This window comes from Streptomyces bikiniensis (assembly GCF_000716625.1).
GTDB lineage: Bacteria > Actinomycetota > Actinomycetes > Streptomycetales > Streptomycetaceae > Streptomyces > Streptomyces bikiniensis.
In genome coordinates, this window is record NZ_JNXJ01000040.1 from 1 (window position 1) to 54,898 (window position 54,898).

53 protein-coding genes and 3 pseudogenes are annotated in these 54,898 nt (G+C 74.0%); 21 read left to right on the top strand and 35 right to left on the bottom strand.

The genetic code is table 11. The features are described 5' to 3' along the window. Nucleotides 1–115: 115 nt before the first annotated feature. Together OO47_RS33580 and OO47_RS38095 are read left to right on the top strand one after the other, a co-directional pair. Nucleotides 116–578: pseudogene (locus OO47_RS33580) on the top strand (iron chaperone). A 277-nt stretch (nucleotides 579–855) separates the two neighbouring features. Next, on the top strand, nucleotides 856–1,521 hold the full coding sequence (locus tag OO47_RS38095; protein WP_051715377.1) for a DUF6518 family protein: 666 nt from the start codon (nucleotides 856–858) through the stop codon (nucleotides 1,519–1,521). A gap of 58 nt (nucleotides 1,522–1,579) precedes the next feature. On the opposite strand, the gene OO47_RS26305 is transcribed toward OO47_RS38095, so the two are convergent. After that, on the bottom strand, nucleotides 1,580–2,284 hold the full coding sequence (locus OO47_RS26305) for a 4'-phosphopantetheinyl transferase family protein (RefSeq protein ID WP_158708698.1): 705 nt from the start codon (nucleotides 2,282–2,284) through the stop codon (nucleotides 1,580–1,582). 117 nt (nucleotides 2,285–2,401) lie between these two features. Next, nucleotides 2,402–3,064, bottom strand: a complete 663-nt coding sequence (locus OO47_RS26310) for a DUF4097 family beta strand repeat-containing protein (protein ID WP_030207486.1) — start codon at nucleotides 3,062–3,064, stop codon at nucleotides 2,402–2,404. 196 nt (nucleotides 3,065–3,260) lie between these two features. Between OO47_RS26310 and OO47_RS38100 the strand changes: the two are divergent. After that, nucleotides 3,261–3,517: pseudogene (locus tag OO47_RS38100) on the top strand (helix-turn-helix domain-containing protein); the annotation flags it as partial. A 107-nt stretch (nucleotides 3,518–3,624) separates the two neighbouring features. On the opposite strand, the gene OO47_RS26315 reads toward OO47_RS38100, so the two are convergent. Then, nucleotides 3,625–4,548 (bottom strand): serine hydrolase, encoded by a 924-nt coding sequence (locus OO47_RS26315; RefSeq protein WP_030207489.1) that lies wholly within the window; start codon nucleotides 4,546–4,548, stop codon nucleotides 3,625–3,627. A gap of 410 nt (nucleotides 4,549–4,958) precedes the next feature. Between OO47_RS26315 and proP the strand changes: the two genes are divergently transcribed. After that, on the top strand, nucleotides 4,959–6,452 hold the full coding sequence (proP, locus tag OO47_RS26320; RefSeq protein ID WP_407696362.1) for a glycine betaine/L-proline transporter ProP: 1,494 nt from the start codon (nucleotides 4,959–4,961) through the stop codon (nucleotides 6,450–6,452). A gap of 172 nt (nucleotides 6,453–6,624) precedes the next feature. Here proP and OO47_RS37410 read toward each other — a convergent pair whose 3' ends face one another. Then, nucleotides 6,625–6,990 (bottom strand): hypothetical protein, encoded by a 366-nt coding sequence (locus OO47_RS37410; protein WP_030207494.1) that lies wholly within the window; start codon nucleotides 6,988–6,990, stop codon nucleotides 6,625–6,627. Nucleotides 6,991–7,034: 44 nt separating this feature from the next. On the opposite strand from OO47_RS37410, the gene OO47_RS26330 reads away from it, so the two are divergent. Both OO47_RS26330 and OO47_RS26335 read left to right on the top strand, forming a co-directional pair. Then, nucleotides 7,035–8,240 carry a cupin domain-containing protein gene (locus tag OO47_RS26330; RefSeq protein WP_030207497.1) on the top strand — a complete coding sequence of 402 codons (1,206 nt, stop codon included), beginning with the start codon at nucleotides 7,035–7,037 and terminating at the stop codon, nucleotides 8,238–8,240. A 10-nt stretch (nucleotides 8,241–8,250) separates the two neighbouring features. Further along, nucleotides 8,251–9,147, top strand: a complete 897-nt coding sequence (locus tag OO47_RS26335) for a sucrase ferredoxin (protein WP_030207500.1) — start codon at nucleotides 8,251–8,253, stop codon at nucleotides 9,145–9,147. A gap of 43 nt (nucleotides 9,148–9,190) precedes the next feature. On the opposite strand, the gene xdhC is transcribed toward OO47_RS26335, so the two are convergent. The 6 genes from xdhC to OO47_RS26365 all read right to left on the bottom strand — a co-directional run bounded on the left by xdhC (nucleotide 9,191) and on the right by OO47_RS26365 (nucleotide 17,100). After that, a complete protein-coding gene (xdhC, locus tag OO47_RS26340; protein WP_030207502.1) occupies nucleotides 9,191–10,000 on the bottom strand; it encodes a xanthine dehydrogenase accessory protein XdhC in 810 nt (269 codons plus the stop codon). Between the two features lies 1 nt (nucleotide 10,001). Continuing rightward, a complete protein-coding gene (gene xdhB / locus OO47_RS26345) occupies nucleotides 10,002–12,377 on the bottom strand; it encodes a xanthine dehydrogenase molybdopterin binding subunit (RefSeq protein ID WP_033210378.1) in 2,376 nt (791 codons plus the stop codon). Further along, nucleotides 12,374–13,918 carry a xanthine dehydrogenase small subunit gene (locus OO47_RS26350; protein ID WP_030207507.1) on the bottom strand — a complete coding sequence of 515 codons (1,545 nt, stop codon included), beginning with the start codon at nucleotides 13,916–13,918 and terminating at the stop codon, nucleotides 12,374–12,376. Before OO47_RS26350 ends, xdhB begins: the two co-directional genes overlap by 4 nt. Nucleotides 13,919–14,409: 491 nt before the next feature. Then, complete coding sequence (locus OO47_RS26355) at nucleotides 14,410–14,982, bottom strand: antibiotic biosynthesis monooxygenase (protein WP_030207509.1); 573 nt, start codon at nucleotides 14,980–14,982, stop codon at nucleotides 14,410–14,412. A gap of 235 nt (nucleotides 14,983–15,217) precedes the next feature. Beyond that, nucleotides 15,218–16,120, bottom strand: a complete 903-nt coding sequence (locus OO47_RS26360) for a serine hydrolase (protein WP_030207512.1) — start codon at nucleotides 16,118–16,120, stop codon at nucleotides 15,218–15,220. Then, nucleotides 16,102–17,100 carry a LysR family transcriptional regulator gene (locus OO47_RS26365; RefSeq protein ID WP_199812342.1) on the bottom strand — a complete coding sequence of 333 codons (999 nt, stop codon included), beginning with the start codon at nucleotides 17,098–17,100 and terminating at the stop codon, nucleotides 16,102–16,104. The genes OO47_RS26360 and OO47_RS26365 overlap by 19 nt, the downstream gene beginning before the upstream one ends. 185 nt (nucleotides 17,101–17,285) lie before the next feature. Here OO47_RS26365 and bla point away from each other — a divergent pair, with 185 nt between their 5' ends. Continuing rightward, nucleotides 17,286–18,239: a class A beta-lactamase gene (gene bla / locus OO47_RS26370; protein ID WP_030207516.1), complete on the top strand. Its 954-nt coding sequence runs from the start codon at nucleotides 17,286–17,288 to the stop codon at nucleotides 18,237–18,239. Between the two features lie 37 nt (nucleotides 18,240–18,276). Here the strand turns inward: bla and OO47_RS26375 are convergent, their stop codons facing one another. The 4 genes and pseudogenes from OO47_RS26375 to OO47_RS26390 form a co-directional block, all read right to left on the bottom strand. Further along, entirely contained in the window at nucleotides 18,277–18,672 is a 396-nt protein-coding gene (locus OO47_RS26375) for a VOC family protein (protein WP_030208232.1), read from the bottom strand. A 198-nt stretch (nucleotides 18,673–18,870) separates the two neighbouring features. Then, nucleotides 18,871–19,467: pseudogene (locus tag OO47_RS35500) on the bottom strand (YoaK family protein); the annotation flags it as partial. A gap of 220 nt (nucleotides 19,468–19,687) precedes the next feature. After that, nucleotides 19,688–20,347 (bottom strand): MSMEG_1061 family FMN-dependent PPOX-type flavoprotein, encoded by a 660-nt coding sequence (locus OO47_RS26385; RefSeq protein WP_030207519.1) that lies wholly within the window; start codon nucleotides 20,345–20,347, stop codon nucleotides 19,688–19,690. Between the two features lie 71 nt (nucleotides 20,348–20,418). Further along, a complete protein-coding gene (locus OO47_RS26390; RefSeq protein WP_030207522.1) occupies nucleotides 20,419–21,102 on the bottom strand; it encodes an NAD(P)H oxidoreductase in 684 nt (227 codons plus the stop codon). A gap of 123 nt (nucleotides 21,103–21,225) precedes the next feature. On the opposite strand from OO47_RS26390, the gene OO47_RS26395 reads away from it, so the two are divergent. Next, nucleotides 21,226–22,155 carry an AraC family transcriptional regulator gene (locus OO47_RS26395; protein WP_030207524.1) on the top strand — a complete coding sequence of 310 codons (930 nt, stop codon included), beginning with the start codon at nucleotides 21,226–21,228 and terminating at the stop codon, nucleotides 22,153–22,155. A gap of 60 nt (nucleotides 22,156–22,215) precedes the next feature. Here OO47_RS26395 and OO47_RS26400 read toward each other — a convergent pair whose 3' ends face one another. Further along, a complete protein-coding gene (locus OO47_RS26400; protein WP_051715385.1) occupies nucleotides 22,216–23,094 on the bottom strand; it encodes an IclR family transcriptional regulator in 879 nt (292 codons plus the stop codon). Continuing rightward, nucleotides 23,091–24,347, bottom strand: a complete 1,257-nt coding sequence (locus tag OO47_RS26405; protein WP_030207528.1) for a hypothetical protein — start codon at nucleotides 24,345–24,347, stop codon at nucleotides 23,091–23,093. The genes OO47_RS26400 and OO47_RS26405 overlap by 4 nt, the downstream gene beginning before the upstream one ends. Nucleotides 24,348–24,789: 442 nt before the next feature. Here OO47_RS26405 and OO47_RS26410 point away from each other — a divergent pair, with 442 nt between their 5' ends. Then, a complete protein-coding gene (locus tag OO47_RS26410) occupies nucleotides 24,790–25,491 on the top strand; it encodes a helix-turn-helix domain-containing protein (protein ID WP_030207531.1) in 702 nt (233 codons plus the stop codon). 7 nt (nucleotides 25,492–25,498) lie between these two features. Here the strand turns inward: OO47_RS26410 and OO47_RS26415 are convergent, their stop codons facing one another. The 4 genes from OO47_RS26415 to OO47_RS36985 form a co-directional block, all read right to left on the bottom strand. Continuing rightward, the gene (locus tag OO47_RS26415) at nucleotides 25,499–26,437 is read right to left on the bottom strand and encodes a squalene/phytoene synthase family protein (RefSeq protein WP_030207534.1); all 939 of its coding nucleotides are present in this window, start codon (nucleotides 26,435–26,437) and stop codon (nucleotides 25,499–25,501) included. Between the two features lie 16 nt (nucleotides 26,438–26,453). Next, a complete protein-coding gene (locus tag OO47_RS26420; protein ID WP_167345318.1) occupies nucleotides 26,454–26,672 on the bottom strand; it encodes a hypothetical protein in 219 nt (72 codons plus the stop codon). Nucleotides 26,673–26,763: 91 nt separating this feature from the next. Beyond that, complete coding sequence (locus tag OO47_RS26425) at nucleotides 26,764–28,047, bottom strand: DUF6545 domain-containing protein (RefSeq protein WP_030207538.1); 1,284 nt, start codon at nucleotides 28,045–28,047, stop codon at nucleotides 26,764–26,766. Beyond that, nucleotides 28,040–28,627: a hypothetical protein gene (locus OO47_RS36985; RefSeq protein ID WP_051715388.1), complete on the bottom strand. Its 588-nt coding sequence runs from the start codon at nucleotides 28,625–28,627 to the stop codon at nucleotides 28,040–28,042. Before OO47_RS36985 ends, OO47_RS26425 begins: the two co-directional genes overlap by 8 nt. Nucleotides 28,628–29,038: 411 nt before the next feature. Between OO47_RS36985 and OO47_RS26435 the strand changes: the two genes are divergently transcribed. The 3 genes from OO47_RS26435 to OO47_RS26445 all read left to right on the top strand — a co-directional run bounded on the left by OO47_RS26435 (nucleotide 29,039) and on the right by OO47_RS26445 (nucleotide 31,409). Next, nucleotides 29,039–30,019, top strand: coding sequence for a LuxR C-terminal-related transcriptional regulator (locus OO47_RS26435; protein WP_030207547.1), 981 nt, complete (start codon nucleotides 29,039–29,041; stop codon nucleotides 30,017–30,019). A 167-nt stretch (nucleotides 30,020–30,186) separates the two neighbouring features. After that, nucleotides 30,187–30,720 carry a DoxX family membrane protein gene (locus OO47_RS26440; RefSeq protein WP_030207548.1) on the top strand — a complete coding sequence of 178 codons (534 nt, stop codon included), beginning with the start codon at nucleotides 30,187–30,189 and terminating at the stop codon, nucleotides 30,718–30,720. Nucleotides 30,721–30,839: 119 nt separating this feature from the next. Then, nucleotides 30,840–31,409 carry a hypothetical protein gene (locus tag OO47_RS26445; protein WP_030207549.1) on the top strand — a complete coding sequence of 190 codons (570 nt, stop codon included), beginning with the start codon at nucleotides 30,840–30,842 and terminating at the stop codon, nucleotides 31,407–31,409. A gap of 150 nt (nucleotides 31,410–31,559) precedes the next feature. On the opposite strand, the gene OO47_RS26450 is transcribed toward OO47_RS26445, so the two are convergent. Then, nucleotides 31,560–32,426, bottom strand: coding sequence for an aldo/keto reductase (locus OO47_RS26450; protein WP_030207551.1), 867 nt, complete (start codon nucleotides 32,424–32,426; stop codon nucleotides 31,560–31,562). Nucleotides 32,427–32,645: 219 nt separating this feature from the next. Here OO47_RS26450 and OO47_RS26455 point away from each other — a divergent pair, with 219 nt between their 5' ends. The 4 genes from OO47_RS26455 to OO47_RS26470 all read left to right on the top strand — a co-directional run bounded on the left by OO47_RS26455 (nucleotide 32,646) and on the right by OO47_RS26470 (nucleotide 35,885). Next, nucleotides 32,646–33,902, top strand: coding sequence for an extracellular solute-binding protein (locus OO47_RS26455; RefSeq protein WP_030207555.1), 1,257 nt, complete (start codon nucleotides 32,646–32,648; stop codon nucleotides 33,900–33,902). Nucleotides 33,903–33,951: 49 nt separating this feature from the next. Continuing rightward, complete coding sequence (locus OO47_RS26460) at nucleotides 33,952–34,353, top strand: PIN domain-containing protein (RefSeq protein ID WP_030207558.1); 402 nt, start codon at nucleotides 33,952–33,954, stop codon at nucleotides 34,351–34,353. A 117-nt stretch (nucleotides 34,354–34,470) separates the two neighbouring features. Then, nucleotides 34,471–35,664, top strand: a complete 1,194-nt coding sequence (locus tag OO47_RS26465; protein WP_030207561.1) for a cytochrome P450 — start codon at nucleotides 34,471–34,473, stop codon at nucleotides 35,662–35,664. Further along, nucleotides 35,661–35,885, top strand: coding sequence for a ferredoxin (locus tag OO47_RS26470; RefSeq protein ID WP_030207564.1), 225 nt, complete (start codon nucleotides 35,661–35,663; stop codon nucleotides 35,883–35,885). Before OO47_RS26465 ends, OO47_RS26470 begins: the two co-directional genes overlap by 4 nt. Before the next feature lie 199 nt (nucleotides 35,886–36,084). Here OO47_RS26470 and OO47_RS26475 read toward each other — a convergent pair whose 3' ends face one another. The 3 genes from OO47_RS26475 to OO47_RS26485 form a co-directional block, all read right to left on the bottom strand. Beyond that, nucleotides 36,085–36,459 (bottom strand): hypothetical protein, encoded by a 375-nt coding sequence (locus tag OO47_RS26475; protein WP_030207566.1) that lies wholly within the window; start codon nucleotides 36,457–36,459, stop codon nucleotides 36,085–36,087. A gap of 178 nt (nucleotides 36,460–36,637) precedes the next feature. Further along, nucleotides 36,638–36,973, bottom strand: a complete 336-nt coding sequence (locus OO47_RS26480; protein ID WP_030207568.1) for an ArsR/SmtB family transcription factor — start codon at nucleotides 36,971–36,973, stop codon at nucleotides 36,638–36,640. Between the two features lie 221 nt (nucleotides 36,974–37,194). Further along, a complete protein-coding gene (locus OO47_RS26485; RefSeq protein ID WP_030207570.1) occupies nucleotides 37,195–37,740 on the bottom strand; it encodes an EF-hand domain-containing protein in 546 nt (181 codons plus the stop codon). 290 nt (nucleotides 37,741–38,030) lie between these two features. Between OO47_RS26485 and OO47_RS26490 the strand changes: the two genes are divergently transcribed. From OO47_RS26490 to OO47_RS26505, 4 genes are all read left to right on the top strand, one after another. After that, complete coding sequence (locus OO47_RS26490; RefSeq protein WP_030207573.1) at nucleotides 38,031–39,539, top strand: hypothetical protein; 1,509 nt, start codon at nucleotides 38,031–38,033, stop codon at nucleotides 39,537–39,539. Between the two features lie 201 nt (nucleotides 39,540–39,740). Beyond that, nucleotides 39,741–41,015: an AAA family ATPase gene (locus OO47_RS26495; RefSeq protein ID WP_030207576.1), complete on the top strand. Its 1,275-nt coding sequence runs from the start codon at nucleotides 39,741–39,743 to the stop codon at nucleotides 41,013–41,015. A gap of 47 nt (nucleotides 41,016–41,062) precedes the next feature. Beyond that, the gene (locus tag OO47_RS26500) at nucleotides 41,063–42,403 is read left to right on the top strand and encodes a vWA domain-containing protein (RefSeq protein WP_199812343.1); all 1,341 of its coding nucleotides are present in this window, start codon (nucleotides 41,063–41,065) and stop codon (nucleotides 42,401–42,403) included. Nucleotides 42,404–42,534: 131 nt separating this feature from the next. Then, a complete protein-coding gene (locus OO47_RS26505) occupies nucleotides 42,535–42,906 on the top strand; it encodes a ClpX C4-type zinc finger protein (RefSeq protein ID WP_234323300.1) in 372 nt (123 codons plus the stop codon). A 345-nt stretch (nucleotides 42,907–43,251) separates the two neighbouring features. Here OO47_RS26505 and OO47_RS26510 read toward each other — a convergent pair whose 3' ends face one another. The 11 genes from OO47_RS26510 to OO47_RS26560 all read right to left on the bottom strand — a co-directional run bounded on the left by OO47_RS26510 (nucleotide 43,252) and on the right by OO47_RS26560 (nucleotide 54,214). Beyond that, the gene (locus OO47_RS26510) at nucleotides 43,252–44,013 is read right to left on the bottom strand and encodes a bestrophin-like domain (protein ID WP_030207585.1); all 762 of its coding nucleotides are present in this window, start codon (nucleotides 44,011–44,013) and stop codon (nucleotides 43,252–43,254) included. A gap of 78 nt (nucleotides 44,014–44,091) precedes the next feature. Continuing rightward, on the bottom strand, nucleotides 44,092–44,760 hold the full coding sequence (locus tag OO47_RS34135) for a hypothetical protein (protein ID WP_051715391.1): 669 nt from the start codon (nucleotides 44,758–44,760) through the stop codon (nucleotides 44,092–44,094). A gap of 281 nt (nucleotides 44,761–45,041) precedes the next feature. After that, entirely contained in the window at nucleotides 45,042–45,854 is an 813-nt protein-coding gene (locus tag OO47_RS26520) for a universal stress protein (RefSeq protein WP_030207590.1), read from the bottom strand. A gap of 98 nt (nucleotides 45,855–45,952) precedes the next feature. Continuing rightward, nucleotides 45,953–47,614, bottom strand: coding sequence for a ribosomal protection-like ABC-F family protein (gene abc-f, locus OO47_RS26525; protein ID WP_030207592.1), 1,662 nt, complete (start codon nucleotides 47,612–47,614; stop codon nucleotides 45,953–45,955). A 175-nt stretch (nucleotides 47,615–47,789) separates the two neighbouring features. Beyond that, nucleotides 47,790–49,034: a serine hydrolase domain-containing protein gene (locus OO47_RS26530; RefSeq protein WP_030207595.1), complete on the bottom strand. Its 1,245-nt coding sequence runs from the start codon at nucleotides 49,032–49,034 to the stop codon at nucleotides 47,790–47,792. Between the two features lie 199 nt (nucleotides 49,035–49,233). After that, the gene (locus OO47_RS26535) at nucleotides 49,234–49,665 is read right to left on the bottom strand and encodes a subtilase-type protease inhibitor (RefSeq protein WP_030207597.1); all 432 of its coding nucleotides are present in this window, start codon (nucleotides 49,663–49,665) and stop codon (nucleotides 49,234–49,236) included. Nucleotides 49,666–49,979: 314 nt separating this feature from the next. Then, nucleotides 49,980–51,071 carry a serine hydrolase domain-containing protein gene (locus tag OO47_RS26540; RefSeq protein ID WP_063831935.1) on the bottom strand — a complete coding sequence of 364 codons (1,092 nt, stop codon included), beginning with the start codon at nucleotides 51,069–51,071 and terminating at the stop codon, nucleotides 49,980–49,982. Then, the gene (locus OO47_RS26545; RefSeq protein WP_051715476.1) at nucleotides 51,068–51,967 is read right to left on the bottom strand and encodes a DUF6895 family protein; all 900 of its coding nucleotides are present in this window, start codon (nucleotides 51,965–51,967) and stop codon (nucleotides 51,068–51,070) included. The genes OO47_RS26540 and OO47_RS26545 overlap by 4 nt, the downstream gene beginning before the upstream one ends. 95 nt (nucleotides 51,968–52,062) lie before the next feature. Next, on the bottom strand, nucleotides 52,063–53,199 hold the full coding sequence (locus tag OO47_RS26550) for a DUF6895 family protein (RefSeq protein ID WP_063831936.1): 1,137 nt from the start codon (nucleotides 53,197–53,199) through the stop codon (nucleotides 52,063–52,065). Then, nucleotides 53,196–54,029, bottom strand: a complete 834-nt coding sequence (locus tag OO47_RS26555; RefSeq protein ID WP_030207607.1) for a hypothetical protein — start codon at nucleotides 54,027–54,029, stop codon at nucleotides 53,196–53,198. Before OO47_RS26555 ends, OO47_RS26550 begins: the two co-directional genes overlap by 4 nt. After that, nucleotides 54,029–54,214, bottom strand: a complete 186-nt coding sequence (locus tag OO47_RS26560; protein WP_030207610.1) for a hypothetical protein — start codon at nucleotides 54,212–54,214, stop codon at nucleotides 54,029–54,031. The genes OO47_RS26555 and OO47_RS26560 overlap by 1 nt, the downstream gene beginning before the upstream one ends. Before the next feature lie 231 nt (nucleotides 54,215–54,445). On the opposite strand from OO47_RS26560, the gene OO47_RS26565 reads away from it, so the two are divergent. Beyond that, nucleotides 54,446–54,874, top strand: a complete 429-nt coding sequence (locus OO47_RS26565; RefSeq protein ID WP_030207613.1) for an SRPBCC family protein — start codon at nucleotides 54,446–54,448, stop codon at nucleotides 54,872–54,874. Nucleotides 54,875–54,898 lie beyond the last annotated feature (24 nt).

Genomic DNA, 54,898 nt, shown 5'->3' on the forward strand with positions numbered 1-54,898 from the left:
CTCATCAGGCACAAGATCATCCGACACCCGCAACACTCTGCCGCCACCAAGCTCGACCGCCAAGTCCCTGCACGGAACTCATTCTGAAACGTTCAGTTACGAGAGGCGACCCGTCATGCCGTCCATGAAGTCGTCCGCCCGGAAGTACGGGGGATTCACCGCCGAGGATCAGGTCGCGACGGGGAGCACGCGCGCGAGGAGAGGACGGCGGCGGCCCGGTGCGGTGGTCCCGGGCGGAGAAGGAGGCGGCCGCGGAGCGGGACGTCCTCGCGAAGATCGCCGGGATGCCCGGGGCGGACCGTGTCCTCGCCGAGCGGATCCACGAGATCGTCAGGACCGCCGCGCCCGGCCTCGCGCCCGAGCTCTGGTACGGAGTGCCCGCGTACGCACAGGACGGCAAGGTGGTCCGCCGCTTCCAGAGCGCGCAGAAGTTCAGGACGAGGTACGCCACGCTCGGTTTCACCGACCGGGCGGCGCTGGACGACGGCACCGTGTGGGCGATCTCCTACGCCCTGCGGGGGCCGACCGCGGCCGACGAGCAGAGGATCAGGGCCCTGGTCGAGAGGGCGGTGGGCTGACGCCGGGCGGGGCAGGGCGGAGGGGCCGGTTCTCCTTCCGCTCACCAGCTCCTGGAGGGGGTCGGTGGGACCGGTCCCGGTCGGACGCCGTCCGGCCGGGCACGTACGAGTGGTCGGGCCGCCCACTGCTTCGATGCCCCCGCGGCCCCGCTGTCGTCGGGCACGGTCGAGCACGGCGTACGAGGAACCGGGAACGCGTCGTCCGTCTTCCGCATCCTCACAGTTGCACCAAGGGACGTCGCCCCGCAACCTTCGGAAGAAACGGTGAAGCACCACCATGAACGCCTCCCCCGTCATCGCCCCTGTGCCCGGCCTCCGTGGAAGAGGCCGGGTCGGCGCAACGGCCCTGGCATTCGCCGGAGGGCTCCTGCTCGGGGTCCTGACCAACCTGGCCCAGGGCTGGCTCCCCGGGGCCTGGAACCAGATCGCCAACTCCGGGGCGGTCTGGTCGGTCGCCGCGTTCGCGGCGGGCGCGCTACTGGCCGGACGGGTCGGGCAGGGCGGGCGGGGTGGTCCGTCCGTGGCCGCGGTCGCGGGGCTGTGCGCCGAGGCCGGTCTCGTCGTCGGTTACTACGGCTACGCAGAGGTCGCGCGCGACGGCATGGGGTCGTTGTTCGCTCCGCTGGTCTGGCTGGGCATGGCGTTCGTCGCCGGGCCGCTGTTCGGGGTGGCGGGCCTGTGGTGGCGGGGCGCCTGCCCGCGCCGTCGCGTCGTAGGCGTCGCCGCGCTCGGGGGTGTCTTCGGCACGGAGGCCATTCACTACGCCTGGGTCCTGCACTACGCCGCTCAGGCCTGGGCCTGCCTGGCCGCCCTGGTCCTGGTGACGCTGCTCATGGGCCGCACCCCGAAGGAGCGGGCGTCGAGCCTCCTGGCCGCCGTCCCCTTCTCGCTGACGGCCTATCTGGTCCTCTACGAACTGATCCTGTCGGCGCTCCTCGGCTGAGCCGGCCTCGTGGCCCTGGGGGTCCGCCAGTCGTCAGGCGTCAGGCGTCAGGCGCCGGTCATCCTGTCGGGAGCGTCCGGTGGATTCGTACCCCGTGCGGCACCGGGGAGGCGACCGCGACGGCGGCCGCGTGGCCGGGGCCCGCGGAGAGGTCGGTGAGCTGCCATCCGGGAACGGCGCGGCTGACGTCGTCCACGGCCAGATCGCGGCCGAGGCCGGTGCCCAGGCCTTTGAGGTACGCCTCCTTGCGGGCCCACAGGCGGGCGAAGACCGCCGGGCGGGCGTCCCGGGGCGCCGCCTCGATCTCCGCGCGCTCCGCCGGATGCAGCGTCCGCGTGAGCTCCTCCACCGCCTTGGGCTCCGGGAGGAGCTCCACGTCGACGCCGATCGGGGTCGGTGCGACGCCGATCAGGACCAAGCCCCGGCTGTGGGAGAGGGAGAACTCCAGTGGCGCGGGGGTGAGCACGGGTCGTCCGTGCTGCTCCGCGCAGCACGGGCAGGGGGCGCGGGTGAAGCGCAGGTCGTCCGGTGCCACGCCGGTCAGGCCGGACAGGACCGTGCGGAGCGCGACGTGGGCGAAGCCGTAGAGCGCGCGGTCCCTGTCGTGGACGAAGGCGGCCATGCGCCGACGCTCCGTCTCGTCCAGCACGGTCAGGTCCGATACGGTCGGCGAGGTCGCCGGGGCACGGAGGATCCACACCTGTACGTCCTCGGTGCCGGGTGTTCCGGTGCCGGGTGTTCCGGTGCCCCTCGGGGAAGTCACTGCCGCTCCATGACGATCATGTTCCCAGACCGCACTGCCGCGGGAGCCCACAGGCCCCGCAAGCCGCGCGGGCGCCGCGGACCACGGACTCTTGCGGGCTTGCGGGCTTGCGGGCTTCTACAGGCTGCGGGCGGTGATGTCGCCCTTGACGGTGGTGGCGTGGATGGTGAGCGTGGTTGTGCCGTCGTTCCTCAGGTCGTTGCCGACGCGGCCGTGGGAGGTGCCGGCGTCCAGGGAGGCCGAGACCCCGCGGGCGGCGCCGACCGAGATGTCGCCCTGCTGGGTGCGCAGGGTGAGCATGCCGCCCAGAGCCTCGTCGACGCGGATGTCACCCCTTGTCGTACTGATCTCCGCGGACCCCTTCAGCCGGCCGACCTCGACGGTCCCGTCGACCGCGGCAAGACGGACGCCTGCGGCCTCGTCGATCTTGATCCGCCGGTACGCGCCGTCGAAGACGACCTCGCCGAGCCGTCCGACGCCCCGGAACTCGGTGGCGGCGGCCTTCCCCTCGACCCGGGAGTCGGCAGGGAGGCGCACGGTGACCTCCACGGAGCCGGAGGAGCCGAAGTACTGGTTCCTCACCGGCACCGCGACCCTCAGGACGCCGTCGGCGTACTCCACCGAGGCCTGCTCGGCAACCTTGACGTCACGGCTTTTCGAGGTGCTCATCGGCAGGACCTCGACCACGGTGTCGGTCCGAGGGGCGGCAATGACCTGGACCCGGCCGGCGGGAACGTCGAAGACGGCCGCGATCGGGGTGGGGGTGTCGAACTTCTGCATGGCGCGCTCCCGACGAGTTCACGTTTCGTATGACGGAAAGGCTACGTTGCGTTCGAGCATACGACAATCAAGCGGTTGCGCATGGAGAGTGTTTTTGCAGCACAGAGCTAGGAAGTTGTTGCGTTGACCCTGAGATTGATGCAACGAAGACCCTTGCGGGCGTTGCAATATTTTGGCGGTTAACGCTACGCTGCGGATCTCAGGGAGACGCGAGGAGGCCGCGGCACCGGGAGGCGGGCTCCCCCGGAAGGACCGTCGGCAGATCGCGCTGGGGCCGGCCGACGGGCTCGCCCACGCGGAGATCGCCCGGGAACTCGGGCCTCCGACCTCGACGGTCACCCGCGAGGTGATGCGCAACGACCCCCGGGATACCGGGCGGACCTGGCCCACCGCGCCACGAAGCAGCGCACCCACCGGCGCAGGCCCGCCCCCACATCGTCGTCGCCGAGCTCGACGACTCACCGCAGAACGAGCGTTGACCCCTGTGCGGGCGGCACGGGAGGCAGTACGGAGAGGCCGGTCGGGGACTCCCGTTCGCCCCCTTCGCGCGATCCGGCGCGTCAGCCCCGGGGCACCGCGACGTACGCCTCCTGGGGTGTGGCGGTCGGCGTGTAGCGGGATGCGGCGGGCGCGGTCGGGACCAGGTCCCGGTGGATCACCTTGGCGACGGCCTGGATCGTGTTCACGCCGTGGTTCATCGTGCTGTTGCCGTCGGTGAGCACGGAGAGGGTGTAGTCGTGGCCGCCGCCCTTGAACGTGCCGACGCTGTGCACGCGCCAGCCGCGCGTGGCGCGCTGCAGCCAGCCGTTCTTGACGTGCACGGACACGGAGGAGGGCGCGCCGGCCGGGGTTCCCCACTTCTGCGAGGCGACGACGCTGCCCATGAGCTTGAGGACGTAGGCGCGGGCGTTGTCGCTCAGGACGGTGTTCTTGGCGGTGATCAGCGAGAGCAGCCGCTGCTCGTCGGTGACGTTGATCTGGGTGAGTCCCCAGTAGCCGTCCGCTCCCGGCACGGTCCGCGTCATGCCCGCGGCCGTCAGGAAGCCCTTCACCTTGGTGACGCCGAGCTGCTTCCACAGGGCGGTGGTGGCCGCGTTGTCGGACTTGGTGATCATGGCGGTGGCGAGGTCGGACTCGCGTGAGGTCAGATACCGGTCGGTCTTCTTGGCGTCCCACAGGAGGGCGGCCAGGACGGTGACCTTCACGACGCTGGCCGAGTCGTACGAGGTCGTGGCGCGCAGGGTACAGGTGGTGTTCGTGGTGCGGTCCCGCAGGCCGACGGCGACGGTGCCGGTGCGCCCGGCGAGGGCCGCGGTGATGTCCTTCTGCAGCTTGGCGGCGAGCCCGGCCTTGCCCGACGTGCAGCCGACCTGCGGTGCGGGGGCGGCGGAAGCGGGCGCCGCGCCCGCGACGACGGGCACGAGCACCCCGGCCGCGGCCACGGCCGGAAGCACGCGGGCGCGCAGGGATATGCGGTGAGTCATGAGGGTCCCCCCTGGAGGTGAAGCGAACACGCCTGTGGCGCGCTCGCCCTACAGGACTCACGAGTGTGCGAATGGTTGTACGGGGTCAGCGAAACGGCGACGGTCGCGACGGTGCCGGCTGGAAGGCCGCCGCAGGCCCGTGGTGCCGGGTGCCCGCTCCTGCGGGGCGACGTGTCGCGCTACGACACCGCCGACGCCCGCGTCATGGTGCGCACGAGGGAGGGCGCAGAAGCGCAAGGGATCGGCAAGTGTGCCCTAGCAAACTCGGGGAAGCGGTTTCGACGTGCACCCGGTGATCGACATGACGGACGATTACCGAAGCGATGCACCACTTGTCGACATGAAAGGGGCATCTGCGCGTGGCCCACGTACCTCCAGAAGACCTGACCGGCTCCCAGAGCCGCAAACGTGTGCCGGAAACGATCGCGAACATTCCGGAGCATGTCCGTGAGGAGCTGGCGCGGCGGCTGCGCCGCACCGAGCGGGCCTACCGCAAGCAGGACATCCAGGTCGTCGAGAAACCCCTCCTCAAGCGCGCGGTCGGGGCCTCGGCGCTCGGGAACTGCATGGAGTGGTTCGACTTCGGCGTCTACAGCTATCTCGCCGCGACCATCGGCAAGGTCTTCTTCCCGGGTGCCTCACCGGGGGTCCAGCTGATCTCGTCGTTCGCGACGTTCGCGGCCGCGTTCGTGGTGCGACCGCTCGGCGGCCTCGTCTTCGGCCCTCTCGGCGATCGCCTCGGCCGGCAGAAGGTCCTCGCCACCACCATGATCATGATGGCCGCGGGCACCTTCGCGATCGGCCTGATCCCCAGCTACGCCACGATCGGCATCGCCGCCCCGATCCTGCTGCTGGTCGCCCGAATGGTCCAAGGGTTCTCCACCGGTGGCGAGTACGGCGGCGCCACCACCTTCGTGGCCGAGTACTCACCGGACCGTCGGCGGGGTTTCCTCTCCAGCTGGCTCGACTTCGGTACGTTCGTCGGTTACGCCCTGGGCTCCGCGCTCGTCACCGTGCTGAACGCGGCGCTCTCGGACGATCAGATGCTGGCCTGGGGCTGGCGCCTCCCGTTCCTGATCGCGGGGCCGCTGGGCGTCATCGGCCTCTACATGCGGCTGAAGCTGGAGGAGTCCCCCGCCTTCCAGCAGCAGCTGGACGACCACGAGAAGGACCTGGCGCAGGAGTCGGTCGGCGGCGAGTTCAAGACCATCCTGCGCGACCACTGGCGGCCGCTGCTGCTGTGCATGGGCCTCGTCCTGCTCTACAACGTCACCAACTACATGGTGACCGGCTACCTGCCCACCTACCAGACGGAGACCCTGGGCCGGTCCAGCACGTCGGCCGACGTGCTGGTGCTCGTCGGCATGGTGTGGATCGTCCTCCTCATCACCTTCCTGGGCCGTCTCAGCGACCGCGTCGGACGGCGTCCCCTGTACGCGGTCGGCGCGGTGGCGATGATCGTCCTCGCGGTCCCGGCCTTCCTGCTCCTCAAGGCGGAGGGGACCTGGCCCCCGATCTTCGGCATGCTCGTCCTGGCCACCCTGCTCGCCTGTTTCGCCGCGCCGAGTGCGGCGACCCTGCCCGCCCTCTTCCCCACGGCCGTGCGCTACGCCGCGATGGGCATCGGCTTCAACTTCGCCGTGGCGGCCTTCGGAGGCACCACCCCGCTCGTGACCGAGGCGCTGGTGAACGCCACCGGCAACGACATGGTCCCCGCGTACTACCTCATGCTGGCCGGCGCGATCGGCCTGGTGACCGTCAAGTTCCTGCCGGAGAGCGCCCAGCTGCCCCTGCGCGGCTCCCGGCCGATGGTCGGCTCGCGGGAGGAGCGGAAGGAGCTGATGGACACCTCCCGGGACTTCATCCGGTACGCCGAGGCCGGACAGCGCTCCCCGGCGCCCTGATCCCGGCCGCCCGCAGTGCCGGGCGCCTGCCCGTGTCTTCCGGGCCCCCTCCAGGCCCCGTTCTCCTCCGGTTGCCGTCCCGCTCCGGTTGCCGCTCCGAGCCGCACGAGTGAGCTTGTAAGGGGTACGGGGAGGTTCCCAGCGGGACCACCGATCCCCGGTCGTCCGATCCTCAGGAGGAAACATGACCCACCCGGAGCAGGACCCGAACCAGCAGGAAGGCCCCGCGGACGGCGGCGCGGCCGGTACGCCCGGCGTGCACGACGGAGGCGCCGACGGCGGAGCCGAAGGCCCCGCTGACGGCGGCGCGGCGGGCACCCCGGGCGTGCACGACGGTGGTGCCGACGGCGGAGCCGAGGGTCCCGCGGACGGCGGCGCGGCCGGTACTCCGGGCGTGCACGACGGTGGTGCCGACGGCGGAGCCGAGGGTCCCGCGGACGGCGGCGCGGCCGGTACTCCGGGCGTACACGACGGTGGTGCCGACGGCGGAGCCGAAGGCCCCGCTGACGGCGGCGCGGCGGGCACGCCCGGCGTACACGACGGTGGTGCCGACGGCGCGGCCGACGAGACCGGCCGCGGCGTGTGAGCACGGCCCCCGCGACGCTTCGGGACACCGCCGCCGACACCGGCGGCGGTGTCCTCGAAGCGCGTCTGACGCACCTCGGCCGCGAGGAGTTCGCCCGGGACGTCTGGGGGCGCACCCCGCTGCTCACGCGCGGGGCCGGTGACTTCTCCGACCTGTTCTCGGCGTCCGCCGTGGACGAGCTGGTCTCCCGGCGCGGGCTGCGCACGCCGTTCCTCCGCGTCGCCAGGGACGGCTCCATCCTCCCCGAGTCGTCGTTCACCTCCTCCGGAGGGGTCGGCGCGACGGTCGCGGACCAGCTCGACGACACCGCGCTGTGGCGGAGCTTCGCCGACGGCGCCACCCTGGTCCTGCAGGCGCTGCAGCGCACCTGGGAGCCGGTCGCGGAGCTCACGTCGCGGCTCGGTACGGAGCTGGGGCACCCGGTGCAGGCCAACGCGTACGTCACCCCGCCGCAGAACCGCGGGTTCGACGCCCACTACGACGTCCACGACGTCTTCGTCCTGCAGATCGCCGGCACCAAGCGCTGGATCGTCCACGAGCCCGTGCACCCCGACCCGCTGCGCGACCAGCCCTGGACCGACCACCGCGCCGCCGTCGCCGACGCCGCCCGGGGCGAGGCGCACCTCGACACCGTGCTCGGGCCCGGCGACGTCCTCTATCTGCCGCGCGGCTGGCTGCACGCCGCCGAGGCGCAGGGCGAGGTGTCGATCCATCTGACGCTCGGCGTCCACGCCTGGACGCGGCACGCCCTCGCCGAACAGCTCACGCGGGCCGCCCTCGCACTCCTTCGCGACGACCCCGAGATGCGCGGTTCCCTTCCCCTGGGTGTGGACGGGCCGGACGGTGAACTCGCCCTCGTACGCAGGCGCCTCGTCGAAGCCCTCGCCGAAGCCGATCCCGCGCCGCTGTTCCACCGCGCCCGGCGCGGTCAGGGGCGCCCCGGGCCCCTGGGGCCGCTGGCGCAGCTCGCGGCCGTCGACGGGCTGTCCGCCGGGACGCCGGTGCGTCTGCGCGAGGCGCTGGAGGCCCGACTCGACGGCGGGCGACTCTCCACCCGCGTCGGCTGGCTCGACTTCCCGGAGACGGACCTGCCCGTGGTGCGCCGGGTCCTCGACGGGGAGGTCCATCGCGCCGGTGACCTCGGCCTTCCCTTCGTCGAACGACTTCTGCGGGCGGGCGTGCTGGTGCCTGCCGGACCGTGAAGCGGGCGGCATGACGGTTCCCGCACGCTTCTTCTGCGCCGATGCGGCCCGGCTGCGAGGCGACGCGCTCGCGGGCACGGCGCCGTACGGCTCGGTCTGGATCCTCATCGAGTACCGGGCCGGCTGGCCGGTCAACGGCTTCGACGGCCTCGACCTCGAACCGGAGGTCAGGGCGCGGGTGTACGCCGCCGCCCAGGCGCTGCGCGCCCGGATGCTGCTGATCAGGCGTCACGGGCGCCGCAGGCCGGACGATCCGCCGCGCTGGGCCGTCCTGCGGTACGACGGGGACGGCGCCCATCGCCAGAGGTGGGGCGTCTGGCGGAACGACACGGACCTGGCGGAGATCGTCGACGCCCTGGACTCGCCCGGTGAACGGGACCACCCGCCCGTCGTCCTCGTCTGCGCCCACGGCACGCACGACGCCTGCTGCGCCGTCCGGGGCCGGCCGGTGGGGCGCGCGCTGAGCGAGCGCTGGCCGGAACTGGTGTGGGAGTGCACGCACGTGGGGGGTGACCGGTTCGCCGCCAACGTCGTCGTCGCGCCCGACGGCGTCTACTACGGCAACCTCGACGCCGCCTCGGCGGTGGCGGTGGTCGAGGGACACCTGGCGGACCGCATCGGCGCGGACCACCTGCGCGGGTACACCGACCTCGTCCCGTCCCAGCAGGCCGCCCTGTCCGCCGTGCTCCGGCACGCGGGCCCGTCGGGGCGGCACGACTACGCGATCGGGGAGACGGTCCGCGAGGGCGACCGGTGGCGGATCCGGGTCACCGGCCGCCTCGCCGGCCTGTCGGCCTTCGAGGTCGAGGTCCGCGCCCACCGGTCCCCGCCCCTGCGACTCACCTGCCGCGGCCTGTCCCCCGCCTCGGCGGTGTCGTACGAGGTGGTGTCGCTCCGCGTCGGCTGACCCCGGCGGGCGGGGGCCTTCGCGGCGCGGGCGGTCCGGGGTGTCAGTTCCCTTCGGTTTCGAAGGTGCGCAGGAGGTCGGCGGCGACGCTCACGGCGATGGTGGCGGGCTCCTTGCCCGTGATGTCGGTCAGGCCGATCGGCGTTTTTATCCGGGCGACGGTGGCCTCGTCGTGGCCGCCTTCCGTGAGGAGGCGCGTGCGGAAGCGGCTCCATTTGGCCGCCGAGCCGATCAGGCCGATGGAGCCCAGACGGGGTGTGCGCAGGGCCGCGTCGCACAGGGCGGCGTCCTCGGCGTGGTCGTGGGTCATGATCAGGACGTGGGTGCCGCGCGGCAGCTGTTCGAGGACCTCCTCGGGCAGCAGGGGCGTGTGGTGCACCCGTACCGCCGCCACCGCGTCCGCGAGGACGGCGAGGCGGTCCTCGGCCAGGACGTCGGAGCGGCTGTCCACCAGGTGGAGGTCGAGGTCCTGGCGGGCCAGGATGCGCGCCAGTTCCATGCCGACGTGTCCGACGCCGAAGATCGCCACCGCCCGTACCACGGGGAGGGGTTCGAGCAGGATCGAGACCGTGCCTCCGCAGCACTGCACGCCGTGCCGGTTGGTCACCTTGTCGTTCAGGGCGAAGTCGATCAGCTCCGGTTCCGGCGAGGGCGCGGCGATCAGTTCCCTGGCCCGGTCGATCGCGACCGCCTCGACGTTGCCGCCGCCGATCGAGCCCCACGTCCCGGTCCGCCCCACGACGAGTTTCGCGCCGGCGCTGCGGGGGGCGTGGCCGCGCACGGTCGCGACGGTCACGAGCACGCCGGCCTCCCGGCGTGCTCGCAGCCGCGCGACCGCGGTGACCCAGGTCATGTCAGACACTGTTCGGCACTTCTGCTCCGGGCCGGGCGGCGTCGCCGGCGCGGCGTGCCGCCTCGATCGCCCAGTACACCGCCTCCGGTGTGGCGGGCGAGGCGAGTTCCACGCCGGTTCCGGCGGGGCCGAACGCCGCGGCGGCCTGCCGCAGCGCCTCCCGTACCGAGAACGCGAGCATCAGCGGCGGCTCGCCCACGGCCTTGGAGCCGTAGACCGCGCCCTCCTCGGTGGCGTTCTCCAGGAGGCGTACGTGGAACTCCTCCGGCATCTCGGAGAAGCTGGGCAGCTTGTACGTGCTCGCCGCCCGGGTCAGCAGCCGGCCGCGGTGCGGTCCGTCGCCGGTGTCCCAGCGCAGGTCTTCGAGGGTCAGCCAGCCCGCGCCCTGGACGAAGCCGCCCTCGACCTGGCCGATGTCGATCATCGGGGAGAGGCTGTCGCCGACGTCGTGGACGATGTCCACCCGCCGGATGCGGTACGCGCCGGTGAAGCCGTCCACCTCCACCTCGGCCGCCGCGGCGCCGTAGGAGAAGTACTTGAACGGCGAGCCCCGGAACGTCTTCGCGTCCCAGTGGAGGCCCTCGGTGCGGTAGAAGCCGGCCGCCGACAGCTGGACCCGCTGGAAGTACGCGGTGCGCACCAGGTCGTCCCAGGGCAGTTCCCCGTCGCCCCCGAGGACGCGGGCGACGCCCTCGACGATGCGTACGTCGGAGGCGTTCGCGCCCAGTCGGGTGGCGGCCACCCGGGTCAGGCGTTCGCGCAGCTGCTCGCAGGCGTTCTTCACCGCCCCGCCGTTGAGGTCGGCACCGGCGCTGGCGGCGGTGGCGGAGGTGTTGGGCACCTTGTCGGTCCGTGTGGGGGCGAGGCGCACCTTGTGGAGCGGGACGCCCAGGGTGGTGGCGGCCACCTGCAGCATCTTGGTGTGCAGTCCCTGGCCCATCTCGGTGCCGCCGTGGTTGACCAGGACCGAGCCGTCCTTGTAGATCAGCACGAGCGCGCCGCCCTGGTTGAAGGCGGTGAGGTTGAAGGAGATGCCGAACTTGATGCCGGTGACGGCGAGTCCCCGCTTGGTGTGCGGGTGCGCGGCGTTGAACGCGGCGATCTCGCGCCGGCGGTGGGCGACGTCCCCGTCGTCCTGGACCTGCCGCCAGACGGTGGAGATCCGTTCGGCGTGGGTGACGGGCTGTCCGTACGGTGTCGTCTGGCCCTGTCCGGGGCGGTAGAAGTTGCGCTCCCGCAGCTCCATGGGGTCGAGGCCGAGCAGCGGCGCGCACCTGCCCATGATGTCCTCGATCACCAGCATGCCCTGGGGGCCGCCGAAGCCGCGGAAGGCGGTGTTGGAGACCTTGTTGGTCCTGGCGACGCGGCCGGCGACGCGGGCGTTCGGGATCCAGTAGGTGTTGTCGATGTGGCAGAGCGCGCGGGCGACCACCGGCTCGGACAGGTCCAGGCTCCAGCCGCCGTCCGCGGTCAGGGTGGCGTCCAGGGCCTGGATGCGCCCGTCGGCGTCGAAGCCGATCCGCCACGCGGCGTGGAAGCCGTGGCGCTTGCCGGACATGGTCAGGTCCTGGGTCCGGTTGAGCCGGACCCGGACCGGTCGGCCGGTCAGCCGGGCGCCGAGCGCGGCGACGGCCGCGAAGCCGTGCGGCTGCATCTCCTTGCCGCCGAAGCCGCCGCCCATGCGGAGGCACTGCACGGTCACCTCGTGGCTGGGCAGGCCGAGCACGTAAGCGACGATCTCCTGCGTCTCCGAGGGGTGCTGGGTGCTGCTCTGGACGAACATCTGCCCGTTCTCGTCGACCAGGGCCAGCGCCGCGTGCGTCTCCAGGTAGAAGTGCTCCTGGTCGGAGAACTGGAACTCGCCCGAGAACACGTGGGCGGAGTCGGCGAAGCCGGCGTCGACGTCGCCGGTGACCATCACGGGCCGGGCGCCGTGGAAGCTCCCGGCGGCGATCGCGTCCCGCAGGGAGATCAGGGAGGGCAGTTCGTCGAGTTCCACCTCGACGGCCTCCGCGCCGAGGCGTGCCGCTTCCGCGGTCTCGCCGAGCACCCAGGCGACCGCGTGGCCGTGGAACATGACCTCGTCGGGGAAGAGCGGTTCGTCGTGCTTCATGCCGGCGTCGTTGACCCCGGGCACGTCGGCCGCGGTCAGTACGCGGACCACGCCGGGGACGGCGAGCGCGGCCCCGGTGCGCAGCGCGGTGACGCGGCCGCGGGCCTTCATGACCTGGACCGGGTGGGCGTGCAGCACGTCCTTGGTGCGGTGCACCAGGTCGTCGGTGTAGAGCGCGGCGCCCGTGACGTGCAGGTGGGCGCTCTCGTGCGGCAGGGAGACGCCGACGACGGGCTTCTCGGGACGCTCGGACAAGTGGCTCATGAGGACACCGTCCCGGTGGTTCGCACGTACAGCTTCCTCAGGCTCTGGCCGAGCATCTCGGCGCGGTAGGCGGCACTGGCGCGGTGGTCGTCCATGGGGGTGCCCTGGGTCCGCAGCACCCGGGCCGCGGCCTCGACGGTCTCCTCGGTCCACGGCCGGCCTTCGAGGGCCGCCTCGGTGGCGAGGGCGCGGACGGGCGTGGCGGCCACGCCGCCCAGACCGACGCGCGCCTTGCGGACCGTCCCGTCCTGGATGTCGAGCGCGAAGGCGACCGCGACGCTGGAGATGTCGTCGAAGCGCCGTTTGGCGATCTTGTGGAAGGAGGTGACCGGTGACAGGGGCAGCGGTACGCGCACCGCGCGGATCAGCTCGCCGGGGCGGCGCACGCTCTGCCGGTAGCCGGTGAAGTAGTCCGCCAGCGGGACCTCGCGCTCGCCGTCGGCGTGGGCGAGCACCACCGACGCCTCGAGCGCGAGCAGGACCGGCGGGCTGTCCCCGATGGGCGATCCGGTGCCCAGGTTGCCGCCGAGGGTCGCGCCGTTGCGGATGAGGCGGGACGCGAACTGCGGGAAGAGTTCGGCGAGGAGGGGCACGCTGCCGTCGAGGAGGCGTTCGATCTCGGTGAGCGTCAGCGCCGCTCCGATCTCGATGTGGTCGGACGTGGTCCGCAGCTCGCGCAGTTCGGGCAGCCGGTCGACGGCGACGACGCAGTCCGCGCGCCGGGAGAGGATGTTGACCTCCACGCCCCAGTCGGTGGATCCCGCGATCACCACCGCGTCGGGCCGCTCCCGCAGCAGCCGCAGCGTCTCGTCGAGGGTGCTCTTCCGCAGGAACGTACGGTCGCCCCGGGTGTACTCGGTGGCCACCGGTTCCGGCGGGGACTGCCCGCGGCGCCGTGCCAGGGGGTCCTCCGCCGAGGGCGTGCCGACGGCGAAGGCGGCGTCGCGGATGGGGCGGTAGCCGGTGCAGCGGCACAGGTTGCCGCTCAGCGCGTGCAGGTCGAAGCCGTTGGGGCCGTGCTCGGGGTCGGTGCTGTTCGGGCCGCATGCGGGGGCGAAACCGTTCGGGCCGTGCTCGGAGTCGAGGCCGTTCGGGCCGTGCTCGGAGTCGGTGGTGCCGGCCGGGTCCGTGTGTGGTCGGCGGTCGGGCCGGTAGTACTCGGCGGCCATGCTGCAGACGAATCCCGGTGTGCAGTAACCGCATTGGGAGCCGCCGCGGACCGCCATCTCCTCCTGCACCGGATGCAGGACGGGCGGCGTGCCGGCCTCGCCGGCGGTGGCGAGGCCCTCCGAGGTGACGACTTCCTGGCCGTCGAGGGAGGCGACCGGGAGCAGGCAGGCGTTGACCGCCACCCAGTCGGTGGGCTCGTGCGTCCCGGGGCGGGCGACCAGGACCGCGCAGGCTCCGCACTCGCCCTCGGCGCAGCCTTCCTTGGTGCCGGTGAGGCCGCGTTCGCGCAGGAAGTCGAGGACCGTGGTGTGGGGCGCGGCCGGTGAGATCGGGGCTTCGTCGCCGTTGACCGTGATACGTGCCGCTGTCACGACAGGCCCTCGTTTCGGCACGTGAAGAGGCGGTTCGTCATGGTCGTCATGTTCGTCAATTTTCGGGCAGCTTTCTGTATTCAGACGCGCCACGCGAGAGGAACGGGCGCAAGAAGGCGTGCGTCAGCGAAGTGCTGGGAAAAGGGGAGGGGAAACCACGGGCCCGCGATGCGCCGTGGACGAAAGCAGAGTAAAGAACGGCACGGAGGAAAAGGCGGGCGCGGAGGGAAGGACGCGCTCAGCAGCCGTGTGCGATCTGGCCCGGAACCCAGGCGGTGCATTCGGCGAGGCGACCGAGGTCGGAGTGGGTGGACATCCGCCGGTCGCCTCCTTCCGAGAGCTGTGGGACGACGTTGACCGCAAGCTAGTGGCTGGCGCCGTGGAGGTCAAGGGAAGGACGTCGCGGAACGGTGGTCATGGGTTCCTCCCGGTGCCGGGTCCGGGCCCCGCCGGGCCGCCGACGGGCTCGGACCCGGCATCGGGCCCGGTGCCTACGGGGTGAGCCAGCCGCGCAGGAGCCTGCTGACGGCCGGCATCGCCGCGTACGTCATGAGTACGTTGAAGACGCAGGCCGTGACGGCGCTGCTGAGGAGGAGGGGGAGGGTCGCCAGGTGGGGCAGGAGGAAGAGGCCGCCGAGGACGGAGATCGGATAGACGGCGAGGGTCGCGCTGACCGCCATCTTCCACCGGGGCGGCGCGGGCCGGACGGAGCCCGGCTCGGCGAACCAGGTCTCCATGCCGGTCAGTTCCCGCCGGGCGATCTCGGTGTGGTGGTGTCCGTCGCAGTCCGCGAACCATGCCGCGCGCTCGGGCGAGTCCTGCCAGGTCCGGCATGCCCCGGCGTCCCGGAAACGGTGGACGAGGAACCACGGGGCGTCGCCTCCGGAGGAGCGGAAGAACCCGTGTCCGAGGTGGCCGGGGAAAGTGGCCGCGGTGTCGAGGATGCCCTTCGCCCACCGCTCGAAGGCGGCTTCGTGGCCGGGGTCGACCCGGCGGGCTATCAGGAGGGTGACCTCGCCGGTGTCGGCGGGGACGGTGGCGTGTTCAAGGCCGGCCGCGGTCAAGACGTACTCCTCGTGATCTCGCCGCGCCCCCGGTACTGTACGCGCCTGACGAGGCGGACGTGGGCGTCCCCGCCGGGTGAGGGCCTCGGGGCCGTCCTCCTTCGGGAGCATCGGCCGCGGCCGGGCGGGCCGGTGCGGCGGTCGGCTCCGGCCCGCCCGGATCCGTGACGGCCCGGGAACGCCGTGCCGTCGGGCCGCTGCCGTGCGCCGATCCCGGTGCGTGGGGGCGGGTCGGTCAGATGTGGCGCAGGTGGTCGCGCAGGGCCCGGGCCGCCTGGCCCATCAGGGCGTCCGCTCCGGGCTGGACGGCGGCCGGTACCAGGGATTCGGTGAGCACCGCGACGGCGTAGGCGCCGCCGTCGGTGTGCTCCACCACGCCGATCTCGTGCCGGAGGTTGAGGAGGGTGCCGGTCTTGGACCACCAGGTGGTCGCGTCCGAGGCGAAGTCGGGGGTGAGGCGCTGGCGGAGCATGTTGTGCAGCATCAGTCCGCGCACCGCTTCCGCGACCCGCGGAGGGAGGGACTTGGGCTCCCAGAGCTCCTGGAGCAGGTCGACCCATGCCCTGGCGCTGCCGGTGTTGGCGCGCGTCGTGTCGAGCTGCGGCACCCGGTGGCCGCGTCCACCGGTGCCGGCGTCGATGGCGAGCGCGTGCGCGAGGTGGGCCTGGGTGGCGTCGAAGCGTTCGACGGGGGTGTCGCTGAGTTCCTCGACGGTGTGGCGCACGGAGATGCCGTGGATGCCGAACTCCCGCAGGAGGGCGGTGACCCGGGCCGGTGGGGTGAGGCCGAAGAGGGTGTCGGCGGCCCGTTCGTCGCTCAGGCACGTACTCAGGTAGAGCAGGTCCTCGACGGCGATCCGCGCGGGGTGGCGGAAGCGGGTCAGGCCGGTGGGACCGGGAGCGGTGCTGCGTCCCGGAGCGACGTCGAGCGGGGTGGAGCCGTCGAGTTCGCCGCGCCGGATGCGTTCGAAGGTCGCCACCGCCAGGGGGACCTTGACCAGGGAGGCCGAGGGGAGGGCGGTGTCCGGGTCGACACCGATCTCCCGGCCGGTGCGCAGGTCCCGCACCAGGAGGCAGCCGCGCAGTCCGCCGTCCGTCAGCCGTTGCCGCACCTCTTCGATCAGTGTGCCGGTGTGCACGTGCCCGCCTTCCGTTCCCCGTCCGTTCCGTTCTCGTTCCTGCTCGTGTCCGTTTCCGTGCCGGTGCCCGCGTGCGTTCCCGTGTGCGCGTCCCCCGCCGGAGTGCCGTCCGCGGCCGCGCCCAGGCAGTGGGCGAGGGCGCGGCCCAGGCGGCTGACCGTTCCGGCCGGGTCCCCGCCGTCCGCCGCGCCGAGCGCGAATCCCCGGACCGGCGACAGTTCGCCCATCGGGCGCCAGTGCAGGCCGAGCCCGGTGGCCTGTGCCGGTGAGCAGAGCAGCAGGTCGTCCCCGTACAGCACTTCGGCCACCGCGTCCGTCAGGTCGGTCGCCGCGGCGAACTGCGCGGGGCGCAGTCCGATCGCGTCCCGCAGCCGTGCCAGCGGGTCTCGGACGTGCGGTACGTCGTCCTCGGGCTGGATCCACAGCCTCCGTGCCGGGCCCCGGTCGGCCCGGCCGATCCGCAGGGTCTCCAGCCAGACGCGGCGCGGGCCGGGATCCGCGGCGGTGGCGACGCCCAGCGGCACCGACCAGACCGCCTCGTCGGGCGGCACCGCCAGCACCGCGGCCCGCACCTGCCGGGTCCGTACCAGGTCCAGGCGTTCGGCGGGCGGTGCGACCCGCAGGTCGAGGGCGATGCCGAGGGCCCTGGCGTCGGCGACGAGGCGCGCGAGGGCCACCGTGCCGCAGACGTCGGGCATCGCGATCCGCCACGGCCTGCGGCGTGCCGTCTCGGCTTCGTGGAGCAGGACGTCGGCGGCGCGTACCAGGGCCCGTGCCGACGGCAGCAGGTCCCGGCCGAACGGGGTGAGCACCGCGCGGCGCGACGTGCGTTCGAAGAGCCGCTCGCCCACGTGCTCCTCCAGCGCGGCGACGCGCCGGCTGGCCACCGGCTGGGACATGCCGGCCGCAGCCGCCCCGACGGTGAAACTGCCGTGTTCGCCGACGCTGACGAAGGCTCGACTCGCTGCCACCAGATCCACACCCCGCACCCTATGCGCCGCCGCGTTCCATGCGGATTCCGCATGGAACGGTACGTGCCGGTATTGGACCGCATGGCGGCGGCGGGCGAATGTGGTCGGGTACTCATGACACGCACCGGGCCGGTGCCGTGCGGGACCGGCCCCTACGCGCCCCTGCCCGGGGCGCACCGGAGGTTCGGCAGACCATGCAGCTCACCCGCGTCGGGCGCGTCCTCACGGGATTCGCCGCCGCGCTCGCCCTCGTCCCGCTGACCGCCTGCGCCGAGCAGCGGGCGCAGGCCGCCCCGCCCTCTCCCGCTCCGTCGTCGACCGCGTCCCCCGCCGGGACGGCGTCCGGTCCGGATGCGGCCGCCGCGTCCCACCGGCGTGAGTTCCGCGCCCTGGAGAGCGCGTTCGACGCCCGGCTCGGGGTCTACGCGATCGACACCGGCACCGGCCGCGAGATCGCCTACCGGGACGGCGAACGGTTCCCCTACGCGTCCACCTTCAAGGCCCTGGCCGCCGGCGCCGTGCTGCGCGAGGAGGAGCTGAGCGGCATGGAGCGCGTCGTGCGGTACACGGAGGACGAGCTGGTCGACCCGTCGCCGGTCACCGAGAAGCACGTCGGTACGGGGATGACGCTGGACGCCCTCGCCGACGCCGCCGTCCGCCACAGCGACAACACGGCGGGCAACCTGCTCTTCGAGGAACTGGGCGGCCCGAAGGGCCTCCAGGCGGTGCTGCGGTCGATCGGCGACGACGTGACGCGGATGGACCGGATCGAGCCGGAGCTCGGGGACTGGAGGCCGGGCGAGGTCCGGGACACCAGTTCACCGCGGGCGCTCGCCCGTGACCTGCGCGCCTTCGTACTCGGTGACGTCCTGCGGGCTCCCGAGCGGGAGCGGCTCACCACATGGCTGAAGACCAATCTGACGGGTGACGAGACCATCCGTGCCGGGGTGCCCGACACGTGGGTGGTCGGGGACAAGACGGGGACGGCGACGACGTACGGCGGACGCAACGACATGGCCGTGGTCTGGCCCCCGGACGGGGCGCCGATCGTGATGGCGATCCTGTCGACCCGCTCCGACCGGGAGGCGGAGCCCGACAACCGGCTGATCGCCCGGGCCGCCTCCGTGGTCGCCGGGGCGCTGCGCTGAGCGCTTCGGGCCCGGAGCGTCCCGGCCGCCCCGGAGGTCATTCCGCCGGGGGTTCCGGCGGGTGGATGATCCTGCTGAGCAGTTCCGCGTTCCATTCGACGTACTCGACGCCCGCTCCGTCCGCGTGGCGGGCGTAGAGGAACCGCCCGGTCGGGCCCTCGGTCGCGGGGGTGGTGATGGTGGCGCCGGCCGCCTCCAGGGTTTCCCGGAGGGCGTCGAGGTCGTGGACGACGACCGTGGCGGAGGCGTGGGTGTACTTCGCGCGTTCCTCGGCCGGCCCCGCGATGACCAGGAAGTCGCCGATGGCTCCGAGGCGGATCCCGTGGAACGCCAGCCTCAGGTGGGGCCGTTCGCCGGTGAGTCGTTCCAGGAGCGGCAGAGCGCGGTCGAGGTCGTCGACCCACAGGCGCGCGTAGGTCTTCAGGATGGTCATGGCTTCGCTCCCCCGCATCTCTTTCCGTCGCGTCTCTCTCCGTCGCGTCTCTCTCCATTGCTCGGCAACGGTAGGCGAGGCCGCTCCGGTGCGGGAGAGCGCGCTCCCCCGCTCCTGTTTCCGCTCCGGCGGCGGTCCGTGGCCGCTCGCGGGTTCGTCGTCGTGCCACCGGCGCGCGGCCGGTACGACGGCGAGCAGCAGCAACAGGGCCAGGGCCGTGGCGAGGGCGCCCTCCGCTCCGGCGTGGGCGTGCAGAAGGCCTCCGGTGAGCGCTCCTGCCGCCAGCACGGCCACCGACGCGCCGCGCCGCACGGTGCCGCGTCCCGGGCGGTCGACCGCGAGCCCGGTCAGCGTCCGCGTCATCACGGTGGTGGTCAGGTCCGGCACCCCCAGGCGGTGGACGAGGGCGTTCTGCAGCCCCATGCCGCAGGCCAGCGGCACCAGGACCGGGTACCGGCCCCAGTCGGCCGCCTGGCCGGCGAGTGCGAGCGCGACCAGCAGGGCCTGGGCGGTGACCAGCGGCGCGAACAGTCCTCCCGGCCCGGCTTCCCGGCGCCACGCGCCGCCCGTGGCGGCCCCGGCGAGGAACCCCGCCAGCGCCACCGCCGAGGCCGGGGCCGACAGCTGGGCCACCCCCGACAGGGCGAACCCGAGGAAGACCACGTTGCCGGTCATGTTGGCCACGAAGACCCGGCCGAGGCCGAGGAAACTCGCCGCGTCCACGAGCCCGCTGACGAACGTCAGTACGAGCAGCGGGGGAACGAACCGCGCGTAGCGGTGGCCGTCGGGGAACATCCACCGTACGACCGCCCCTCCCCCGCTCACCGCGCCCCCTTCCGTGCGGTACGGTCCCGGCGCTCGCGGGCCTGCCCGGGCCGGCTGCGACCGCCGTCCCCGTCGATGGGTCGTGTCCGTTTCACCTCTTCACTGGAGCAGAGGCGGGGAGGAAGGACGCGCCTCCCACGCCGGGCGGAAACGCCCCTTCGCCCGTCACGCCGCCGCGCCGACCGGTCCGTCACTCGTACCGGTACTTCAGCGACTCCGCCTCCGACCGCTCGACGTCGGCGATCGTCAGTTCCGGCATCCGCAGTTGGGCCAGCGTCACCTCGGCCGAGGTCGGCTGGGCGTCCGCCGGGAGCCACTGCTCCGGCTTCCAGGCCCCGCCGCGCAGGAGCGACTTGGGACAGTGCGGGTAGACCTCCTCGATCCCGACCACCAGCGCGCCGGCCGGCGACTTGCCCACGGCGGTCAGCTGCGACAGCAGCTCCGGGCGGGTGGAGACGCAGGCCCGGCCGTTCACCCTGAGCGTCGTGGTGCGTCCCGGGACGACGAACAGCAGGCCGGCCCGTCCGGTGGCGATGACGTTCTGCAGGGTGTCCAGCCGCTTGTTGCCCGTCGCGTCGGGTATCGCCACCGTCCGTGCGTCCAGGACGGAGATGAACCCGGCGGGTCCGCCGCGCGGGGAGACGTCGCAGTTGCCTTCGGCGTCCGCGCTGGCGACCAGGACCAGCGAGGAGCAGCCGATCAACCGCGCCGCCTGTTCGGTGAGTTCGGTCATCTGCTTGCGCAGGGCCGTGTCCTTGGGGGGTTCGTAGACCCGGCGCAGCGCCTCCTGGTCGGGCAACGCGTCGCGGCGGAGCAGGTCGAAGGCGGTGCCGGCGAAGGGTGTCGTCATGCCCCGACCCCAAGGGGCCGTCCTGCGACTGCTTCCGGCCGCGCGCCCGCGGTCCCGCGCCTGCCCCGCGGTCAGGCCCCCGCGCGCTCCTCGGCGACGAACTTCTCCACGAGCTCCCGGGCGCGCCGGTCGAAGTCGGCGTACTGCGCCTCCCGTTCGGCGCCCGAGACCGCTTCGCCGACCAGGAGGTTGCCTTCGGCGTCGACGCGCTGCGGGCGCTCCTCCGCGTCGGTGAGCAGGCCGACGGTGGACTGGGAGAAGCCGCAGTAGGAGGCGATGCCCTCGCTCAGGTTGGTTTCGAGGATGGCCTGCATCCCCTCCACGACGGGGTCGTCGGAGGTGGCGCCGGCCAGGGCCAGCCACAGGATGCGCTTGCCGGCGAGGCGGGGCTTGCTGCGGCCGTAGGCGAACCCGTAGTTCCACACGCGGTCGATCCAGCCCTTGAGGACGGCGGGCACGCTCTGCCAGTACACCGGGAAGACGGCGACGACGGCATCGGCGTCGAGGATGCGCCGCATGTGGGCGTGCACCTCGTCCGAGTACGGCTTCTCCCTGTCGCCCCAGTCCGGCTGGTCCGCCGTGTTCATCCGCGGGTCGAACCCCTCTGCGTGCAGGTCGAGCAGGTCGACGCGGTAGCCGGCGGCTTCCAGCCGGGCGGCGGCGCGGCGGGCCGTGTGCGCGGTGAGGGAGTCGGTGCGGTGGTGGGCGACGACCACGAGGGCGGTCCTGGAAAGGGTCTTGTCGTGCTGCGTCACGGTGTCTCCCGGCTGGTCTCTGTCGGTCCCTGTTGCTTCGGTGGGACCAGTACAGCCGTGGTGGCGTGGATGATCCATGGGAGAAACGCTCCGGAACATACGAGATCGTCTACGGTGCTTCCCATGGATCCTCTGAGTTCGCTCCTGAGCGGCATCCGGGCCGAGGGCTCGGTCGTCAGCCACGCCGTCCTGACGGCGCCCTGGTCCATCCGCTTCGCCGACGACGCGCCGCTCACGATGATCAGCGTGCTGCGCGGCGGGGGCACCCTGGTGCTGCCCGACGGCACCGAGCGGGCGGTCGGCGCGGGTGACACGGCCGTCGTGAGCCGGTCCGCGCCGTTCCATCTCGCGGACCGCCCCGCCACGGTCCGCGGCCCCCACGCCGCCTACGAGATCGCCTGCTTCACCGGGGACACCGAGTGCGCCGCCGAGGAACTCGGCGGCATCCGCTGGGGTGCCGACTCGCAGGAGGCGACCGTGCTGATCGTGGGGGCCTACCGCGCCTCGGGCCATCGCCACGAACGGCTGCTGCGTGCCCTGCCGCCCGTCCTGGTGGTCAAGGAGGACGCCGAGGCCTGCGCCTGGCTGGAGGCGGTCGCCGTCGACGCCTCCCGCCTCTCGGCCGGTTCGCAGGCGCTGATGGACCGGCTCCTGGACTGGTCCCTGGTGTGCACGTTGCGCAACTGGTTCGACGGGGCCGGCGCCGACGCCCCCAGCTGGTACCGGGGCCTCGCCGACCCGGTCCTCGCCCCCGCCCTGCAGGCCTTCCACGACCGGCCCGCCGAGGCGTGGACGGTGGCGTCGCTGGCCGCCCGGGCCGGTGTCTCCAGGGCGCTGTTCGCCAAGCGCTTCACCCGGCTGATGGGCCGTCCGCCCCTCGCCTACCTCACCCAGTGCCGCATGGACGAGGCCGAGGCGCTCCTGACCGACACCGATCTGAGCATCGCCCAGATCGGGAGGTCGATCGGTTACGCCGACGCCTTCGGCTTCAGCGCCGCGTTCAAACGCCACAAGGGCCTGAGCCCCCGTACGTTCCGCACGGCGGCGGCCTGAGTTCCGGTCCGGCCGGCCACGCCCTCCGGGGGCGGTCCGGGAGCGGCTCGGGCGCGCGGTCTACCAGTCGGTGGTGCCGTACGGCATCGCGGTTCGGTCTTCGGTCCGCGGTGTCGGGCGGGGCCGCGGGGGCGTCGCCGGGCCGGTGCCGGAGACGAGGTGGGAGAGCCGTCCGGCGGCGGCCGTCGTGGCGGTGGCGAGGAGGGAGAGGTCGCGCGGCATCAGCGGGGAGGGTTTGAGGATCGTGACGGCTCCGTAGACCGTGCCGCCCCACAGGACGGGGGCGGCGACCGAGTCCCAGCCGGGGATCTCCTCGCGGGTGGCGGCGTATCTGGTCCTGCGGACCCGTTCCAGGGCGGCGAGGAAGTCGGCGGCCCCGCGCGGTGCGCCGGGTCCGGCGCCGGCGGGGACCGGTTCGGTCAGGACGGCGGCGATCAGCGGCCGGGGCAGGTGGGCGGCGATCGCCTGGCCGGAGGCGCCGGCGCGCAGGGACTGGCCGACTTCCACGAGTCGGGCGGGCGCCAGGCCGAGGGCGTCGAAGCCGTACCGGCCCGGTGCGCTGGCGGCGTGCGCCTTGGACGGCCCGCCGTACGGCGAGAGCACCCAGAGGACGGCGAAGGCGTCCAGGAGGCGGCCGAGCCGGTCGAGAACGGGCCGGGCGGCCCGGGGGCCGGGGGCGGCGGCCATGGCGTGGATGCCGACGCGTGCGGCGCCGGGCCCCAGGCGGTACCGGCCGGGAGGCGCCTCGACGAACGTGCCGCCGGAGAGCCCGGAGCGCAGGATCCGGTGGACGGCCGCGGTGTCGAGGCGGGCGGCCGCGGCGAGTTCGGCGGGGCTGTGAGCGGTCCCGGGCAGCCGGGTGAAGGCCCGCGCGACGAGCACGATCCCTCGCGCGGGCGTGGTCCCGGGCGGACGCGCCGCCGGTGCGTTCTCCGTCATCGGCGCCGCCCCTCGTAGAGACCGGCCCGTTCGACGGACCGGATCAGCCGGTAGTCCTCCTCGACCGCGCGGGCGGTGCCGGTCAGTACGAGTTCGCCGGGTGACGAGGCGCGGTTCAGGGTCTTGCGCAGGGGGCTGCCGGGCCGCGCGCACCGGACGACGTGGGCGAGGGTGGGCAGGGTCGAGAGGGTCCGGAGCAGGTCGGCGTCGAGTGCGCAGCCGTCGGCGGGGGCCGCGAGGGAGACCCGCATCACGGCCTGCGCGCCGCCTGCCCGGGCGTTGTCCGGTCCGTCGGTCGTCGCCGCGCGGGCCGCCGCGGCGATGTGGCTGACCGAAGGGGAGCAGTCGTCGGCCGGGGACGGCTGGGCGAAGGCGCGCGCCGACAGCAGGACCGGTCCGCGCCGGTCGCACCATCCCACCCGGAGCCGGGCGGCGCCGTGGACGATGCCGAGTACGGGCAGGGCCCGCAGGGCGTAGAGCGACAGCGCGTGGAACAGCGGCCCGCGGCGGTCCAGCAGTTCGGAGCGGTCGTGCACCTGCGCGTCCGTCCGGATCTCGGCCCAGATCGCGGACACCAGGTGGTCGCCGGGCGCGGGGCCGCTGATGGTCTGGACGAGGTACTGGGGGCCGGGGACGCGCTGTTGGACGACCACTTCGCCCGAGCCGGTCTGGTGCTCGGCCGCGCGGCGCGCCCGGCGCCAGGCCGTGGCGACCTCGTCCGGTGTGGAGCAGACGGCGGGCCGTGCCGTCACCGAACTGTCGGCCGCCGCGACGACGTAGGACGGGAGGCGGACCATGCCGGTCCACCACAGGGCGCCCGCCACGTCGGTGGAGTACATCGACGGGGCCGACGCCATCCCCGCGTCGCCCAGTGCGGCGGCCTGGATCGCCCGGTTGGTCCTGACGAACGTCGTACCGGGGTCGTTCCCGGGGAGGCCGAGGGCGTGGGAGAGGCGATCGGCGGGTTCCACGCCCGGACCGCTGCCCGCGACCACCAGGTCGACGCCCCGGTCGGCGAGTTCCTTCACCGTGCGCCGCGTCGCGGTGTGCACGACGGTGGCGGGGTACCCGGGGACGTCCGCGGCGCGGTCGCGGCGGGCGGGGTGCTCGTGGTCCGGCAGGGTCACGGCGACGCAGTTCCAGCCGAGGCGAGAGTACTCGCGGAGGTGGCCGTCGTCGCCGTGCGGCGCGACGACGGCGACGGTGCCGGGGGCCGGCCGGTGGGCGGAGAGGGCGTCCGGTGCGCACGACATGGCAAAGCTCCCTCTGGCGGGCGGGGTTCCGGCCGGATCGGGCCGCGGCCGGGAGCCCCGCTGTCCGAGGCAGTGGTCGACAGCTGTTCCGGGGGCGGCGTGTTGCGGCCACGCCGGCCCCGGAACACCCCTGCGGTTCGGGTCGGTTTCCGTACTGGTGGTGCGGACTCGGGCGAGTCACCGGTGGCCGCGCCCTCTTCCCGGGGTTGCGCGGCTTCCCGGGTCGCACGGCCGGCCCGCGCACTGTCGCACGCGGTCGCTCGTGAAGTCCCCGAGGGGACTGGCACGTCGACCGATCTTGCTGCACGGACTCAGCGGTGTCAACAATTGTGAACTCCGCGGCCGGGGCCGGCTCCGGCCGCGGCAGGCGATCGTGACGCGGAGGCGGCGGGCGGCTAACCTGCACCCGTCCGCACCCCCCTTCCGCTGGAGACCGCCTCGCATGAACGGCGCCGACCCGCCGCCGGACGACCTCGCGGCGCTGATCACGGCGATCAACGGTCTGCTCCCCTCCACGGGGATGGCCCACGAGGACCTGGAGCTCGACGCGGTCGCCCATCGGACCGGCATCCCGGAGGACGTCGTCCTCGCCCTCCTCCGGGGCGAGCCGGTCCCGGACGAGCGGCTGAACCCGGGCTTCACCGACCGGCTGGCCTTCCTCCTGGACACACGGCGCGCGCCGGACGGGAAGCCCCACAAGCAGATCCACATCGCGGACGCGCTCGGTCTGTCCCGGAGCATGGTCTCCGCCCTCTTCTCCGGCAACCGTGAGGCCGGCAGGGCCGTGACGGCCTCGCTGGAGGAGTTCTTCGACGTGGACCCGGGCTTCCTGAGCACGAGTGGCCGACGGGCCCTCGCCCGGGCGCTGCGCCCCGTGTACGCGAGTCTTTTCACGCTGAGCACCCTCCGCGGGGAGCGCGTCGGCCGTCTCGCGATGCGCAGCAGCGTCGACGTCGCGGACATCAGGCTCGCCGATCAGCTCCGGGAAGCCCTCGCCGCGGTCCTCACCCACGCTCCGCCGGAGCCCGCGGCGGACCCGCAGGAGCAGGAGCTCCGGGAGATCACGGACCAGGTCCGCGCCCTCGCTCCGCCCTCCCGCACGCGCCTCATGGGCAAGATCCGGGGGCTGCTGCGGCAGCCGTGACGGCCGGTCAGCCGCCCGGGCGGCGCCGTGCTCGGGGCGGGGCGGGGCGTCGGCGGGCCAGCTCCCGGAGCAGTACGGCACCGCATCCGGCCGGCGAGGGTCCGCACGGGCGGGCGACGAGCGACGGCCCGGCTTTCCGTACGGCTGCCGAGCGCAGTTCCTGCACCCGCAGAACGGCGCGCAGGAAGGGGCGGTGTTCCCCGGCCGCGAGGCCGGTGAGGGACTGCGCCGCCCCTAGGGAAGCGGTGGCGATGTCCGCCTGGTCGGTGACGAGCCGCGCGACGCGGTCCGGGTGCGGCGTGCCCGGGTGAAGGTCCCGGAGCGTCAGGCCGTGCCGGGCGAGGGCCTCGTCCGAGACGCCGACCCTCCCCTCCCTGACGTCCTGCGCGAGGTCTTCCAGGAAGTCGAGCCGCTGCATGGCCGTGATGAGCGCCAGGCAGGCACGCTCGAACCCGGCCGCCGCGGCATCGCCTTCGGGCACGAGGAGGCCCATGGACAGCATCAGGGCGGGCAGCGAGTACCCCTCGGCGTACCGCTCGACCTCGGCCTCCGTGCCGAACCGCTCCCAGGCCACCTCCTGGACGGCTCCGTCGAGGAACGCCCGTACGCGGCCTCGCAGCACCGGACGGCGCCGGACCGCCCACGCGAGGGCCTGGAGGACCGGGTGCGGGGGCGTGCCGGTGGCCAGGGCCTCGTCCGTGAGCGCCCGCCACCGCCGGAGCGCCTCCTCGCGCTCCGGCGGGTCGCCGCGGTCGATCCGGTCGTCGGTCTCGTGCATGAAGGCGACCAGGACGACGACGTCGGGCTGGAGCGGTGCCGGCAGCAGCAGCCGTGCCGCCGCGTACTCGGCCGGTGCGAACCGGCGCACCGCCCGGCGCTGTGCCGTGTATCCCCGGCGGGCGTCCGGGTCCCGGATGTCCGCCCGGTCGAGAACGCGCTTCCACATGTCCGTATCCCGCCCGTCAGCCGCTGGTCAGCACGCGCGGCGCGGGCGAGGAGCCGACCGCCGGGGCCTTCGGGCGCCCGTCCGGGCAGAACCGCGCGTCGTCGCCCTCGCCCGGGAGCGCGCTGCTCCGGACCGGGTCGTCGGGGCCCGGTCTGCCGGGTTCCACCACCACGACGTCCTCGGCGTGGTCGCTCAGGACGCGGGCGGCGAAAAGCCCGGCGCGGCTTCCGCCCATGACGACGGCCCGCTTCACATGAACCCCCCGCCCCGGCACGACGGCCGGTTTTCTGAACACTGTCGGTGGTGCCGTGCTCCGTCCCGGCCGATCAGGACACTACCGTGCGGTCGCCGGAGGTCCCCCGCGGGCCGGTGTCCCCGGATCGCAGCTCTCGCAGCGCCGAGGCGACGAGGGGGTGGTCCAGGTGGGCGGCGAGGAGCAGGAGCCGGGCCCGCTCGTCGGACGCGGCCGTGTCGTCCCCGGGAAGCCGGGCGACCGGGGCGGCCGGCGGAACCGGGCGTTCCTGCCGGGTGCGGGCGGCGTGGGCCCGTGCCGCCCGGAGGCGGAGTCCGGCGTCGCGCAGGACGGCCGCCGTCACGATGGCCTGCCGCTCCGCCGCCGGAAGGGGCGGGACGGCCGCTTCCACGTGGCGCCCGACGACCTCGGCCGCTCCGGCCGACGACCAGGCCCGCAGCACGCGCATCCCGTCGAGGATCTCGACCACCCGGCGGTGCAGCGTGAACCGCACGTTGATGAGGCACAGGCCGGTACCGCCCGGATCCAGCGCGAGCCTCGCGTCGACGTCCTTCACCGCGAGCCGCCACAGCGGCCGGAGGGTTCTGACGTCCCGCCGCTCCCACAGCCACGCGCCGACGGCGGCACCGGTCACGCCGTAGCCGGTGAGGACCGTCGCGACGGTGCCGAAGAGCGCCCCCAGGACCCCCACGTCGTCGAGGGCGTGGCTGCCGAGGCTCGCGAGGACGACGGCCGGGGCGTTGCACACCACGTACCCGAAGCAGATCACCATCGACGCGCCGAAGTACCGGGCCGCGTGCCGCAGGTCCGGGTCCTCCGGGGCCGTACGGCGGGCCAGTCGCGCGGTGCCGAGCGTGGCGCAGGACAGCGCGGTCAGGAACAGGGCCGGGAAGACGAGGACGGAGGGCCGGCCCTCGGCGAAGCCGGTGTTGAAGCGCAGGGGGTCCGCGGGGCGTCCGTCCAGGTCCGCCGCCCCGAAGGCGACCGCCATGGCCACGACCACGGCGGCGTACGCTCCGGCCCAGGTCCGGGCGCGCCGGTTCGCCCCGGCGCGCCCGCCGGGCGACGGGGTCGCGGTCCAGAGGACCGTGAGCACGTGCGTGATCGCGCAGCAGACGACGGTCCCGGAGTACACCGGGAGGGTCGCGGCGCCGGGGCGTCCCGTGGCCTCGCCCAGGCCGCGGTAGCCGGCCGGGCCGGCCGCCGCGTACACCAGGGCCGACACGGCGGAGCCGAGGGTGATCAGGGCCGGTGCGGCCGTCCGCTCCCGCAGGAGGACCGCGCCCTTCCACACGCCGATGAGCAGGTTGACCGCCGCCACGGTGAGGCAGACCGCCGTGGCCGTCCGCTCAGACACCGGCGCTCCTGCGCGCGGGGGTCGAGGAGACCGGTCCGTTCCCGCGCGTTTCGGAGAGGCGCAGCCGCTGCAGCATGACCGTCGCGAAGGTCTCCGCGCCCAGCTCGGCCCGTTCGGTGTAGTGGGACCTGGTCAGGGCCTTCCGTACGGCCTCGGGTCTGATGCCGGGCAGGAGGAGCCGGATCGTGGTCTCGTCCATCTCCAGGGCGTGGCCGCCGTCTTCGGCGGGGTGCTCCTCCCAGAGGTGGAAGAGCTCGTGCAGGGTGGCGTGCGTCCGGGTCAGCTCACCGGCGCGCGAGTCGACGGCGATGTGGTCCCGGTCGTGGCCGCGGACGCAGAAGGCGGAGACCTCCGGCGGAAGCGGGACGCGGACCAGGACGATCCTCCTGCCCCGCTTCTCCTCGACGGCCCGGACCACCGCGGCCAGGTCGTCGGCGCCCTTGAGGCCCGCCTCGCGGCGGACGAGCCGTCTGGCGCGCCGCGCCGCCGCCAGCAGGCGTCTCCGCTCGCGCAGGGCGGCCCATCCGTCGGCCGCCCGCCCTCCGCGCCTGCCCGGACTGCGTGGCTCCTTCAGGGGCATCGTGGAACTCTCCCGGTCGTTGCGTCGGTTGCGGCGGGGCCGGACCGTGCCGCGGTGATCGGCCCCCGCGGGGGGCGTCTCCGGGCTCCGCAGGTCCTGTCGGCGGGGGCGGCGCGCCCCCTCGTCCGGTTCTGCCGGGACGGTGGGAACGGCCGCTTCCGGACTCCCGGCCACGGTCCTGCTCGCGGTTCGCGCAGAGCAGCTTCCCCACCCGAGTCGGCCCGAGCCGTCCTGCGTCGCTCCGAGCCGTTCTGCGTCGCTCCGCGGACGGCACGGTTTTCCGTACCGCCCCGCCGGTTCGTTCCGCATGTCTCATCGGCTCACGGAGGGTTAGGCTGCCGTACCGGTTCGGCGCCCGCAAGGAATCGAGGGCGCCCATCGGCGCATTGCGCGGATGGGCAGGGGGAGATTGTGAACGAACGCGGCGAAGCGGTCCCCGACCGCGGTGACCTCGGCCTTTCCGAGGACGACGTGCGGCTCTACTGGGAGATCCGGCGCGGGGACGGCGACCTGAAGGCGGACGACCCGCGCCTGGAGAACCTCCGGCGCGTCGGGGCCGTCTTCACCGAGCCCCTCACCGACAAGCCCGGTACGCGGCCGCCGCACCGTGTCGAACGGGAACTGATCCGCCGGGAACTCGACGAAGTCGAGCGGCGCCTCCGGCACATCAGGCGGATCCCGTCGGTCCTGGACGCCCTGGACCGGGTCGCGCCCGGGGGCCGGAGCGGCACCGGCGCGGTCGAGGTCGTCAGGGGCCTGACGGCCGTCAACCACCTCCTCCACAACGCGATCGAGGCGTCGAGCACCATCTGGTCGTCCCAGACCCGGCCGAGGCACGCGGAGCGGCTCGCGATGTCGGCCGTCCGCGACGTCGCCATCCTGAGGAGAGGGGGCGTCCGCTACCGCAGCCTCTACCCGGCGAGTGCGCGGAACCGGGCCCCCGAGGCCGACTACGCCAGGATGACGGCCGAGACCGGGGCCGCCGAGAGCAGGACCTCCTCGCGCAGGTTCCCCCGCATGGTCATCACCGACACGCTGGCGCTGATCTCGGACCGCCGGAGGGGCGAGGGCGGCGACGAACCCGCCATCGTCGTCCGGGACCCGGCACTGCTCGCGTGGCTGCGGGGGGAGTACGAGCTGCACTGGGAGGCGTCGGACCCCTGGTTCCCGGCCCCGGAGAACGGCCCCGGCAACCGCGAGCTCGTCGAACGCGACATCCTCCGGATGCTCTCCGAGGGCAGTACCCGCGAGGCCATCACCCGGACGCTCGACATCAGTCCGCGCACCTACACGACCTACGTGGCGGCACTGCGCGAACGCTTCCGGGTGAAGACGAACGAACAGCTCATGTACGAACTCGGCAGACGGCGGGACCCGGCCGTCGGGGGATGATCCCGCGGGCCGGCCGGACCGCGCCCCGGGCGGGGACGGCGAGGGAGCGGTTCCGCCCGGTGCCGAATGGCGGTGCTCCCGCGGGGCACCCGATACTTCCAGCAGACATCGCGTTCTGTGCTGTTTGTTCCGTTCTATCCGTTCCGTACTGTTCCGGAGGCCTTGTCGTGAGTCTTCTCCGTATCGTCGGCCGTCCCCTGCTCGCCTCGATGTTCATCACCGGCGGCATGAACTCCCTGCGCAATCCCCAGAACGTGGCCCCGGTGGCCGAACCCGTCGTCCGGCCCGTGACCGAACGGATCTCCGCTCTGCCGGACGACACCGAGCAGGTCGTCCGGCTCAGCGGCGCCGTGCAGGTGGTGGGCGGCGTCCTGCTCGGGCTCGGCCGCTTCCCCCGGCTGTCCGCCCTGGCCCTCGCCGCGACCCTGGTGCCCACCACGCTGGCGGCGCACCGCTACTGGCAGGTCGAGGACCCGTCCGACCGGGCCCAGCAGCGCATCCACTTCTTCAAGAACATGTCCATGCTGGGCGGTCTGCTGATCACCGCCGACGACACCGGCAGCGCCCCCTCACTGCTGTGGCGCGGCCGCCACACCGCTCGGGACCTGCGGCACGACGCGCGTCTGGTACGACGCTCGGTCCGGGCCACGGCACGCCCCGCGGCGGCGATCGGCGGCGGCCGGGCCAAGCTGGGCATCTGAACACGGGCCGGGGCGCGGTGCCCTCCGCCGGTGCCCGTTCGGACCAACGCCGCGCGCCGTGGTCGCGGGCCGCTCTTGGCGTGGGGTGACCGCTTGCGGAGCACCGAGGAGGCCCTTCGATGAGCAGCCGCTGCGTGGCGGCCGGCATAGCCCTGGCCATTGCTTCTGCCGTCCCCTTGTCCGGGGTCGCGCACGCCCAGGATCTCGACTGCGGGAACTTCCGCTTCCAGGAGGACGCCCAGGCGGTGTTCGACCGGGACAGGACCGATCCGCACCGGCTGGACGAGGACCAGGGCCCCGACGACGGCATCGCCTGCGAAGCGCTGCCCGGGCGCGGTACGGGTGCCGTGCCGCCGACGAGCGCGAGCCCTTCGGCGAGGCCGAGCACCACCGCTTCCCCGCCCGCGCCCCCGAGCACCACCGCCTCCCGGACCGTGGGACCGAGCACCACCGCTTCCCCGCCCCTGGCCCCGAGCACCATCGCCTCCCGGACCGTGGGACCGAGCGCCACTGTTCCTCGGTCGGTGGCTCCGGTCATGCCGACGCGCGGCACCCGGGCCGGCATCGGTGGGGCGTCCGGGCCCAGCGACCTCGCCGTGGGTACGGGTCTCGCCCTGGCCGTCGGCTCCGCCGTCGCGGGCGGTTGGCTCGCCGTGCGCCGTCTGGGCCGCGGGTCGGGACGGGCATAGGCGCGAAGTCGCGGTGGTGGCCCCGGGCGTGCGCGGCCGGGGCCCCGTCGTACGCGCTGTGGTCCTCCGGGGCCCGCGCCCTCCTCGCGGACTTCGTGCGCTGCTCGCCGGCCGGTGGCCGACGGTGCGGGGAACACCCATGGGTGCCGGTCAGGGGCGGTCGGCGCCCCGGTCGAGGAGCCGCCGCCGGGAGTCGGTGAGCCGGAGGTCCCCCGCGGCGAGGTTCTCCTCCAGGTGGGCGAGGGAGGCGGTGCCGGGGATCGGCAGGACGACCGGGGAGCGGGCGAGGAGCCAGGCGAGCAGGACCTGGGGGCCGGTGGCGCCGAGTTCGGCGGCGACGGCGGCGAGCGCGGAGGAGGGATCGGATCCGGTCGCCGCGGCGACGGGGCGCCAGGGCAGGAAGGCGATGCCGGCGGCCTCGCACGCCTCCAGGACCGGTTCGTACTCCCGGTCGAAGAGGTTGTAGCGGTTCTGCACGCTCGCGATCTCGGCGGTCCGCCGGGCCTCGGCGAGCTGCGCGGCGGTGACCTCGGACAGGCCGATGTGCCCGATCTTCCCTTCCTGTTGGAGGTCGCGGAGCGCGCCGACCTGTTCGGCGACCGGCACCTTCGGGTCGATCCGGTGCAGTTGCAGGAGGCCGACGCGCTCGGTCCGGAGCCGGCGCAGACCCTCCTCGACCTGTTCGCGCAGGCTCTCGGGCCGTGCGTCGTACGCCCACCCTTCCGGCCCGCCCCGGACGACCCCGACCTTGGTGGTGATCAGCAGCTCGTCCGGGTACGGGTGCAGGGCCTCGGCCAGGAGTTCCTCGTTGGCGCCCCAGCCGTACAGGTGGGCGGTGTCGATCAGGGTGACGCCGAGTTCCACGGCGCGCCGTGCGACCGTGACGGCGGCTTCCCGTTCGGCGCCCGGCCCGGTGGGCAGGCGCATGGCGCCGAAACCGAGCCGGTTCACGCGGTATTCGCCTCCGACGGAGAACGTGCCCGCCGCGCCCGGCGTGTTCGATGTACGCGAAGCCATCGGTTTTCCGCTCATCGGCCCGATGCTACTCCGCCCGATTGTGGTCCGGACCAAGCCGGTGCCCGCATATTCGAAAGCACCATGCGGAATGTCCTCGATTGGAGATACGGCACAACCGTCCGGTAGGGGGCGCGATTTGCCGTATGAGCGGGAGAGAATTCCGGGCGCACCACCCAAAGGATTCAAAGGAAAGATTTCGTGCGACCAAGACTCTTCGGCATGACCGCTTCCGCGGCCGCGTTCGGACTACTGGGCTCCCTCGTCACCGCCTGCGGCTCGTCCGGGAGCGACGGGACGACACTGCGCCTGGTGGTCCCCGAGTACGGCAACAGTCCGGTGACCGGCTCCAAGGCGTACTGGGACAAGCTGACGGCCGCCTTCACCGCCGCCCACCCGGGCAAGAAGGTCGAGGTCACGCTCCACCCGTGGGCCGAGGTCGACCGCGAGGTCAGCCGCATGGTCGAGGAGGGCGACGTTCCGGACGTGGCCCTGCTCGGCGCGTACTCCGACTTCGCCGCGCAGGGCCGCCTCTACCCCGCGAGCGAGGTGCTGTCGATCAGGTCGGAGGCGAACTTCCTGCCGCCGCTCGTGGAGGCGGGCTCGGTCGGCAACACCCTCTACGGCCTGCCCTTCGTGGCCAGCAGCCGGCTGCTCTTCTACAACCAGGAGCTGTTCGAAAAGGCCGGGGCGAAGCCGCCGAAGACCTGGTCGGACCTGAAGGGCGCGGCCGAGGCGCTGAAGGCGGAGGGCGTGCCCTACCCGTACGCGCTGCCGCTCGGCCCCGAGGAGGCGCACGCCGAGGCCCTGATCTGGGAGCTCAGCAACGGCGGCGGGTACACCGACATCCGCGGGGAGTACAGCCTCGACTCCGAGCGGAACGCGCAGACGTTCCGCTGGATCAAGGACAACCTGGTCAAGCCGGCCCTGACCGGCCCGGTCCCGCCGGCCGAGCTCAACCGGCAGGACGCCTTCGACGCCTTCCTGCGCGGCGACGTCGGCATGGTCAACGGCTACCCCTCGCTCCTCCACGAGGCGCGGCAGAAGGGCATGAAGGTCGGCACGCTGCGCATGCCGGTGTCGGACACCCTGGAGGACGAGGAAGCCCCGCCGGCGGTGGGCGTCGCCGACTGGATGATGGCCTTCAAGCGCGACGGCAATCGCGAACTGGTCAGCTCGTTCCTGAACTTCGTCTACGAGGACGAGAACCTCAACGAGTTCGCCGAGCGCTACCACCTGCTGCCGTCGACGGTGTCCGCCACCCAGGCGTCCCGGGGCACGGCGGCGGACCCCAGCGCCGAACAGTTCCTGATCGCGCTGCGCAGCGCCCGGCTCTATCCGGTCGACGACCCGTCCTGGCTGCAGGTCAGCAACACCATCAAGCGGAACATCGGCAAGGCGGTCGCGCCGTCCGCCGACCCGGGGGCCGTGCTGGAGCAGATAGCCCGGCAGGCCGGGGAGGCGGCGCAGCCGGAGTGACGGTCTCCGACGGTCCGCGGAGGGAGCCGGAGCCTGGCATCCTGGGGCCGTGAATCCCGAGAATCCGCTTCTCCGTCCGCTGCTGGTGGTGGACGGGGCCAATGTCGTGGGGTCGGTGCCCGACGGCTGGTGGCGCGACCGGCGCGGGGCCGCCGAGCGGTTGCGCGATCGGCTCGCCACCACCGGTGGCACGGTCGACGGCCCGTACCCGGGTCCGTACGAGGTGGTCCTGGTCGTCGAGGGGCGCGCCCGGGGCGTCGCCCCCGTGGCCGGCGTGCGGGTCGAAGAGGCGCCCGGCAGCGGTGACGACCTGATCGTCGAACTGGTCCGGAGCGCGGACGGACGCCCGTGCGTGGTCGTCACGGCCGATCGGGAACTGCGCCGGCGCGTGCAGGAGGAAGGCGCCCGCTGCGTGGGTCCCCGCGCCCTTCCCCCGGCGCCCGCCCCCTGACGGTTTCACGGGGGACCCGGCCGGTTCTCCGTCGTCACGGCGCAAACGGCCCCGTTGACCGCCTCCGGCGACCGCCCTAGCTTCTGTAAGCACCCGCTCACACAACGGAGGCGCTCCATGACCGCGACGGCGGATCCCACTCCCCTGGCCTATCCGTTCAACGAGCCCGAAGGACTCGGCCTCGCCGAGGCGTACGAGGAAGCGCTGGAACGGCCCGGCCTGTTACGCGTCCGGATGGCGTACGGCGAACCCGCCTGGCTCGCCACCCGCTACGCCGACGCCCGCCTGGTCCTCGGCGACCGGCGCTTCAGCCGTGCCGAGTCGCTCAAGCACGACGAGCCCCGCCAGTCCGAGGCGCAGCAGGACACCGGCATCCTCGGCATGGACCCGCCGGGCCACACCCGGCTGCGCACGCTGGTCGCCAAGGCGTTCACGGTCCACCAGGTCGAGAAGCTGCGGCCCCAGGTGCGGGAGCTGGCCCACGGGCTCCTGGACGAGATGGAGGCCGCGGGGCCGCCGGCCGACCTCGTGGAGTCGTACGCGCTGCCCATCCCGGTCGCGGTCATCTGCCGCATGCTCGGCGTGCCGGAGGAGGACCGCCCGAAGTTCCGGGTGTGGAGCGACGCGGCCCTGTCCACGAGTTCGCTGACCGCCGAGGAGTTCTGGCGCAGCCGCGAGGAACTGCGCGCCTACATGGCGGCGCTCATCGAGGACCACCGGGCCCGGCCGCGTCCCGATCTGATGACTGGTCTGATCGAGGCCCGTGACACCGGTGACCGGCTGACCGAGCTGGAGCTGATCGACCTGTGCGTGGGCATCCTGGTCGCGGGGCACGAGACGACGGCCAGTCAGATCCCCAACTTCGTCCACGCCCTGCTCGACCACCCCGACCAGCTCGCCCTGCTGCGCGAGAGGCCGGATCTGGTCAAGGGGGCCGTCGAGGAACTGCTGCGGTTCGTCCCGCTCGGCAGCGCCGCCGCCTTCCCCCGGTACGCCACCGAGGACATCGAGGTGGGCGGCACCCTGGTCCGGGCGGGCGAGCCGGTGCTCGTGGCGATCGGCGCCGCCAACCGTGACGCCCTGAAGTTCACGGGCCCCGGACGGCTCGACGTGACCCGCACGGGTGTCCAGCACCTCGGCTTCGGGCACGGCGTCCACCACTGCCTGGGGGCGCCGCTCGCCCGTCTGGAGCTCCAGGAAGCGGTCCTGGCGCTCCTCACCCGCTTCCCCGACCTGCGTCTGGCGGGGGACGTCCGCTGGAAGGACCGAATGCTGGTGCGCGGTCCGCGCGAGATGCCGGTGGGCTGGTGAGCGCGGTGGGCTGGACCACCCGGGTCGACCGGGAGATGTGCATGGGCTCGGGCATGTGCGCCGGGCTCGCCCCGGACCTGTACCGGCTGGAGGGCGACACCGCGGAGCCGGTGCGCCAGGAGATCGCCGAGGACGAACGGGCCCTGGACGCCGCCGACTCCTGTCCGGCGCTCGCCATCACCGTCCGCGCGGGCGGCCGGACGGTGGGCCCCCGCCACTGATGGCACCGGCGGCGGGCTGTCCGGCAGGACCGCCCGCCGCCGTGGACGGCCGCGCCGCCCGGCGGCCGCCCCCGCCCAAGACTCGCCCCCGCCGAAGGCCCGCGCTTGTCCGGGATCCGGGTCTTCAGACTTCAGGAAATCCCTTCGTAGAGAATTTCAAATTTCTGCAAGTCTTGGGCACGCGTATGACGGAAGGGGGTCAGACCTCCATCTCCTCTTCGACGCGGCGCAGTTGGTGCCGGGCCATGGCCAGGTTGGCCTTGTGCTTGTCGAGGACGAGGTAGAGGAAGAGGTTGGTCTTGCCCCGCCCCTTCCCGAGGGTGATGAGGTGGTACTGGTTGCCCAGGGTGATGAGGATGTCGTCGATCTGCTCCTGGAGGCCGAGGAGCTCCATGGTGTGGAGCTTGGCCCGGATCACGTCGGTGTTCCCCGCGACCGCGACGTGGACGTCGAAGTCTCGTCCGCCGCCGAGGGATCCCAGAGCCATGCCGCTGGTGTAGTCGCCCACCGCGGCGGCGAGACTGCCCTCCACCCGGGTCATGATCTCCTTGAGAGAGACTTCCACGTTCGCCATGGGCTGCCGCCTTCCGTAGTGGATATGCCGGGCGCCTTTGCGCACCCGCCGAGGCGACGCTACCCATCCCGTCCGCCCGGCGGAGGCGCTTTGCCCGAACACGGGGCGCGGACCGCCGTCATCGGCCGATCCGCGACCGCTCCCGTACGGGTCGGGGGCCCGGCCGGCGGCCCGGCGGTCAGCGGCGGACCGAGGCGTCGAGGTCCGCAAGCAGCGCGGCCTGGCCCTGGAGCACCCCGGTGAGGATGCCGCGCGCGACCCGGAGGAGCTCCGCGACCTCGTCGTTCACCAGGCGGTAGTACACGCTGACGCCCTCGCGCCGCGTCAGGACGAGGTTCGACCTCCGCAGCACGGCCAGTTGCTGGGAGAGCGCCGCCGGCTCCACGCCCACCTCCGGCAGCAGCTCGGAGACGGCGTGCTCGCGGACGCTGAGCAGCTCCAGGACCCGGATGCGGACCGGGTGGCCGAGGGTCTTGAAGAACTCGGCCTTCAGTTGGTAGAGCGGTGTGCTCACCTCGGTGGCCGGTTCGCCGCCCGCCGCCCTGGGTGCGCGTGCTGGCACGGTGGGCCCCTCCCTGGCTACGGGCGGCCGCCGTCGATCCGCCGATGCTGTGGGGACCCACGATCCCAGACTCCCGCACCGCGGCACACCCGTCTTCGCACATCGGAGCCGTCTTCCCCCCTTCGAAGCCCCCGCGCCGCGCCCGGCCCGACGTTCCGTGCCGGGTGCGGCCGTCAGGTGCGGGTCGGTACGGGGCCGCACAGGTGGTTGCCCGGTTCGGCCGGGTCGTCGCTGATCCAGAACTGGATCCACAGCTCGGTGAATTCGGGACGGTCGAGGTAGCCGTCCCCGTCCTGGTCGAGGCGGTCGAAGACGTCGGCGACGTCGACGCTCCCGCCGTGCCACGTGTCGACCAGCCTCCGGTGCTCGGCGGGAGAGATGCGGCCGTCCCCGTTCTCGTCGACGGCGTCGAAGACGGTCTCGGCGGTCGCGGCGACGACCTCGCGCATCGTGGGCAGCAGGTCCACCATGGCGAGGATCTCGTCCAGGTCGACCCTGCCGTCCCCGTCCGCGTCCACATGGGTCGCGAGGAGGTCCCACCAGCCCAGCATGACCGCGTCCACGCGCGCGGCCAGTTCGGATCCCGGTCGCACGCGGGGCAGGGCCCTCCAGCGCTCCGCGAGGGCCTGGAAGTCGCTCCGGTCCAGGTAGCCGTTGTCGTCGGCGTCGAACGCGCGGAACATGCCGGTGAGCTTGTCGCGCTGGAATCCACTTGCCACGGGCGGCCTTTCCGTCGATGTCCCGGCGATCCTTCCCGCGAACGGCCGCACCCCAACGGCGCCCGGTGTCGCGGCGGGGCGCGCCCCCGCTCCCGTCCGTACGCCCGGTGCCCCGCGCGCCCCGTTTGACGGCGCGGGGCCACCCGTGGGGGTGATGGGGGGCGGCTCGGTCCCGCCCCTTCCGGACGGAAAAACCCGGGGAGGATCGAACAACAGTGGGTTAGGCTGGCGGAGATGACGAACTTCTCCTAGTACCGATTGGGGGACTCGTTCGCGCAAGGTGAGTGCTGATGGCACACCACCTCGCGAACGAGATTCCGACCCGTCTGCTGATGTGGCGGCGCGTGCGCCAGTACGCGGTGCCACCGTCCATGATCGAGACCGCGACCGCACGGCGTGCGGTCGGTGACTGGGCGGGGGCCTGTGCCGCCGCCCGGATCGACGTCGACTTCGATCTGCGCGCCGTGGCCGACCGCCACGGCACCGGCCCGGCCGCCCGGATCCGTGCCGACCTGCGTCGTCTGGCACCGGATCTGCTCCGCTGGCACATGCCCCGCATCGCCCCCGACGGGCGCCTCCGTCCCGGGCTCACCCTCGCTCTGGCCCGTTACGGGGTGCCCGGCGCCGTGCCGTTGAGCCTGGTGGTGCGGACGCCGCCGGCCTGGGCGGACGCCGGGCAACGGATGTCGCTCGCCGTGTGGGAGGGGTCCGGGAACGATGTTCCCGGGCGCTCTCCGTGCGTCCACCCGCATCCGCATCCCGACCGGCGCTTCCGGCTCGACCTGCACCGGCACCTCTGGGACGCGGAGCAGGCCGGTGACCTGGGGCGGCGGTGCGGTGCGGACGGGGAACCGTCCGCGGTGCCGCCCGAAGGGCTCGACGCGTCCCTCCTCCGGGGCGGCCCGTGGGCGGTCGCGCGGTGGGCGGCCGAAGCCGAGTCGCTGCTGCGGTCCGAGGGGCTTCCCCCGCGCGGAGCCTTCACCGTACGGCTCGGTGCGGGGCGGCGGGCCGTGTACGCGCTCACCGCGCCCGACGACAGCCACGCCCCGGTCCTCGGACCGCCGCGGGAACCGCTGCCGCCGCAGGAGGCGGCGGCGCTTCCGGTGCTGCCGGAAGCGGCGGCCCGGGTCCTTCCCGACCTGGAGCTGCTGCGCGCGGGGCTGATCGCGGCGGAGCGGCTGCACCCTCTCGTCGCCGAGGCCCTGGCGGGGGCCGTCCCCGCCGTTCCCCCGGCGCTGTCCGGCTTCTTCCACGAGCCGGGTGATCCGCACCGGGTGGAGTGCCGGGGCGAGGTCCACCGGATCGCGCTGAGGAACGGGGCGCTGTCGGCGGTCGACCACGACCCGGTCACCCTGCGCCGGGAGGAGCTGCTCGTGGCCCTCGGCGGGCCGGCGCTGCCCTGTCTGCGGGCGATCGACGCGGTGCACCGCAGTCCGGAGGCCCTGCCCGCGGTCCGGGAGCGGCTCGGACACGGCGACGTCGCCGGGGCGCTGGACGTCGTGGTGGGGCTCCTCGGTCCCGGTGCGGTCCTGCGCGACGGCCCGCTCCGGGAGGAGCTGGTGTCCGCCGCGGCCCGCCGCGTCGACCACGGACTCTTCCGCGCGGGCCTGGTTCCCGAGCATCCCGCCGCCGGTGCGCGCGCCGGCGCGGCGGGCGCGGGGGACGCCCCGGGCACGAGGTCCGCGAAGGCGGACCACCGTCCCCGGCTCGACCGCCGTGCGCCCCTGTCGATGCGCCGCAAGCGGAACGAGCCGTCCCGGCCCCGGGTCGGCCTGTCCGCACCACACCCGATCTTCTGAGCCCCCGTCCCCGACCTCCTTCAACCGGGGCTCCTTCACCCGGAGTTCCTTCGTTCTCCCGGCTCCTCCCCTCTCGGGCTTCTCCGCCGTCCGCGTTCCCCCGCCTTCCGGAACCCCTCCGCGCGTACCACGTCGAGCCCTTTCACGTCCCGTGACACCCGGACGGGTCGCCCCGTCCCCTCATTCCCTCAGGTGATGCCCATGACGTTCCGTACCCCCGTGTCCGCCTCCGCCCTCTCCCCCGCGGCCGGCACCCGCCTCGCCGTCGCCGACGACCTCCTCGGGCTCCTGCGGGCGACGACCACCGAACCGCGCCCCGACGAACAGCTCGAAGCGCTCACCCTGGCCGTCGCCGCCGACCTGCCCGTACTGCTCTGGGGCGAACCGGGCATCGGCAAGACCGCGGCCCTGACCCGGCTCGCCGACTCCCTCGGTCTGCCGCTGACGACCGTCATCGCCAGCGTCCACGAGCCGTCCGACTTCTCCGGGCTGCCGATCGTGGGCGACGACCCGGAGGTACGGGGAGTGCCGATGGCGCCGCCGCAGTGGGCCGTGGAGCTCGTGCGCGCCGGGCGGGGCCTGCTCTTCCTGGACGAACTCTCCACCGCGACGCCCGCCGTGCAGGCCGCGCTGCTCCGGGTCGTCCTGGAGCGGCGGGTCGGCACGCTGCGGCTGCCGCCGGGCGTACGGATCGTGGCCGCCGCCAATCCCCGGGCGTCGGCGGCGGACGGGTGGGAGCTGAGCCCTCCGCTGGCCAACCGGTTCGTGCACCTGTACTGGGTGCACGACCGGGAGGTGGTGGTGCGCGGTCTCGGCGGGGTCTGGCCTCGGGCGGAGCTGCCCCGGCTGGCCCGGGAGGGGCTGCCGGAGGCGGTGGCCTTCGCCCGGCGCGCGGTCTGCGGCTTCCTGAAGGCCCGGCCGACGCTGATCCACCGGCTGCCGTCCACCGAGACGCAGCGCGGGGGCGCCTGGCCCTCGCCCCGGAGCTGGGAGGCCGCGCTGACCCTCCTCGCCTTCGGGACGGCGGCCTCCGTCTCGCGGGAGGTGCTGGCGCTGCTGGTGCGGGGAGCGGTGGGGGACGGGCCCGGGCTCGAACTCCTCGCCCATCTGGACCGGATGGACCTGCCGGACCCCGAGTCGCTGCTGGCCGATCCGTCCTCCGCCGCACTGCCGGAGCGCGGCGACCTGCGCCAGGCGGCCCTCGACGCGGTGGTGGCCGCCGTCGGGGCGCGGCCGGAGCGGGAGCGGTGGGAGGCGGGCTGGGCCGTACTGGTCCGGGCGCTCGAAACCGGCGCCCCCGATCTGCTCGTCGCCCCGGCGTCGACGCTGGCCGCGCTGCGCCGGGACGACTGGGAGATCCCCGAGTCGGTGGAGCGGCTGGCCGGGGTGGTCGGGCTCGCCCGGCGCGCGGACCGGTCGGTGGGGCGCGCCACCGCCGCGGTCGGTGCCGGGCGCGCGGCGGGGGCCCGCCGGTGACGGGGGCCGCGCGGCCCCGGCCGCCGCACCGGAGGCACCCGGTTCCGGTGCCGCTCCCCCGCCCGGTGGCCCCTCCCCCGCCGCCGCGCCCGGTGCGGGCCACCGCGCCGACGCCGCCGGCCGGTTCCGGCGCGTCGCGTGACCGCAAGGGGCCGGCCGGTGCGTACGGACTCCCCCTGGACACGGACAAGTTGCTGGCCGCCCGGCTGCACGCGGCCAGGGTACGGCCCTATCTGGCAAGCGCGCTCTTCGCCCTGCACGTGGTGGAGGACCGGTCGGTGCCGACGATGGCGGTGGACGCGTACTGGCGCTGCTACGTCTCCCCGGGGTTCGTGGCGTCCACTCCGGTGGAGGAGCTGGCGGGCGTCTGGGTGCACGAGGTCTCCCATCTGCTCCGGGACCACCACGGGCGGGGCGAGCGGTACGCGGAGGAGCACGGCGAGCACGGGCCGGGAGAGCGGCTTCGGCGCAACATCGCCGCCGACTTCGAGATCAACGACGACATCTACGGCGACGGCCTGCCCCGGCCGGCCGGGGCGGTGCTCCCTTCGCTGCTGCGGCTGCCCGAGGGGCGGTTGATGGAGGAGTACCTGCGGACGGCGTCGATGTCCGGACTCGCCGCCGGCCTGGCCTGGCTGGACTGCGGCAGCGGCGCGGACGGCCACGCCCGGCCGTGGGAGCTGGGGCCCGACGGGGCCCACGGGCTGAGCAGGCAGCAGCGGGACGCGGTGCGCTTCCGGGTCGCGGAGGGCATCAAGGGCCGGCCGGGCGACGCGCCGGAGGGGTGGCGCCGGTGGGCGGAGGAGGCGTTCCGTCCGCCGCAGCCGTGGCGGCGCCTGCTGGGGGCCGCGATCCGTTCGGCGGCGGGGGCGCCGGGGGCGGGCGAGGACCACAGCTACCGGCGTCCGTCCCGGCGTTCGGCCGGTGTGCCGGGGGTGGTGCTGCCGAGTCTGCGCCGTACGCCGCCCAGCGTCTGCGTGGTCATCGACACCTCGGGGTCCGTGAGCGACGCCGAGCTGGGCGGTGCGCTCCTGGAGGTGGCGGCGATCTCGCGGGCGGTGGGCGGGCGGCGCGACCTGGTCTCGGTGATCTCCTGCGACGCGGCGGCCGGGGTCGCCGTGCCGCTCTGCCGGGCGGAGGACATCGAGCTGGTCGGTGGCGGGGGGACGGACCTGCGCTCGGGTTTCGCCCGGGCCCTGCGCGCCCGGCCGCGTCCGGACGTCATCGTCGCCCTGACGGACGGCCAGACGCCCTGGCCGTCCGTCCGGCCGCCCTGCCGCACCGTCGTCGGGCTCTTCCCCCGGCCCGCCCGCTCGGTGGACGAGGAGAACCCCGATTACGTCCCCGACGCCCCGCCCGCCTGGGCGCGTGTCGTCACCATCGCCTGACGCCCGGGGCGGTGCCCGCGCCCGATCGGGCTTCGCCGGGTACGGCCACGGCTTGTCAGGTCGCCCCTGACGTTCCTAAGCTGGCCGTCAGGGGCGGCCTGACAGGCGGGCCGCCGGTGGAGGAGGGTGCCGTGTTCGCCGGGAAGACGGACGACGACGGCCGGATGTGCTCGTTCTGCGCCAGGCCCGAGGCGGAGGTGACCAAGCTGGTCGCCGGCCCCGGGGTGAACATCTGCACCGAGTGCGTGGACCTGGCCGCCTCGATCGTGGCCGAATACCGGCCGGGTCCGACCGAGTTGCGGATGCCGATGTGGGGCGAGCTGAGCGACGCCGAGATGCTGGAGCGGCTGCCCCGGGTCGCGGCCGTCGCCGACCGGATCGAGGCCGATCTGCGCATGTGGGTCACGGAGCTCCGGCGACGCGGCGTGACCTGGGCCAGGATCGGCCAGGCGCTGGGCATCACCCGCCAGTCGGCCTGGGAGCGGTTCTCCGGGGAGGAGTGACCCGGGAACCGTCACCCGACGGCCGCGGGTGCGACGGCCGGATCCCCCTGGCGCACCGGTCGCACCGGCCCGCGGAACGGACGGAACCACGGCCCGGCGGACCGGTCGGGTGGAGCGCCTGGACGGCGCTGCCGAGGGCCTGCCGGTCGCGGGGGTCGGCGGCGAAGGAGCGGTGGGCTTCGGAAGTCGCCCACCGGGCGGAGTCGAGGACGGTCCGGGCGGGTGGGATCGGGCGGAGCGATCGGCCGGAGGCCGGTGGTGTCGGTCGTGCCACCAGCCTCCCGCCTCGACCGCGATCGGGGCCGCCCCCCTCGGCCGAAGCCGGCCGTCGCTCCGGACGGGGGATCAGACGGTCGGGGCGATCAGGTCGCTCAGGGGCTGGGCGGAGTCGGTGCCGGAATGACCGAAGGGGGCGTCGAAGCTCCAGACGAGGAAGAGCAGGAAGACCACCAGGGAGCTGAAGGTGGCGGCCAGCAGCAGTTCGCGGGCGGAGCGGCGGATCTGCAGGGTGTAGAGCAGGCCGAGGGTGACCACGGCGCCGGCCACGAGGCCGAACCAGACGGCGCCGGGCAGGGTGGTGCCGGCGCTGTCCAGGCGCTGGTGGCGGGCGTCGTCGGCGGCGGCGACCTGGTCGAGAAGGGGCTGGTAGGCCTGGGCCTGCAGTTCGTCGGACGGGGTGTGGTGGGCGATGTCGCTGCGGATGCGGCCGAGCAGTTCGGCGCCGGTGGAGCCGACGGGGACGTCCTCCTTCATGGCGGGCCACTCGGCGGTGACGGCGTGCCGGGCGTAGGCGTCGATGTGCTCCTTGACCTGGGCGCGGAAGGCGGCCGGATAGACGTCGAGCCGCTGGTCGATCTCGTACAGGGCCTGGGCCTCGCGCTGGACGGTGTCCTCGGCCGCGCCACGGGCCTCCCACACGCCCGCGATCGCCAGGCCGAGCACGATGGCGTAGACGACGCCGACCATCATGACCATGTACTCCAGCACGTCCGGGGTCTCGGAGGTGTCCTCGTCCGCGGCCACCCTGCGGTGCCGCATGACGGTGGTCGCGATGACGAGCAGGCAGACCAGGACCGAGGCGAGGGTGTAGACGAGCCATTCCGGCACAGCGCAACTCCAGTGCGGGTGAAGTGAGAAGGGAAAGGGGGCCAGTACAGGTACAGGTATGAGTACGGGTACGGGGTGTCAGCCGCGGCCGCGGCGGCGGGAACCCGGGCGCAGGGCGACCGCGGCCAGAACGCCCGGGAGGGTGACGACGACCGTGGACATGGTCGTCGTCATTCCTGCCGGGAGCGGGCGGGTGGGGCCGCCGGTGTAGTGCGGGCGCGGTACCCACCGGAAGGCCTGCCGCGCCTTCGACGGGGCTTGGGGCGGGGCCGGGGCGGCGGTCGGGAGTGGGGCGGGGTCGGGGCCGGGCGTCGGGGCGGCCGGCGCGGATTCCGCGAAGGGCCCGGCGGTCTTCGGCGCGGTGGCTCCGGGCTCCGCGTGACGGGCGGCCGGCGGGGCGGGCCGGGGCGGGGACGTCACGGTCGGCTCGTACGCCGGCACGGACGAAGGCGGCGCCGGGGGCTGCGAGGCGGGCGGGGCCGGGACGGACGGCCGCGGTGCGGGCGGAGGCGCGGACGGTGCCGGTGCCGGGGGGCGGCACGCCGGCGGGGGCGCGGTCGCGGGCCGGGGCGCGTCCGGTCGGGGTTCCGAACGGTCGTGGCCCATGTCGATCCACACGTCCGGGGCGCACACCACCAGGCGGTCACCGGTCGGAGTGTGGTCCATGACGACCGCGGTGCCGCCGTGCTGGGGCAGGGGGCACAGGGCCGCCGCGGCTCCCAGACCGACGCTGATCCAGCTGCCCACCGAACCGTCCTTTCCCCGCTACGACCTGTTTCCGTGCGCCCCGGCCCGTCCGGGGGGGGCGGAGGCGCCGCCGCCGGGAGGGGGCGACACAGCGGGTAACGATCATGGACGGGTCAGGTCACGGGGCGTGCGCCCCGGAGGAGGCTTCGGGCGCGGCCTTTCACCGGGGTGGAGGAATCATCCGGGCATCCGATCCGCGGCCCGCCGTTCCCCCGGCCGTGGTTCCGGCGGCCGTGGTTCCTCCGGCCGTGGTTCCGGCGGGCCGGAGGTGATCGGGTCCTTCACGCCGTCCTGCGGACGGTGACGACGGGGCAGTGCGCGTACGTCATCACGGCCTGGCTGACCGAGCCCAGGAGCAGTCCGGCGATGCCGCTGCGGCCGCGGGCGCCGACGACCAGCAGTTGGGCCGTCCTGCTCGCCTCGATCAGGGCCTCGTGGGCCTTGCCTTCCACCAGGTCGCGTCGGACGGTGACGTCCGGGTGGGTGTCCGCGCGGCCGGTGACCGCCCGGGCCAGCGCCTGCTCCTCGGACTCGGGGGTCGTGCCGGGCGGGGCCTTGTCGGGCTGCCACGCGTGCACCGCCACGAGCCCGGCCCGGCGCCGCGCGGCCTCGGCGAACGCGACGTCGACGGCCTCTTCGGCGTCCGGGGAGCCGTCGACGCCCAGGACGACGGGTTCCGCGCCGGCGGATTCCCCGTGCTCTTCGCGGACGGTCATCACGGGGCAGTGGCTGCGGGCGGCCAGGGAAATGGGGGTGGAACCCAGCAACAGGCCCGTGATGCCCCCCATTCCCCTGGAGCCGACGACGATCAGGTCCGCGGCCCGCGACTCGGCCTCCAGCACGTGCACCACGTCGCCGGTCACCACGGCCTTGGTCACCACGAGCTCGGGCTCGACGCCGAGGGCGTGGACCGCCGCCTCCTGGACCAGGGTGGCGGAGGCCGGGTCCGGCACCACGTACCTGGGTTTGATCGGCACCTCGACGTGGACCACGCGCAGTCTCGCGCCGCGCCGCGCCGCCGCCGTGGCGGCGGCCGCCACGGCGGTGAGGCTCATGTCCGAGCCGTCCACCCCGACCACGACGAGATTGCTCATAGCTGGCTGCTCCACTTCAAGCGCGGGTTCCCAGCCTCACCCCGTCGGCATGCCGCTGCAATTCCTGCGCCTCCGGGGGAAGGCCGGGGTCGGCGGGGTCAGACCCTGCGGCCCGCGCGCAGCTCCAGCCGCTCCCCTTCGAAGCGGGCGCGGAAGTCCCGGTCGTGCGAGACCGCGACCACCGCCCCCGGGTAGGCCGCGAGCGCGGCCTGGAGGTCCTCGACCAGGTCGAGGGCGATGTGGTTGGTCGGCTCGTCGAGGACGAGGAGGTCGGCGGGCCGGGTCACCAGGGTCGCGATCTGCAACCGGCGCCGCTGCCCCGCGGACAGGTCGGCGACCGGAACGTGCAGGTCCTCCTCGCGGAACAGCCCCAGGGACAGGAGCGGTTCGGCGTGCTCGTCCGGCGGTCCGGGCCGTCCGGCGGCGAACGCGGCGAGCAACGGGAGCCGGGTGGAGCGTACGGGCAGCTCCTGTGCGAGGTGGCCGATCCGGGCGGGACGGCGCACCGTGCCCGCGTCCGGCTCCAGGTCGCCCGCCAGGACGCGCAGCAGCGTCGTCTTGCCCGCGCCGTTCTCGCCCGTGACCAGGAGCCGCTGTCCGGGCGCGACCGTCAGGAGTCCGTCCAGGCGCAGCCGCTCCCCGACCCGTACGCCGTCGAGTGCGGCGAGGGGACCCTGCGCCGGGCCGTCCTCCGCCACCGACAGGGACGTCGCGAAGCGCAGCGGGGCCGGCGGTTTCGGCACGGGGTGGCGCCGCAGCCGGGCCAGGTGCTCCCGGACCGAGCGCACCTGGCCGCCGAGCTTGGCCTCGCTGGAGCGGCGGTGCTTCCCGAAGCCCTGTTTCGGGTCGCGGCCGGTGGTGGAGAGCCGCCTCGTCGCGGCGTCGAGCAGTTCCTCCGTACGGGCCACCTCCTCGGTCCACTCCGCGTACCGCTGCTCCGCGCCGCGCCGGGCGGCGGCCTTGGCGGCGCGGTAGCCGGCCCAGCCGTCGCCGTACCGGCGGACGGTGCGCTCGTCGCGGTCGACCTCCAGGATCGTGGTGGCGACGCGTTCCAGGAAGCCGCGGTCGTGGGTGACCGCGACGACGGTGCCGCGGTGGGCGCGCAGCCGTTCCGCCAGCCAGTGCGCGGACGCGGCGTCGAGGTGGTTGGTCGGCTCGTCCAGGAGGAGCAGTTCGGGGGCCGCGGCCAGGACGCAGGCGAGCGCGAGGCGCGCCTGTTCGCCGCCGGAGAGGGAGCCGAGCGGGCGGTCGCGGGCGATCCGGCCGATGCCGAGGGCGTGCGTCGCGGCGTCCACCCGGGCGTCGGCCTCGTACCCGCCGCGTTCCTCGTAGGCGATCAACAGTTCGCCGTAGGCGGCGAGCTGCTCGTCCGACGCGTCGGCGAGGGTCTCCTCCGCCGCGCGGAGCCTCCGCTCCATGGCGCGCAGTTCGGCCAGGGCGTGGTCGACGGCGTCCTGCACGGTGCGGGACGCGTCGAGGTCGAGGGTCTGGGCGAGGTGGCCGACGCCGCCGGGGAAGACGGCGGTGACCTCCCCGGAGTCCGGCGTCTCGGCGGCGGCGAGCAGTCGCAGCAGGGTGGACTTGCCGGAGCCGTTCTCGCCGACGACGGCGGCCCTCTCGCCCGGTCGGACGGTGAGGGACACCTGGTCGAGGACGGTCCGGGCGCCGTAGGACTTGGTGACGTTCCGGAGGGACAGCTGCGCCGCGGCGGGTGCGGCGGGGGTGGAGGTGGGCAGGACGGTGCGGGCGCGGTCGAGCATGGGCTTTCCCCGGGCGTACGAAGGGTCTACGGGCGGTGGAGACGGCGGCGTCGGCCGTGCCCGGACTCAGACGAAGAAGAGGAAAGCCATGCCCTCACCGTAACAAGACGCGCCGTCTCGCCTCCAGTCGTTTGTTGCGTACGCCCGGGGCCCGGAGTCCGGGCGGGGCCGGGTCTCAGCGGCGCAGCAGGGCGCAGACGAAGTCCTCCTGGACGGCGCGGACCTCGGCCAGCAGTTCCGGCTTGAGGGTCTTGCTGGTCTGGGTGTTGATCGAGAACGTCAGGGAGCGCTTCCCGTCCGCCGTGGCGGCGGCCAGCTGGGTGTAGCCGGGGAAGTTGCCGGTGTGGCCGTAGACCGTGCCGCACCGGGTCTCGTACCGGAAGATCGCCAGTCCGCCCGCGTTGGTCCCGGGTCCGGCGGGCTCCGAGGCGGCGCCGGGGATGAAGCGGCGCTGCTGCTTCCTGACCTCCTCGGAGAGGTAGCCGCGGCCGCCCGCCCAGGCCCGGACGAAGGCGTTCAGGTCCTCGGGCGTGGCCACGATGCCGCCGGAGGCCCATACCCCGGAGGCGCTGAGGGCCTCGCTGATGTCCTCGGGCGGGGCGGGCGGCGTGACGTCGTAGCCGTGCAGGTAGGGCCTCGGCATCCGGTAGCCCTGCGGGAGGACGGTCCGCCGCAGGTCGAGCGGCCGGTACACGAGCTGTTCGAGCAGGCGCTCGTACGGCCGGCCGGTCACCGCCTCCGCCATCAGGGCGACGGCGATGTTGTCGGAGTTCGAGTACGCGTACCGCGATCCCGGCGGGAAGAGCAGATTCCGGTCGGCGACGAAGTCGAGCAGTGCGCGCGAGTCGAAGCGGTGGCGCGGGTCCGCGAGCAGGATCTCCAGGAACGAGGGGGCGGTCGAGAAGTCGGGCAGTCCGCTGGTGTGGCTGAGGAGCTGTCGGAGGGTCACCTTGTGCCAGGCCTTCGGCAGGGCGGGGAGGCGGTGGCCGATCGTGTCGTCCAGGCCGAGGCGGTGCCGGTCGACCAGGCGCAGGGCGACCGCCCCGCTGTACGCCTTGGAGACGCTCGCGAGGCGCATGTACGCGTCCGCCCGGGGCGGTCTGCCGGTCCCGGTGTCGGCCACGCCCGCCCGGTGGACCGTCGTCCGGTCGCCCACCTGCATCAGGGCGATCGCGCCGGGCGGTCCGCCGGCCGTCCGGACGAGGTCGTCCAGCCTCTTCTGCAGGGCCTTGTCCGGGACGGGGGACGGGGACGGCGGAGAGGACGGGGAGAGGGGCGGTGACGAGGGCGCTCCGGTCGCCTGCGCGGGCCCGCCGACGCCCCCCAGCACGAGGGCGCCGGAGAGGGCGCCCGCGAGGGCGGCGGCGGACAGGCGCAGACGTGCGCGCGGGCGGAAGCGGACTCCGGGGCGTGCCGACACGGGGGCTCCTTCTGGGTGCGGTGGCGGGCGGGCGAGGCCCGACAGGGGATCCGGCGGATGGTCCGGTGGAGGGGATCCGGCGGACGAGGGTTCGCCTCAGCATCGGACGCCCCGCCGTCCCCCGCCTTTCCGCTGCTCCGTCCGGCCGAGATCCCCCACCCCGCCCCCGCCGTCACCGCCCCGCGTCGGGGGCCGCCGCTCAGAACGCGAAGGCCTCCCCGCCGTTCAGGGTGGTGCCCATGACGCAGGCGTTGGAGAAGGTGTGCTGCCAGGAGGTGCGGGCGCCCTCCCAGACGCCGTCCAGGGTGACGGTGACGGGGTCGAAGTGCTGCGGGCAGGCCCGGTCGGGGTCCGGGGAGGCGAGGAGCCCGCCGAACCCGCCACCCGCGAACCCGGCCTTGAGTTCGGCGCAGGCGGCTTCCGGAGCGGGGTGCGTGCCGCCGGGGACGGGCGCACAGCTGAGCGTGGTGGCGCGCAGGACGGTGACCGGGCCGGAGGCGTCGCCCTTGCCGATCGAGAGGACGACGGCGGAAGGGGCGTACAGGCTGGTGGATCCGGCTTCCGCGGTGCCGACGGCGCCGGTGAGGCAGAGAAGGGCGGCTGCGGAAACTGCGGCAGAACGACGAAGCACGAGAAGATTCTCTTTCGAATCGATGGGAGTGGGCGGCTTTTCTCCTGCGATTCCCGCCCACCTTGCGCTTCGGAGTGTGTCTGACACGCTGGGCTACCGCACCTTCACGACCGTTATTCGGACACGAGGGTGTGCTTATCGGTGTCCTCGGCGCGTCGAGGCTGCTCAGGAGCGGTGCGAGGGGCCCTCGGTACGGCCCCGTACCGCGCCGCTCCCCTCCCCCACCGGCCGCCGACCTGCTCGAAGACGCGCGCGCTTTACCGAACGGCCATTCAGTACGGCCGGTTCGTGACGCCTCGGCGCGGTGGCGGTGGCTACGGGCCCTCGTACAGGAGGGTGAGGGCTTCGGCGGAGAAGGGGTCGGCGGGGCGGTACCGGCGGGTGGAGACCGCGGCCAGGGCAAGGCCCGTGGCCGGGCAGAAACCGAGGAACGCCTGCTGCCCCGGGGTGGCCCCGCAGTGGAAGTAGGCCGGTCCGTGCGGGGTCGGCTGCTGGAACCAGGTCAGCGTGTGCGTCTGGCGGCGTTCCCCTCGGCCGTGGCTCAGCACCGGTCGGCGCACATCTCGCAGGGCGCCGGCCAGGGGGCCGTCCGGCTCCAGATGGGCCTCCAGGAAGGTGAGCAGGTCGTGCGGGGTGGCGCGCACGGCTCCCGCCGCGGCGAACCCCGCGATGTCCAGGGGCGGCAGGGGCGTGGTGCCGTCCTTGGCGTGGCCGGTCGCGTCCCGCCCGCCCCCGGCGCCGGGCCGCAGGGCGGTGCCGGACAGGCCGAGCGGGTCCAGGACGTGCTCGCGCAGGAGGTCGTCCCAGGGCGTCGCGGTGCGGGCCGCGAGGGCGTGGCCCAGGACGGCCACGCCGAAGTTCGAGTAGCGCCAGCGGGTGCCGGGGCGGCGGGGGCGGGCGCGGGCGAACGCCTCGACGACGCGCCGGGCGTCGTATCCGGCGTAGGGGTTGGTGTTCCGGCGCGGCAGTGCCCGCAGGTAGAGGTCGCGGGGCAGTCCGGGCAGCCCGGAGGTGTGCGTGATCAGGTGGTGGAGGGTGACGGGAGCGCGGCCGGGCGGCCGGTCCGGGAACAGGGCGGCGTCCACCGGGTGCCCGAGGGGGGCCTGTCCGGAGGCGGCGAGGCGGGCCAGGAGCAGGCCGGCGAAGGTCTTGGACGCCGAGCCGATCTCGTAGCGCAGTTCCCGGCGGTCGGCGGCCGGCGCGTCGGCCGTGCCGCCGCCGCGCAGCGTCCTGCGGCCCCGTACGGAGGCGGCGAAGACGACGTCGGGGGCGTCGACGGACGCGACGGCGGCGGCCAGCCGGTCGGCCAGGGGCTCGGTCGCGCCCGCTCCGGGCGGGCCGGCGGCCCGTACCGGCGTCTCGCCCCCGCCGTCCGCGGGGCCCGGTTCGTCCGTGTACGGCTTCATGTGGCCGCTCCCGGGGAGGGCGGCGCGCCCGCGAGGCGGGAGAAGGCGCGGGAGGTGGCCAGGGTGGCGGCGAAGGCGGCGACGACGGTGGGGTGGTACACCAGGTCGAACAGCACGTCCTCGTCGTCCTCCTCCGGCATGTCCCGTACGGCCGGCATGGCGCCGTCGGGCTGCTGCGCGGCGGCGAAGGCCCGCCAGGCGCGGGCGTCCAGCGTGGGGTGCTCCAGGCAGGCGTCGACGACGAGGAGTTCGCCGAGCAGGTCCCAGCGTTGCAGGTCCAGCCAGTCGTCCAGCCACACGGGGAGCCAGGTGGCGAGGTAGTCGGCGGTGGCGGGCGGCAGGCCGGCGGGGTGCGCGCCCCAGTCCGTGAGGTGGAAGACGGTGTGGGTGACGTCGTAGGCGGCGTACCCTTCGACCGTCCACGGCTCCGGCGCGCGGGCCAGCCAGGTGCGTGCCGCGGCCTCCTCCACCGGGATGCACGGGGTCAGCCCGAAGCGCTGTTCGAAGGCGCTCAGGCCCAGGCGCCGCACCGGCCTCATCTCCATCGCCGCCCAGCTGTCGAGGCGCTGGTTGAGCCGGACCGCGCGGTCGACGTACGGCCGGCGGTGGCCCATCTCCCAGAACGGCAGGTAGACGTCGAAGGGGACGGGGGAGATCGGCTCGCGGCGCTGGCCCTCCTCCAGCATCCGGCCGCCGTCGAGGACGTCGCGCCACAGGTGGTCCAGGAGCCGGCGGGCCAGGTCGACCTGGTGGGAGCCGGCGACGCCCTCGCGGAAGAGGACCTTGCAGATCATGGCGACTTCCCCGACGGGTTTGAAGCGGTCGAGGAAACCCGTCTCGGGGTCGGCGTCCGGCTCCAGGCGGAATCCCTCCCGGTGCTCGTACAGCCACTCCATGGCCCGCAGGCCGACGCGGTGGAAGAGCGCGGTGTCCACGGCGTCCGGTCCGTCCTGCGCGGAGGGGCCGGAGGGCGCGGGCGGCTGGTGGAGGGTCATGGGGCATCACCCGGCGGCGCGGTCTCGGGGCCCGGGAGGACCGTGGCGGTGAGGGGCACGGGAGGAACCCCGTACAGACGGGCGGCGGTGAGGGTCGCCGCGTAGGCGGCCACCAGTGTCGAGTGGTAGCAGTGGACGAAGCCGGGCTCGGCGGTGTCGTCGCGGCGGCTCGGGCCAACCTCGCACAGTCCGCCCGCCGTGTCCTGCGCGGCGGCGAGCCGGGCCCAGGCGGGTTCCACGGTCCGCGCCGGGACGGGGGTGGGGAGGCTGGCGGCCACGGCCAGCAGTTCTCCGGCGAGGTCCCAGAGCTCCTCCTCCAGGCACGAGTCCAGCCAGGCGGGCAGCCAGTGGTGGAGGTAGCGCGCCAGCCGGGGCGGCATGCGGTGCGGCGCGTTGCCCCAGTCGGTGAGGTGGAAGACGACGTGGGTGAGGGCGTAGCCGGCGGAGCGTTCGAACATCCACGGCTCGGGCAGGCTGCCCAGCCAGGTGCGGTGCAGGGCGGTGAGCGGCGGGGCGTGCAGGGGCAGGCCGGTGCGGTGTTCGGCGTTGAGGATGCCCAGGCGGCGGGTCGGGTCCTGTTCCGTGTGCGCCCAGCTCCGGGTGCGGGCCAGCGTGCGGGCCAGTTCCTCGAAGGCGGGGTGCCGGAAGCCCGCCGACCGGAAGGCGGCGTAGATCTCCAGCGGGTAGGTGGACATCGGTTCCGCGCGGAGCTGTTCGAGGAGCAGGGAGCCCCGGCGCGTCTGCCCCCAGGCGAACTCCAGGAGTTCGGCGGCGCGTCGGCGGGCCGGGCCGGAGGTGGTGTGGCGGCGGATGCCGTCACCGAGCTGGGCCAGTTCGCCGAGCGGTTTCCAGGTGCGGTCGACGAGCACGTCGGGGGCCAGCACGTCCTCGGGCAGCGCGAAGCACGGGAGGTGGTCGTACACCCAGTCCAGGGCGGTGCGCGCCACCTCCACGGCCTGCGGGGCCGCGGAGGGGCGCGGGGCGCCGCCGGTGAGGGGCGAGGCGCCGCCGGTAGGAGGCGGGGCGACGCCGGTGAGGGGCCGCGCCGTGTCACCGGCGGGCGGCCGGGGGCCTTCGCCGGCCGGTCCGGCCGTCTGCGCGCCGAGTTCCCGGTCCGGCACCGCCGCCGTCATGCGCGCACCCCCGTGGCGTCCTCCCGCCCGGCGCCTGCCGACCGGATCGCGCGGAAGTGCTGCGCGGCGTGCACGTGCAGGTCCACCCGGGGGTCGGAACCGCCCATAAGGAGGACGAAGTCCAGGCCGGAGTCCAGGCCCAGGGTCTTCGGCACGTCGTCGACCACCGCGAGCCAGCGGCCCGCGGCGGCGGCCTGGAGCCAGTCCCGTCGGCGCACCGCCCGGACGAAGCCGCGCGCGAGGTCGACGGGCCGCTGCCGGGCGGCTCGCGCAACGGCGGACTCCGCGAGCACCGCGTGCCCGCAGGCGGCTGCCGTCGCCGTGTCGCCGGGGACGGCGAGCGGGGCGAGGAGCGCGAGCTGGTGGGTGAACTGCTGCCAGGGGACGGCGGCCGGCCACGCGTCTCGTGCCCCGTCGGCCCCGGCGCCGTGGTCGGGGCCGGCGTCGTGGTCGGGCCCGTGCCCGGCCGGGAATTCGGCGGGCGCCTCGAAGACGACGGGCCGGGCGTCGAGGTGGTCCGACATCCGCGTCAGGGCCCAGTGGCTCCAGACGGTCACCGGGGAGGAGCCGGCCCGGGGCGGGAAGGTGTCGGCGGCGCGTCGGCACGCGGCGACGTCCTGCGGGTGCGGCGGCCTGCCGTGCACGAGGGCGGGGAGCAGGAGGTCCGGTCCGAGCATGCGCACGGCCGCGAGCCACGGGCCGTCGTCCTCCGTGCCGGCCGTCCCGTTCCGGGCAGAGGAGTGGTCCCCGCCCTTGAGGGCGGAGACCACGTCCGAGGCGAGGTCATGGACCGCTTCCGCCACACGGGCAGCCGCCTCTGACCGCTCCATCAGCCCTTCTTGGGGCGGGGCGTCGGCGGCGACAGCAGGAGGCCGTACTGGCCGCCGGCGAGCGCCAGCGCCGCGCATTCCCTGGTGTCACGGGCCGTGCCGCCCGGCTCGCACGGGTTCAGGGCCTCTTCGATGTCGATGTCGTTCCACGTGGTGTCGTGGACGATTCGCTCGGTGGAAGCCATGCCACCATCCCTTTCCACAAACTTAACCCGGCAAAGCGGGACTTTTTGGGTGGAATTTCCCTTCTATTAGAACGCCGCACCCGTATAGACGCAAGCGCACGGTCGTCACCGAAGCTCGACACCCGTCATCGGGGCGACGACCCGGCGGAGCCGGGAGCGCGGACGGTGAAACACGTCTTCGGGGGTACGGACGGAGGGACCCGCCGTTTCGCACAGGAGGAGGAGACGTCCGTGGCGTCCTCATTGCTGGAAGCACTCGACATCAAGGCACCGGTGGCCGTGAGCTGGTCCCTCTGGGCCGACGTCGAGCGCTGGCCCACCTTTCTCAGCCACGTCGGGCGCGTCGACCGCATCGACGCCCGGACGTTCGCGTGGCAGCTCTCCCTGCCGGGCGTCGACAAGGCCTTCGTGGCCGAACTGACCGAAGTGGTACCGGAGGAGCGGATCGCCTGGCGGACGACGGAGGGGGTCCACCACGCGGGGGTGGTCACCTTCCACCGGCTCAGCGACACGGAGAGCCGGGTGACGCTCCAGGTCGAGTACGAACCGAAGGGTTTCGTCGAGCACTTGGGTGCCCTGACGAACCTCGACGCGACCCTGGCCAACTACGACCTGGGCGAGTTCCAGCGGATGGCCGAGCACGAGGCCGGCCACCGCTGAGGACGGCCGCCCGACGCGCGGGAG

Excerpts from the sequence above, each read along its gene's own strand:
- OO47_RS26420 (WP_167345318.1), bottom strand. The coding sequence starts at position 26,672 with ATGGGCGGAAGCCGCGCCGGGCTTTTCGCCGCCCGCGTCCTGAGCGAC.
- OO47_RS26475 (WP_030207566.1), bottom strand. The coding sequence starts at position 36,459 with ATGGCGAACGTGGAAGTCTCTCTCAAGGAGATCATGACCCGGGTGGAG.
- OO47_RS26495 (WP_030207576.1), top strand. The coding sequence starts at position 39,741 with ATGACGTTCCGTACCCCCGTGTCCGCCTCCGCCCTCTCCCCCGCGGCC.
- OO47_RS26445 (WP_030207549.1), top strand. The coding sequence starts at position 30,840 with ATGAGCAGCCGCTGCGTGGCGGCCGGCATAGCCCTGGCCATTGCTTCT.
- xdhC (WP_030207502.1), bottom strand. The coding sequence starts at position 10,000 with ATGACCTGGGTCACCGCGGTCGCGCGGCTGCGAGCACGCCGGGAGGCC.
- OO47_RS26540 (WP_063831935.1), bottom strand. The coding sequence starts at position 51,071 with ATGAAGCCGTACACGGACGAACCGGGCCCCGCGGACGGCGGGGGCGAG.
- OO47_RS26375 (WP_030208232.1), bottom strand. The coding sequence starts at position 18,672 with ATGACCATCCTGAAGACCTACGCGCGCCTGTGGGTCGACGACCTCGAC.
- OO47_RS26490 (WP_030207573.1), top strand. The coding sequence starts at position 38,031 with ATGGCACACCACCTCGCGAACGAGATTCCGACCCGTCTGCTGATGTGG.
- OO47_RS26410 (WP_030207531.1), top strand. The coding sequence starts at position 24,790 with ATGAACGGCGCCGACCCGCCGCCGGACGACCTCGCGGCGCTGATCACG.
- OO47_RS26310 (WP_030207486.1), bottom strand. The coding sequence starts at position 3,064 with ATGCAGAAGTTCGACACCCCCACCCCGATCGCGGCCGTCTTCGACGTT.
- bla (WP_030207516.1), top strand. The coding sequence starts at position 17,286 with ATGCAGCTCACCCGCGTCGGGCGCGTCCTCACGGGATTCGCCGCCGCG.
- OO47_RS26405 (WP_030207528.1), bottom strand. The coding sequence starts at position 24,347 with ATGTCGTGCGCACCGGACGCCCTCTCCGCCCACCGGCCGGCCCCCGGC.
- OO47_RS38095 (WP_051715377.1), top strand. The coding sequence starts at position 856 with ATGAACGCCTCCCCCGTCATCGCCCCTGTGCCCGGCCTCCGTGGAAGA.
- OO47_RS26555 (WP_030207607.1), bottom strand. The coding sequence starts at position 54,029 with ATGGAGCGGTCAGAGGCGGCTGCCCGTGTGGCGGAAGCGGTCCATGAC.
- OO47_RS26545 (WP_051715476.1), bottom strand. The coding sequence starts at position 51,967 with ATGGAGTGGCTGTACGAGCACCGGGAGGGATTCCGCCTGGAGCCGGAC.
- OO47_RS26400 (WP_051715385.1), bottom strand. The coding sequence starts at position 23,094 with ATGACGGAGAACGCACCGGCGGCGCGTCCGCCCGGGACCACGCCCGCG.
- OO47_RS36985 (WP_051715388.1), bottom strand. The coding sequence starts at position 28,627 with ATGCCCCTGAAGGAGCCACGCAGTCCGGGCAGGCGCGGAGGGCGGGCG.
- OO47_RS26560 (WP_030207610.1), bottom strand. The coding sequence starts at position 54,214 with ATGGCTTCCACCGAGCGAATCGTCCACGACACCACGTGGAACGACATC.
- OO47_RS26465 (WP_030207561.1), top strand. The coding sequence starts at position 34,471 with ATGACCGCGACGGCGGATCCCACTCCCCTGGCCTATCCGTTCAACGAG.
- OO47_RS26415 (WP_030207534.1), bottom strand. The coding sequence starts at position 26,437 with ATGTGGAAGCGCGTTCTCGACCGGGCGGACATCCGGGACCCGGACGCC.
- xdhB (WP_033210378.1), bottom strand. The coding sequence starts at position 12,377 with ATGAGCCACTTGTCCGAGCGTCCCGAGAAGCCCGTCGTCGGCGTCTCC.
- abc-f (WP_030207592.1), bottom strand. The coding sequence starts at position 47,614 with ATGCTCGACCGCGCCCGCACCGTCCTGCCCACCTCCACCCCCGCCGCA.
- OO47_RS26450 (WP_030207551.1), bottom strand. The coding sequence starts at position 32,426 with ATGGCTTCGCGTACATCGAACACGCCGGGCGCGGCGGGCACGTTCTCC.
- OO47_RS26315 (WP_030207489.1), bottom strand. The coding sequence starts at position 4,548 with ATGACTCACCGCATATCCCTGCGCGCCCGCGTGCTTCCGGCCGTGGCC.
- OO47_RS26395 (WP_030207524.1), top strand. The coding sequence starts at position 21,226 with ATGGATCCTCTGAGTTCGCTCCTGAGCGGCATCCGGGCCGAGGGCTCG.
- OO47_RS26335 (WP_030207500.1), top strand. The coding sequence starts at position 8,251 with ATGACGGTTCCCGCACGCTTCTTCTGCGCCGATGCGGCCCGGCTGCGA.
- OO47_RS26550 (WP_063831936.1), bottom strand. The coding sequence starts at position 53,199 with ATGACGGCGGCGGTGCCGGACCGGGAACTCGGCGCGCAGACGGCCGGA.
- OO47_RS26455 (WP_030207555.1), top strand. The coding sequence starts at position 32,646 with ATGACCGCTTCCGCGGCCGCGTTCGGACTACTGGGCTCCCTCGTCACC.
- OO47_RS26520 (WP_030207590.1), bottom strand. The coding sequence starts at position 45,854 with ATGAGCAATCTCGTCGTGGTCGGGGTGGACGGCTCGGACATGAGCCTC.
- OO47_RS26385 (WP_030207519.1), bottom strand. The coding sequence starts at position 20,347 with ATGACGACACCCTTCGCCGGCACCGCCTTCGACCTGCTCCGCCGCGAC.